Genomic DNA, 57,671 nt, shown 5'->3' on the forward strand with positions numbered 1-57,671 from the left:
ACATCTTGCTTGTTCAGTTTTCAAGGTTCATGTCGTTGTCGGTAAGTTTCCTTAGCGACTTAATTATTCTAACATAACTTAGTTTTCGTTGTCAAGAACTTTTTTCAAATTCTTTTTTTCGAAGTTTTTATCGTTTTGTTAGCGTCACTTGTTAGCGACTTAAATATTATAACAAGCGGTTTATTTAAAGTCAACAACTTTTTTAAAAATATTTAATTGCTTTATTTCAGCAACTTTATTAGTATACAGCTGCTAGTGAAGTTTTTCAAGTATTAATACTTCGTTTGTGACAAATATTATTCTAATGTAGTTTCGTATTAAATACAAGTCTTAAATCGCCTCATTATTACGCTTATATGAATGACTTTCGCTATTTCAAGTTTCCTCTATGCAAAAAGAAAAGGAGCAAGGTATAAACCTAGCTCCTTTTCTACTATATATAGTTTAGCGTTGGCGCATTAATGGGAATAGTAATACGTCACGGATTGATTGAGCGTTTGTTAATAGCATGATCATACGATCGATACCGATACCTAGACCACCTGTTGGCGGCATACCGTATTCTAATGCTTCTAAGAAGTCCTCATCCATATCATGCGCTTCATCATTACCTTGTTCTTTTTCTACCATTTGCGCTTCGAAACGTTCGCGTTGGTCGATTGGATCATTAAGTTCTGTGAAAGCATTGGCGTGTTCACGACGTACGATGAATAATTCGAAACGGTCTGTGAAACGAGGGTCTTCAGGGTTTTTCTTCGCTAATGGAGAGATTTCCACTGGGTGACCATAAACGAATGTAGGTTGTACTAATGTTTCTTCTACTTTTTGTTCGAAGAATTCATTAATAATGTGACCAACTTCCATTGTATCTTTAATGTCGATGTGGTGTTCTTTCGCAAGAGCTTGTGCTTGTTCTTTCGTCATTTCTTCGAAGAAGTCAATACCTGTAGCTTCTTTAACTGCATCTACCATATGTAGACGTTTCCAACCTTTAGATAAATCGATTACATCGTCGCCATATTGTAATTGAGTTGTACCAATTACTTCTTGTGCTACGTGTACGAATAAATCTTCTGTTAAGTCCATGATATCGTTGTAATCTGCATATGCTTCATATAACTCAAGAAGTGTGAACTCTGGGTTGTGACGCGTCGATACACCTTCGTTACGGAATACGCGGCCGATTTCATATACTTTTTCCATACCACCAACGATTAAACGTTTTAAGTATAGTTCGATTGCGATACGCATGTACATTTGAGCATCTAATGCGTTGTGGTGTGTCACGAATGGACGTGCTGCTGCACCACCAGCTACTGCGTTTAGCATTGGTGTTTCTACTTCTAAGAAACCTTTTGTATTTAAGAATGAACGAATAGCGCCAATGATTTGTGTACGAGTCACAAATGTTTTCATGCTATCGTCGCTTGTGATTAAGTCTAGGTAACGTTGACGGTAACGTTGCTCAACATCTTGTAGACCGTGGAATTTTTCTGGTAATGGGCGTAAACCTTTAGAAAGGAACGTAAATTCAGTTACTTTAACTGTTAACTCACCTACGTGCGTTTTGAATAGGTTCCCTTTAACACCGATAATATCGCCAAGGTCGGCTTTTTTCACGATTTCATAAGGTTCTTCACCGATTGCATCTTTACGTACGTAAATTTGAATTTGTCCACCGAAGTCTTTAATGTTTGCGAAAGTAACTTTACCTTTACGACGTTTTGTCATTACGCGACCTGCTAAAACTACTTCTACAGGGTTTTCTTCTAATTCTTCTTGCGTTGTGTCAGCGTATTGTGTGCGTAAATCACTTGTTAAGTGCGTACGTTCAAAACGGTGACCGAAAGGATCGATGCCTTGTGAACGGATTTCGTCCATTTTATCGCGTCGAACCTGTTGTTGGTCATTGATTTCTTCTGCCACGATTATTTCACTCCTTAGTATTGTTCCAAAAACAGTCCATAATGGATTAATTGTACACAAAAATCCGTACCAATTCATTAGTTCTGCTTAAATTATTTAAAAATCTACCTTTCTATAATAGCAGAAATGTACGAAGTCGCCACTATTCTAAGACAGCTTATGTCCGTTCTAGTTACGACTAACGCGCGCTATCACGCAAAAGCTACGACGTCACACTTTATTTTAAAATGGGCGATAAACGCGTACGCCACCGTCGCCAATTTCTCGAAGATGGTCGCGTACCGTACGTTTTGTCGTCGGCAATGTCGCGTCATCTAGCTCGGCTAATGGCACGAGCACAAATGCACGCTCATGCATACGTGGATGCGGTACGATTAATGTTGCCGTATCGATTGTTTCATCATTGAATAATAAAATATCCAAATCAATCGTCCGAGGACCCCAGCGAACGATACGGACACGCTTTAATTGCTGCTCGATTTGCTGGCATACGTCCAATAGCGGCTGCGGCTTTAGCGTCGTCGTAATTTTCACGACGATATTAAAAAACACATCTTGCTCCTCGTAGCCAACCGGGTCTGTATCATATATAGAAGAAACTGCAATGACATTGATTGCTGCGTGGTCGTTTAATAGCTCAACGGCATGGCGTAATGCCTGTTCCTTATCGCCCATATTCGAGCCGAGCGAAATGTATGCCGTATTCATTAAAAGTCACCTCGCGTAATTTCGACTGCGACCTCACGATAATGGCCTTGAATCGGTGGGTCAGGTTTAATGACTTCAACGCGAATACCCTTCACTGCTGTTGGATATGCCTCGCGCACTGCTGTTGCGATACGCTCCGCTACCGCTTCGATTAATTTATATGGCTTCCCTTCGACGATTTTTTGGCAAATGTCAAAAACATCCGCATAGCTCACCGTATCCGTTAAATCATCGGTTTCTCCAGCGTGCTGTAAATCAACAGCAATTGCGAGCGTCACACGGAAACGCTGACCGAGCACCGTCTCCTGCTCTAGTACGCCGTGGTAGCCGTAAAACGCCATATCTTTAATATGAATATAATCCATGTAGTTCCCTCCTTATTTCAATGCATCCATCATTTTCATCATACGTGCAATCGGCTTCACATCATGCACACGCACCATATGACATCCTTTATCTACACCATAGCAACATGTCGCTGCCGTACCTTCCATACGCTCTTCCTTCGGTAAATCAAGCACGTCGCCAATAACACGTTTGCGCGACGTCGCAAGAAGCACTGGATAGCCCATATCGCATAGCTCCGGCAAACAGCGCATAATTTCTAAATCTTGTGCGCGTGATTTCGCAAAACCAACGCCCGGGTCTAGCCAAATATGTGCATCGGGCACGCCGGCATTTTTGGCAATCGCAATGCTGCGCTCGATATCTGCTTTTGCAGCTGCCCAGAAATCATCGCCGTAATCGTCATTTGTGCGATTATGCATTAAAATAATTGGCACATGAAGCTCAGCTGCCACTTCGGCAATTTTCGGGTCATGCTGTGCACCCCAAATATCATTAATAATATGTACGCCCGCTTCTACCGCAGCGCGCGCCACGTCAGATTTGAACGTATCGACAGACAACAACACATCGACTTCGCGACGAATCGCTTTAATGACCGGTAAAATACGTGCCATTTCCTCCTCAGCAGAAATTGGCGTATGCCCAGGTCGCGTCGATTCACCGCCGATATCGATAATTTTTGCACCATCTGCGACCATTTGCTTCGCATGTGCTACTGCTGTTTCGACCGTATTAAATTGACCACCATCTGAAAATGAATCCGGCGTCACATTTAAAATGCCCATGACGAATGTTTCCTTATGAAAATCGAGTGTATGTCCATCAATCGTTAATGGTTTATAATGCTGTAAGTTCAACGTAAAGACTCCTTTATCGTATCAATATAACGTGCGTGTAGTGCCTGATAAACTGCACCATCGTTCCCGGCGAATGTTTTGTCGCCTAGCGTGCGAATCGGAATCAATTCCTGAATCGACGTCGTAATAAAACATTCATCCGCTGCAAGCAATGCCTCTTTTGTAAATTCACCCTCGACAACATCCGCGAGCTTCATCACTTGCGCACGTGTAATCCCCGGCAGCACACCTGTTGATAGCGCCGGTGTATACATCACGCCATCCGTTACCCAAAAAATATTTGACGTAATGCCTTCTGCGACAAAGCCCGCTTCGTTAACGAAAAAGCCTTCAACAGTCGCAAGCGATGGCACTTCAAAACGCGCGACAATATTATTCGCGTAATGATGTGATTTAAAACGCGTTGCCTGTTCTGGTGAATTACGTACTGTCTCAAGCCAGACCGCATTCTTTTCCGTACCACGCGGCGGAAGCTCAAGCGGCTTGCGGAAGACGATGACAGTCGGCTCATCGTAGCTCGTTTTCGCAAGACCAATGCCCGCCTCTCCAGCAGATACATTGATGCGGAAATAACCATCATCGCCACCGCTACGCACATTTAACTCCATTATAACATCACGTAGTTGCTCTTCTGTGTACGGCAGCGCGATATGATAGGCTGCGAGCGCTTGCTCCATACGCGTAAAATGCTCATGCCATAAAAATGGTACGCCGTCATACGTGCGCAGCGTTTCAAATACGCCAAGTCCATATAAATAGCCGTGGTCAAACGGGGAAATGCGCAAGTCCGCGGCCTTTACATAGTCGCCATTATGAAAACACCACATTTAGACCACCTCCACATACATGTCGATAAAGTTTTGCAAAAGCTGCTTACCACTTTCGGTCATAATCGATTCTGGGTGGAATTGCACGCCCTCAACAGCTAGTTCTTTATGACGCAAACCCATAATTTCGCCTTCCGCTGTCCACGCTGTAATTTCAAGGCATTCTGGTAATGTCTCTCGCGCCACAATCAATGAATGATATCGCGTCGCTGTGTACGGATTGGCCAGCCCTTTATGTACCCCTTTATCGGCATGTAAAATCGGGGATGTTTTGCCGTGCATTAAACGCTCCGCACGCACGACATCGCCGCCAAACACTTGCGCGAGCGCCTGATGCCCTAAGCACACGCCAAAAATCGGAATGCGTCCCGCAAAATGCTTGATGACTTCTAAGCTAATGCCCGCTTCATTTGGCGTACATGGTCCCGGTGATACGACAATCATTTGCGGTGCGAGTGCTTCAATGTCTTGCAGTGTTAGCGCATCATTACGCACAACGCGTAACTCCTGTCCAAGCTCGCCAAAATATTGTACTAAGTTGTATGTGAATGAATCATAATTATCTATCATTAAAATCATTGCGCTACGCCTCCGCCATTTGTTTTGCTTGCCACATTGCTTTTGCTTTATTGAGTGACTCAATATATTCGCGCTCCGGTACCGAATCAATAACGATGCCCGCACCCGCTTGAATATACGCCACTTGTTGTTGAATATACGCTGTACGAATGACAATATTCATATCAAAATCACCATTGAAGCCAAGCCAGCCGATTGAGCCCGTATAAAGACCACGGCGCACCGGCTCTAGCTCCTCAATAATTTCCATCGTGCGAATTTTTGGTGCACCCGTAATCGTGCCGCCTGGGAATACCGCGCGAATCATATCCGCATTCGTTTGATCCTTGCGTGCAGTACCGCGCACATTCGACACGATATGCTGTACGTGTGAATATTTTTCAATGACCATAAATTCATCGACATGCACCGAGCCGTATTCAGCAACGCGTCCTAAATCATTGCGCTCTAAATCAACGAGCATGACGTGTTCTGCGCGCTCTTTTTCATTGTCGATTAATTCCTGCGCAAGCGCTAAATCTTCGGCATCATCAACACCGCGCGGACGCGTCCCTGCAATCGGACGCGTCGATAAACCGTCACCTGATTTTTGAATTAATAATTCAGGTGAGCCCGATGCGACCGCAAATGTTGGCGACGCAATGTAGGACATATACGGCGACGGATTAAATGTACGTAGTGCCTCGTAAACATCAATCGGTGGCATCTCAAGCTTTTCCTCTTGGCGCACCGATAAATTGACTTGGAACACATCCCCTGCCGCGATATAGTCCTGAATACGTGATACAGCCGCTTCAAACTGTGTGCCTGACATCGATTTTAGACGACGGTTGTCCATCTCTACAGCTAACGCGTCCGTTTGATTAAATTTTCGCACAGCAAGTCCCGCTGTTGCGGCTTGTTCGTAAGCGCGTGCTGCTTGCTCGACATCAACATCACTTATTTCAAGCTTCATGACGCGCGCCGTATTCGTTTTGACATCAAAAACCGTCCAGTGGTCAACAATATAAAAGAAAATGTCCGGTACGTGTAAATCATCGACTGCGATATCCGGAATCGCTTCGATTTTTCGTACATAATCATACGTAATAAAGCCCACCGCACCTCCATAAAAATAATCATGTGGACAATCTGTGCGATACGTCGCCACAACATCCTCGGCAAGCTGTAACGCTTCACCTTGACGCTGTTCTACGCGCCCATCACGCCACGTAATCTCAATGCCATCTTCGACTGCTTGAACGATGGCTAATGGATTCCATGCTGCGATGGATTGCTTGCCCCCACGTCCACTTTCTAAAAAAATATGATGTGCTAGATGCGCTGTTTGGTTTTTATATCCGTAAAAAAAGGCATCTGGTGTTAATGAAAATGAGTTCGACTGTATAATTTTCAAGTCTAGCTACCTCCAACATGTTCTCTGTCTTTTTTGTTACCTACGAGCATCATATAACATAAGTTGTGCCTATGAACACTCTTTTCCACAAAAAAAGGAATCGCATAAAAACGCGATTCCTTTGCTTCGAACATTCTATTAAACTAGTCGTCGAAGTGATATAGTGGCGTTGATAAGTAACGTTCGCCGTTAGAAGGAAGAACAGCGACAACATTTTTACCTTTACCTAATTGTTTAGCTGTTTCAACAGCAGCCCAAATCGCAGCACCTGAAGAAATACCACCTAAGATGCCTTCTTCTTTTGCGATTTTACGAGATGTTTCAAATGCATCATCATTTTCAACACCGATTACTGAATCGTAAATAGCTGTATCTAAAGTAGCTGGTACGAAACCTGCGCCAATACCTTGGATTTTGTGAGGGCCTGGTTTACCGCCTTCAAGCACTGGCGAATCTTTTGGTTCAACAGCGATGATTTTAACGTCAGCAAAGTTTTCTTTTAACGCTTTACCAACACCTGAAACCGTACCACCTGTACCAACACCTGCGATAAAGGCATCTACTTGAAGTTCTGCTTCTTTAAATGCTTTCACAAGTTCTTGACCCGTTGTTTCGTAATGCATAACAGCGTTCACTGGGTTTTCGAATTGTTGTGGTAAGAACCAACCTTTTTCTTTAGAAAGCTCTTCCGCTTTTGCGATAGCGCCTTTCATACCATCCGCGCCTGGCGTTAAAATTAATTCAGCACCATAAGCGCGTAATAGGTTACGACGTTCTAAAGACATTGTGTCAGGCATAACGATGACTGATTTGTAGCCTTTTGCTGCAGCGATCATCGCAAGACCGATACCAGTGTTACCTGATGTTGGTTCGATTAATGTGCTGCCTTCTTTTAAAATACCGTCTTGTTCTGCTTTTTCAACCATTGCTAATGCTAAACGGTCTTTTACAGAAGAGCCTGGGTTCATGTATTCTAATTTTACATATACGTTTGCGTCGTTAGGGCCTGTAGCGTGATTTAATTTTACTACTGGTGTGTTACCAACTAAGTCGGCAACTGAATTTGCGATTTGGTATGTCATAATATTTTCCTCTCCTAATTCCTAGTAATTTTATATGGTTTAATTCTACTCTCGCCGTTTCAGAAAGTCAACGAAAAAACACACAATACTTTTTAGAATATTGTGTGTTTTTACATAATTCACTTTTCGTGTAAAAGGATGTCATTAGTCAGCTGGGAACCAACCATTCGGCTCTACCGATAGACGGATGTTGATTTGCTTCACTTCTTGGAACTCTTCAAGGCTATATTTACCTAAGCTACGACCGATACCTGACTGCTTGTAACCGCCCCACGGAGCTTCAACATATGTCGGATGGTAGTCGTTCACCCATGTAATCCCTGCGCGTACTTTTTTAATAACACGCAATGCTTTCGCGCCATCTCCAGAGAATACACCCCCTGCAAGGCCATACTCCGTATCATTGGCTAAGCGAATCGCCTCTTGTTCCGTTGAGAATTTTTGAATCGTCACGACCGGACCAAAAATCTCCTCTCGCACAATACGCATATCCGGCGTACAGTCTGCGAACACCGTCGGCTCGATAAAGAATCCTTTATCAAGACCGTTGTCGACTACGCGCTTCCCGCCTGCTACAAGACGCGCGCCTTCCGATTTCCCAATCTCGATATATTCTAAAATACGATGCAGCTGTTTATCGCTAACGATAGCGCCCATATTCGATGCTGGATCTAAACCAGGTCCTACGTTAATTAATTGAGCGCGTTCTGCAAAACGCTCCACATAGCGATCATAAATACTTTCTTCTACTAGAATGCGGCTCCCTGCAGAGCACACTTGGCCTGAGCCAAAGAAGATACCGAATAGACCGTAATCAACCGCTGTTTCTAAATCTGCATCCGCAAAGACGATATTCGGTGACTTACCACCTAATTCAAGTGAAATCTTTTTCAAGTTGCCAGAAGCGGCCTTCATAATTTCGCGACCTACTGCTGTACTGCCCGTAAACGATACCATATCAACATCATGGCTCTCTGAAATTGTCTGTCCGACCGTTGGACCGTCGCCGACAACCATATTTGCCACGCCATGCGGTACGCCCGCTTCCTCGATGATTTCGAATAAACGCTGTGCATTCATCGGCGTCACTTCTGAAGGTTTATAGACGATTGAATTCCCTGCTGCCAGTGCTGGAGCGATTTTCCATACAGACATCAGAATTGGGAAGTTCCACGGTACAATTAATCCCGCAACCCCAACCGGCTCTTTCACGACCATCGCTTGTACATTGTCCGGTACGTGATACGTTTCGCCATCTGGGTGCATAATAATGCCCGCGTAATAACGGAAGCAAGTGGCCGCATCAGCTACATCAAACTCGGCTTCGGCTAAAATTTTACCATTATCGATTGTCTCTGCTTTTGCTAGCTCATCTGCTTCAGCTTCGATTAAATCAGCAATTTTCAACAGGACAGCTGCGCGCTCATGTGTTGTCGCATCAGCCCATACACCGCTATCAAATGCTTTACGTGCGGCATCAATCGCACGCTCCGTATCTTCTTTCGTTGAAAAAGCAATTTTCCCAATCACTTCACCGTTCGCTGGATTTACTACATCTTCCACACGGTCTGATGAAGGCGCCTGCCATTCACCATTAATATAGTTCTTTAATGTTTTCACTGCTTGCGTTGCTTCCATTATTGTCATCCCCTTTTCATATGAGTCGTTATTTTACTAATGCTGTGTCCAACTTTTCTGCTAATACTTTTTTGAATGTCGCGATTACTTGATCCGCTTCTTCATATGAAATTGTTAGTGGTGGCTCGATACGAATTGTTTTCGAGTTGATTAATGTACCTGCTACAAGCACGCCTTCATCAAACATGCCTTTTGATACTTCATAACCGATTTCATCTGAGTGGAATTCGATACCAATCATTAAACCGATACCACGGATTTCTAACACTTTATTGTCATGCTCAACTGCTGCTTCGCGAAGACCTTTTAACATGTATTCGCCCACTTCAGCGGCGCGTGCCGGTAGTTCGTCCTCGATTAAGACGCTAATTGTCGCAAGCGCTGCAGCACAAGCAAGTGGATTTCCACCAAATGTTGTTGTATGCATGAATGGATTGTCGAATAATACAGAGAATACTTTTTCATTGCCGACAACTGCACCTGCTGGCATAATACCGCCACCGAATGCTTTTGCTAAAGCTAAAAGGTCTGGTGTTACGCCGAATAATTCCGATGCGAACATCGCGCCTGTACGCCCCATACCTGTTTGTACTTCATCAAAGATTAATAATGCGCCGAACTCGTCACATAAATCGCGTACACCTTGTAAATATTCGCGCGTTGGGATGATGATACCACCCTCACCTTGGATTGGCTCTAAAATAACTGCCGCTACATCGTCGCCTGTCGCTTGGCACGCTTCAAATGTTTTACGCATATAATCTAAATCACCATATGGCACGTGGCGGAAGCCTGGGATTAACGGTTGGAATGGCTTACGGAATACGCCTTTTGCCGTACTAGATAATGAACCTAAACTTTTACCGTGGAATGCTTTTGTTGCTGCGATAAATGTTGAACGCTCTGTATGATACATTTTCGCAATTTTCAGCGCACATTCTACTGATTCTGTCCCACTGTTTGTGAAAAATGAGTATTTTAAATCACCCGGTGTAATGTCCGCTAACACTTTACCGAGCATACCGCGTAGTGGATCTAGTAAATCTTGTGAATGTAGTGCTTGGTGTTGCAGTTGGTCTGTTACCGCTTTTACGACTTTCGGGTTACGGTGACCGACGTTGTAAATACCGAAGCCGCCTAAGCAGTCGATATATTCTTTGCCGTTGACATCTTTAAAGTGAGAACCTTCATCTGACCACTCAACTGCGGCGAATTGGTTATCAACGGTTACGGTTTTACGGTACTCTAAAAAACCTGGGTTAATGTTTTCGCGGAAGCCATTGACCGTTTCTTCCGTAATCCACTTTGCATCCTCTGGCGTTAATTCTTTCTTTTCTACTAAGCTTAAAACTTCGTTAATATAATTAGCTACTTGTTGGTTTTTTGTCATGATAATTCGTCTCCTTTTTAGTCGAAATCAACTTTATTATTTAAAGCATATGGATTTTGCTGTTTTTCTTCTGGTGGCTCTTCATCGTCATGTGCATGAATTTCGTCGTAATTGTCGAGCTTCGCAATTTTAATATCGAAGAAACCGAAAATAACGGCAATGATTGGGCTAATGATACAAAGGAAAGCGTAAGGTGCATATTGAATTGTTGCAACGCCAAGTGTAGCCGCCATAAACGCTCCGCACGTATTCCACGGTACGAGTGGGGAGGTCATTGTTCCAGCATCCTCGATTGTTCGGGACAATGCCTTTGGATGTAACCCACGTTTCTTATACGCTGAAAGATACATGCGGCCCGGTAATAAGATTGAAAGATATTGGTCGCAGGCAATGACATTTGCTGAAATACACGTCACTACCGTCGTAGCAATCAAACTACCTGTCGACTTTGCGAACTTCAGCAAGCTCGCCACTAGCGTTTCCAAAATGCCTGTGCTTTCTAAAATCCCGCCCAAGCTCATCGCAAGCATGACAAGGCTTACGGTATACATCATCGCTTCAATGCCACCATTGTTTAGTAAGTTGCTAATGATTTCATTGTTTGACTCTTGCGTATAACCCGATACCATCATCGCCAGCACTTCTTTTATAGAAGCTCCTTGTACGGTAACAGCCATTACAAGACCTAAAATCGAACCGATTAACAAGCCAGGAATTGCTGGCATTTTCAACGCAATTAATACGAGGACAACGACTGGCACGAGCAGTAACCACGGTGAAATGGTAAACAAATTATTTAAATCGTGTTGCAATGTTGCAATCGTATCGGCGCTACCACCTTTACTATTTTGCGTCCATCCTAAGAAGAAGAACAACACAATCGAGATGACCCACGCCGGCAATGTCGTAAACATCATGTTGCGAATGTGATCGAACAATTCAACTCCGGTAATACCCGGAGACATATTTGTCGTTTCAGATAGAGGGGACAATTTATCGCCAAAGTAACAGCCCGAGATAACTGCACCAGCAACCATCGCTGGATTGTAGCCAAATACAGTGCCGATACCCATAACCGCAATACCGATTGTACCGGCCGCTGTCCAAGCATTTCCTGAAGCAACGGCGACAACACTACAAATCACAATGGCAAGCGGTAAAAACAGTCCTTGTGATAAAAATTCAACTCCGTAATAAATCATCGTAGGGACAATTCCAGCTGCTAACCATGTTGAGATTAGCGTCCCTAAGATGATTAAAATGAGCAGCGCTTGTAGAGAAAGTGAAATACCTTTGACAATCCCTTGCTCTAATTCTCTCCAAGAAAAACCTAAGTATAATGCGACCAAACTTGCTACGACCGCACTAATCATAATCGGTATATGCGGGTCAGCTCCATAAACGAAGATTCCTACAAATAACACGATAACCATAGTGATAATGGGTATTAGAGCAATACCCACTGTTGGCTCTCTTTTTTCTCGCATTCCCAAGCGAAGTCCCCTCCTTCAATGTCCTCTTTATTTACGATGTGTTTGATATACAACGAACGCTGTGTCTTAAAACCCCCTTTTGGTAAACCCTGTTTATTTTTCAGAAAAGTAAGATTATGGTATAATGACTCCGAGTCATTTTTAGCGCAAAAAAAATTGCATCAACATTGAAATTGTTTTAAATTCTCGTTAACACCTTTTTCCGCTACAAATAATCTTATTTTTCTAACTATACTGAAATTATGCCGATTTATTCCGCAAAAGAAAAGAACCACTTTTTAAAAAAAATAAGAACCAGTTTCTAAAAGGGAGTTGTGTCGCATGATTCTTCAACATAAAAAATATAAATACCAACTTGTATACGACCGCATCAAAGAACAAATCTTATCAGGAAACTATCAGCCTCATGAAAAACTATTATCAAAGCGTAAAATTTCCGAGCAATTTAATGTCAGCATTAATTCTGTCATCGTCGCACTCGATCAATTAATCGTTGAAGGCTATCTTTATAGCTTGGAACGCAAAGGATATTTTGTTGAAGATATTACACGTTATGACAATGACAAGCAGGAATGGAGCGGACTGCCAGAAGAATTAAAAGAGCACCCAGAAAAACGTAGCCACATCACGTCATTTTCACACATGACAACGAATTTAAAACGGTTCCCATACAATGAATGGGCGAAATGTGAGCAAAAAGCCTTTTATGAATTCCGCGATGACTTGGCACATCTGTCGCATCAACAAGGGCCTTATGCGGTGCGCCAAACGCTGGCGAAGCACTTGAATTTCAAGCGTGGTGTCCGCTGCGAGCCTGAGCAAATTATTTTTCATTCATCGAGCCAAGGTTTGATGAGTCAGTTGCTGACACTTTTTGATGCGGCGACTATTGCACTCGAAAACCCCGGTTATGCGCGCTATCAAACATTAATTGAACAACAGCGCTGGCATATGCTACCGGTGCCACTTGATGAGCACGGCCTCGATATTCATAGTGTAACCGACGATGTAAAGTTGCTCTATACAACGCCGGCACATCAGTTTCCAACGGGCGTCATTATGCCGATATCACGCCGCTTCGAACTACTTAATTGGGTCAATGTGCCACAGGAGCGTTACATTATCGAGGATGATTATGATAGTGAATACAAGTATGAAACGGCGCATATCCCGTCGCTCCAAAGCCTCGACCGTAGCCGTCGTACCGTCTACATGGGGACGTTTTCTAAAACGCTGTTCCCAGGCATTCGCATCAGCTATATGGTGTTGCCGCCAGAGCTCTTAAAACGCTATAAAGAACGGTTTTCACATCTGTTATCATCGTGTAATACGCTCAATTTATATACGTTGCACTATTTTATTAAAGACGGTTATTATCAAAAACATGTCACAACGATGGCTGCGCACTTCGATGAAATCCGCCGAAAACTTATCGCTGAACTACAGCGTGTTTTTTCGAAAAAATTAACGCTTGTCGATGTCCCAGCTGGGCTTCATTTTATTATTCGCTATGAGACGACGGCCACCTATGACGCGATTTTGACGCGTGCAGCGCAGGAAAATCTCGAACTCTTTAGCATCAAACGCTTTTATTTAGCGCCACTTGATGACGACCGGTGCCAATTTATTATCGGCTTTGCGAATTTACAATTGGCCGAAATCCCGCGTGCTGTTCAAAAATTAAAAGTCGTTTTAACCATTTAAAAAAGAGGTTAGGACAAAACATGTCATGTTCCTTTTTTAGCGTTCGCAACAAAAAACCGGAACCGCGTCACAGCGCGATTCCGGTTTTTCTTATGCTCATCTGAGATGGTGTTTTTACACATATGTCCCAGACTCTTTACTTTTTCGTTATTTAGATGCTTTTTGAACGCGAATTTCTTCAATCATTCCTGTAAGCTCATCTTCTGAATATTGGTATTTTTCCATACAGAAGTGACATTGTGCTTCAGCGCCATGATCTTCGTCAATCATCGCTTGTAATTCAACTTCACCAACGCCGATTAATGCGTTAGAGAAACGTTCTTTTGAACAGTTACAAGAGAATGATACAGGTTTTGTCCCTAAAAATTCAACGTTGCCTTCACCAAGTACCGCTTCTAAAATTTGTTCTGGCGTGTAGCCTTTTTCAATCATTTTAGAAACCGGTTCGATATTTGATAATGCTTGTTCGATTTGTGTAATCGTGTCATCATCCACACCTGGCATGACTTGTACAATAAAGCCACCTGCCGCAAGAATTGAATCATCTGGGTTTACAAGTACACCTAAACCTACTGCTGATGGTGTTTGTTCTGATTTTGTGAAGTAATAAGCGAAATCTTCACCTAACTCACCTGAAACTAATTCTACTTGTCCTGTGAAGAAGTCACGTAAGCCTGTATCTTTAACAACAGATAATGAACCTTGCGTACCAACCGCACGACGAACATCTAATTTACCTTGTGCATTTAAATCGAAATGTACGTGAGGGTTTACAGCGTAACCACGTACTTCACCTTTTGCATTCGCATCAACGATAATGCCTTTAATATCGCCATCGCCTTGTACTTTAATTGTTAAAAGGTCATCACCTTTTTGCATTGCCCCCATCATCGCAGCGGCCGTCATCGTACGACCTAATGCTGCTGAAGCTGTTGGCCATGTATCATGGCGACGTTGAGCTTCACCTACTGTGTTTGTTGTGCGTACGGCAAATGCACGAACGCTCCCACCAAAGCCTAAAGCTCGAACTAAATAATCTGACATGCTAAAATTCCTCTTTTCTATAAATGACTTGCGTAAGTTCTGCAAGAATCATAACATAATTTGTTTTGGTTACAAAAGAAACTGTTTGAACCAACAAAAAAGCGGCCAAAGTCAATGCTTCAGCCGCTCGTTTGTGTTAATTAATCTCGTTCTTCTTGAATACCATCATTATTTTTTCCAGGAACATTTTCATCAGGTAGATCTTTTTTTGTTGGATCTGTAGTTTTGCCTAAAGATACTTTATCCTCAGATACTACTTCACCTTCACGTACTTCGCCCTCTAAAGCTTCTTTCTTTTCTTTTGCAGAAAGACCTTCAGAGTTTACTGTATGTGTACTACTGTATGTGCGCTCTGGTAATTTACCGTATTTTTCAAGGTGTTCGATTTGTTCTGCGTCTAATGTCTCTTCAACTAATAAAGTTTGAGCGATTAGTTCTAGCAGCTCGCGTCGTTCAGTTAAGATTTCTTTCGTACGTGTATATTGTTCTTTTACTATACGTTGCATCTCTTCATCAATTTCTTTTGAAATCGCATCAGAGAATGATGAACCGCTGTCCCCACCAAGGAACATGTTGCCGCCACCACTTTGCTTGCTCGTATATTGTAATTGACCAATGCGTTCGCTCATACCATACTCTGTCACCATCGAGCGAATAATGCTCGTTACGCGTTCAAAGTCGTTATGGGCACCTGTAGAGACTTCACCAAATGTGATATCCTCTGAGGCACGACCACCTAGTAAACCAGCTACTTTATCAAGTAGCTCCGGTTTTGTCATGAAGTAACGATCTTCTTTTGGAAGCATTACTGCATAACCACCCGCTTGTCCACGAGGAACAATGGTTACTTTATGCACTTTTTCCGCTTCATCTAACGTTAAGCCGACAACTACGTGCCCTGCTTCATGGTACGCTACGATGTTACGTTCTTTTTCTGAAATAACGCGACCTTTTTTCGCAACACCCGCGATTACGCGGTCTGTCGCTTCATCGATATCACCCATGTCGATTTTGTCCTTATCGCTACGTGCGGCTACAAGCGCTGCCTCGTTTAATAAGTTTTCTAAATCGGCACCTGAGAATCCCGGCGTACGTTGAGCGATTGCTTTTAAGTCGACAGTTTCATCTAAAGGTTTTTTGCGAGCATGTACTTTAAGTACCGCTTCACGACCTTTAACGTCTGGACGACCGACAGTAATTTGACGGTCAAAACGTCCCGGACGAAGTAATGCAGGGTCTAGGATATCTGGGCGGTTTGTTGCAGCGATGATAATAATACCTTCGTTTGCGCCGAAACCATCCATTTCAACAAGTAATTGGTTTAACGTTTGTTCACGTTCATCGTGACCGCCACCAACACCTGCGCCACGTTGACGACCAACTGCATCGATTTCATCAATGAAGATGATACATGGTGCGTTCTTTTTCGCATTCTCGAATAAATCACGAACACGGCTCGCACCAACACCGACGAACATCTCTACGAAGTCAGAACCTGAAATCGAGAAGAATGGTACGCCAGCCTCACCCGCAACTGCACGAGCAAGTAATGTTTTACCAGTACCCGGAGGCCCTACTAATAGGATACCTTTCGGGATACGAGCTCCGATTTTTTCGAATTTCGTATGGTCTTTTAAGAAATCAACAACTTCAACAAGCTCTTGTTTTTCTTCATCTGCACCGGCAACATCTGTGAAACGAACTTTTTTCTTTTGGTCGTCATACAGTTTTGCTTTGCTTTTACCAAAGCTCATCATGCGGTTACCACCGCCTTGAGATTGGTTCATTAAGAAGAAGAATAAAATTAAAATAATCACGAATGGGATAATGCCCGTAAAGAATTGAACGAAACCGTTCGTTTCTGGGGCTTGTTTGAAGTCAAACGCGTTATCTTTCGCAGCAGCTCGAATTTCATTCATAAGCTCTTGGTCATCACGAGGGATGTTTGCTACGAAACTTTCACCTTTGTCGTATCCTTCTAACTTACCTTTAACGACATATACTAGATTATCGGGCTGAATGTCCGCTTCGGTAATTTTACCTTCATCTAGCGCTGTCACAAACTCGTGATATGATAATTCTTTCGTTGGTTTGTTTGCACTATTGAATGTGCCAAAAATCCCAACAATCACAAGGAAAATTAATAAATAAAGTATGGTGTATCGAAATATTCGATTCATCCCTAGCCTCCTCACAAGGTAAACAGAAAAACTTTATTGAACCATTTTCCTACGAACAATGTATACGCAATTCTACCTGTATAAATTGCGCGTTCATTTCTATTAGTAGGCGATCCCCGTAGCTCACGCGGTTCTTTTTTATACTCAGCCGCATGTCCAAACGAGTTTATGTTCAATACAGATAATCCCGATTTTCCTATACAACTAAAGTTGGTCATGTTTTCAACTTTACAATAAATCTTATCATATGCAATTTTCGGCGTACAATAAAAAGCACTAAAAATGACGAACTTTCAAATGATTGTTCGCCATAAGTTTCTCACAAACGTCTAAGACTTAAAATGAGTAGACAGATTTCTTTAATACACCGATGTAAGGAAGGTTACGATAACGTTCTGCGTAATCTAAACCATAACCAACTACGAATGCATCTGGAACGTCAAAACCAACGAAATCAGCTTTTAAATCAACTTTACGGCCTGTTGGTTTGTCTAATAATGTAACGATTTTGATTGATTTTGCTTTACGGTGTTTAAATAGTTCTACTAAGTAGCTTAATGTTAAACCGCTATCGATAATATCTTCGATGATGATAATATCGCGACCTTCAACGCTTGTGTTTAAATCTTTTAAGATTTTTACTTCGCCTGAAGATACAGTCGCGTTACCATAACTAGAAACGTCCATGAAGTCGATTTCTACATATGTGTCAATTCGTTTCATTAAGTCGGTCATAAATGGCATTGCACCTTTTAATACACCAATTAATAATGGGAATTTGTCTTGGTACTCTTCTGTTAATTGAGCACCTAGTTCGTTAATTTTCTCTTGAAGCTGTTCCTCTGAAAGTAGTACTTCTTCGATATCTTTTTGAAGCATTGTAAGTTCCTCCTTGATTGTCCTTCTAGACATTCTAAATTGTTGGCGCAATCATAACAGCGACATCATCAGCCGCACGTTGCGTTTTTGAAAAGTGTGCACTCATTCGTAGCCCTAAAACTGCGAGAACATCGCCACGCTCATTGACGAGCAATGGCCACGTTTGCCTTGCCGTATCTGGTATTTTTGCATCAATAAAAATACGCGCTACTTTTTTCGTACCATCCATGCCAAGAGGTCGCATACGATCCCCGTCCTGTTTTGTACGAATTTGTAGTGTGTGGCCTAAATCCGAACGATTTGCATAATACGTTTGTGCCTCTTCAACAGACAAACGAGTTGAAGCAGCGCAAACAAATACGCGCATATTGTTTGGAAGCGTAAGCCATTTATTAAACTGCACCGTTGCGCAAAAGGCTTCAGGTTGCGCTTTATGGTCCATTTCGATAACTAATTTATCGTAGTGGCGGCGCAAAAGATATCCCCCCGGCAACATAAGCACGTCATTCCCTACATGTGACCTAGCAATGTCGAGCACACGATTCAAAAGCGTATAACTTTGTATAATCGTCCTATCTTTGTAAAGATATTTTAATAGTAGTTGAATGATTCTCCTTTGTAAAGCTACTGGCTGTAGTTGGAATCGTTTTACATCAACTTCTATTAAATTATTTCCATGCACAATGACAATATCGTAATAAAGTTTTTGCGCTACTGTTTGTAAATACGCTTCATCTTGCTGGCGCTGCTCTGTAAAAATACGCACCGCTTCAGCAATATTTGGGTTTTCCGCGCGGAGTAGTGGCACGACATGGTGGCGCATACGATTGCGTACATAGTCATCGCTACTATTCGTCGAATCCTCGCGATGCGGTATATGATGCTTCGCCGCATACGCTTCAATTTGTGCGCGTGTTGATGATAAAAATGGGCGCACGATTTCATGATTTCCTAATGCACGGCGCATTGGCATACCAGCAGTACCTTGTTGCAACCCTTTTGTTAATGCCATAATGACATTTTCAATTTGGTCATCGGCGTGATGTGCGAGTGCGAGCGTTGTAAAATTATGCGTCTGCATCACCTCTTCAAAAAAGCGATAGCGTTCGCGCCTTGCAATCGCTTCAACATTGCCTTGCTCCTCATCTACTAATTGTGGAATCGCAATAGCTGTCGCGAAAAGTTTAATCCCTCGCTCGCGACAATACTGCTCCACAAATGCTGCATCTGCATCTGACTCAGCTCCGCGCAACATATGATTAACATGCACAGCTGCAATAGCAGTTAACTGTAACCGTTGTTGTTGTGCTAACAAATAATCAAGCAATACCATAGAATCGATACCACCTGAACAAGCAACGAGGACTTTCGTTTGCGCTTTATATAATTGAAACTGTTTCATAAAGTCATACGCCTGTTTTTCAAGTTCCAAATGATTTCACCTCGCTATTATTTTAGCATCGTTTTAAAATTCATTCGTCGTTGAGCTTTAATGAAACGCTAAAGTCGCTCGCTACTTTCGTAATACCCTAATATTTGTAAGAACAAGCGCATGCTAAAAAAAATTATGATTTCTGCTAAAAAAATATTGACGTCCTAACGGTTGTCTTGTAATATTAATTTTGTTGTTGCAAATGGCGGCCTAGCTCAGCTGGCTAGAGCGTCCGGTTCATACCCGGGAGGTCGGGGGTTCGATCCCCTCGGCCGCCACCAATAACGGCCCCTTGGTCAAGCGGTTAAGACACCGCCCTTTCACGGCGGTAACACGGGTTCGAATCCCGTAGGGGTCATACTAAAGAAGCACTTACTTGATAAGTGCTTCTTTTTTTATGTGTCGGCACGCGCGAACTTCAATTATTCATGACGAGATATTTTCAAATGTCTCGTTTTTTAAATGCTTATGAAAAATGAGCGCTGACGCCAAATAGCGTGTTTTGAATACAACATATTTCTAATTATGCGACAGCGCTATGCATATAAGCTTACAAAAATAGTAAAGATGCGTTCAAAACATCTTTTATCGCAAATGTTTAGTAAATGAATAGCGATAGTTACGAACATTTCATAACAGCATCCGTTAAAAATGGGACAAAAAATGCCCGTTAGAAACGCATTATTGATCGTTTTGACGCTTTGGCGGGGCATTTCCACACATACTTCAAACGAAAAATTTGCAGCGTGTCGCATTTTGTACGTTATTGAATAAATGACACGCGCACCAAAAACTGTGACTTTTTTGTGTTGAAACGACCCGTTAGAGGCGCAAAATGAACCCGTTTTTGCTTATTTCGGTCAAAAATAGGCAATTGCATTCATCAAAAGTTGTAACGATATGCGATTTTTTAGCAAATAAAAATTTTCATTGACAACATTATGCATGATGTTTAATAACTAGCCATTTTTTCACGCGCAAATCGTCGCAGTTTGGCACTTATTTTCAACTATGTTGTATCCAAAACACGCTACTTGAGCTCTCAGCCAAATTGCCACTAACACATAAAAAAAGAGACTAGAAAAATCTAGTCTCTTTCACCAACTCAGTCAATTGCTGAGATGTATTCACATGAATTAGCCTCGACGAGCGCCGCGACCTCCGCGTTTTGATTCAGTCGCGCGTTTTAATGTAGCTAAACGTTCGTCGCTGTCTTTTAAGAAGCGCGCCATTTTTTGTTCAAAGTTCTCTTGTGGTTGACGAGCTTCGTGACGACCACCTCCACGATTGTTGTTGCGTGGGCGGTGTGGACGTTCTGAACGCTCAGGACGTTGTGGACGTTCTGCTTGACGTTCTGCTTCAGGTTTTGCTTTACGAATAGAAAGACCGATTTTGCCGTCAGCTTCCACATTCATCACTTTTACTTCAACTACGTCACCAACTTTTAAGTGATCGTTGATATCTTTAACATAGTTATCAGCAACCTCACTAATATGCACAAGACCTGTTGATTTGTCCGGAAGTTCTACGAACGCTCCGAAATTTGTAATACCTGTTACTTTACCTTGTACTTTGCTGCCTACTTCGATTGACATAAAAAAAATGCTCCTCCTTAAAATTTAAGCGACTCGTAAGTCAGTCAATATAATCGATTGCGCATAATTCTCGCGCTACTACCTACTTATTATAACTAACAAAAGTATAGTGTCAACAACACTAATTTGACGAGTCATCATTTTTTTGTTTCTTTTCATCTTCTTTTGGAAGTGTGAATAGAACTTCACCTTTTTCAGACAAAAATAGTTTCTCCCTTGCTAGCTGGGCTATATAGTCATCATCGTTCAGTTGTTTAATTTCTACTTTAAGATCTTTTTTCAATTCTTGTTGATCGTTTAATTCCTCTGTTAAAGCCGTACTTTGTTTTTGTTTTTCTAAAAGTGCTTGGCGCTGCTCGTGATAAGTAAATGCTAGACCACCAACAAGGATGAAAAAGACACCAAACATAAGCATAAGGCGATTGCGAGCAACTTTACGCTGTCTCTTTTGGTAATTGGTTTTACGCTGTTGCTGCTTGTTGTACTCCGGGTGCAATTGTGTCGTTTTGTTTTGAGGATTGCTTCTCGCCATATGTACTCCCTCTCTTTCGCACTCATTATAGCGGAATTCCCGATGATTTTTAAGTAGCATCCATGAATTTTCGATAGTTTAGGAAATAACGCTTAATGGAGTGGCAAACATTGGACCTGGTTACTTAAAAATCTATAGTAAATTTTTAAGAAAAAAATGTTTTCTGCATCGTTATATTTTTCCCCAATTCACAAAAAATAAACCCGGCACCATCAATGGCAACCGGGTTTATTTTTAATCTTCGTCGTCAATAAATTGTGGTTCAACTTTTTCTAACTTTTCTTCGCTCAGTACAGTGTACATTAAATGTGCTTCGTCTTTACGCACGATATCTTTTAACATTTCAATGCGCGCTGTGACGATTTTCTGACCGAAACGAATGGCTAACACATCGCCCGCTTTCACTTTCGTGCTTGGTTTGGCGATTTTGTCGTTGATTGTAATACGACCTTGTTCTGATACTTCTTTCGCCAACGTGCGGCGCTTGATTAAACGGGATACTTTTAAAAATTTATCTAAACGCATATTCTCTATCCTTTCGCTTCCGCCCATAATTGCAGTAGTTCATCTACTGAAAATTCTTGCCAATCTTTGCCGCTTGCTTTCACGTGCGCTTCCATTTTACCGAAGCGTTTCGCATATTTCGTATTGGCATGAAGCATTGCTTCTTCCGCAGAAATTTTGTAGTGGCGCCCTAAGTTTACAAAGGCAATTAAGGCGTTACTGTATTGATCCATTTTATTGTCGCTATTCTTTAAAGCATCATCTCTAAAGTCTGAAAGCTCTTCTTTAAAGTTCCACCAATATTGGTCATCTTCAGGCCATTCAAAGCCTAATTTTGCGGCGCGGCGTTGATAATTGTACGCGGTTTGTAGCGATGACATCGCGCGGTATTCACCGTCCATCACTGGCGCATCATCTGCACCGGCTGCTTCATGCTCAGCTTTTTTAATTTTTTCCCAGTTGGCATTAATATCTTCGACGTTTTTAACGACAACATCGCCAAATACGTGTGGGTGGCGGCGCATCATTTTTTCAGCGGCGCCGGCTAATAAGTCTTCTAAATTAAAGAAGCCAGCATCTTCACCGATTTGCGCTTGCATAAAGACAAGCATTAATAAATCGCCAAACTCCTCAATCATATGCTCATCATCTTGTTCATCGATTGCTTGAAGAGCTTCGTGCATTTCTTCAAGCATATAGCGCTTCATCGTTTCATGCGTTTGTGCTTTATCCCATTCACAACCATTTGGACCGCGCATCGTTGACATGATGTCGCGGAATGTCGACCATTCGCGCAGCGCATCTTCACGCTTCGTTACTGGTGGCACGTACACGGTCGTTAAGTTACTAATTTCCGCTACATGGTCTAATTCAAATAATGGCACCGTGACAACAGACTCCTGTTTTGAACCAGCCGCTGTCACAATCGTTACGGGATATTCCGCATCGTATTTTTCCATTAATGTCAGCTTCACTTCAGAGGCGCTAAATTGATCGTACACTTGCGCGATGAGTAAATGATTGTACATATTGACGTGATGAATTGAGAATGTCGCACCATCAACAAGTTGGAAACCATCGATTGGGTCGATTTTTAACGTCGCAAAAACAGCGTCTAAAAAGCTTTGTCCGCCTTCAATTTTCAGCGTCACATTGCCATTTTTTTCTTCGTTGATTAATAATTCGACCGTCATTTCAGCTACGAGTGGATGCCCTGGCACCGCATAGATTACATCGTCATGCGCCGCGTAGTCTTTTAATGTAGCAACGATTTCTTCATAAACGGGTAAAAATTCATCGTGTTTTTCATAAATAGAATCAAAACTTTCGAATTCAACGCCCTCTGTTTTTAATTCATCTAATACAGGATGATCTTCCGTACGAACATAAATTTTTCGAGCGTTTTTTAACGTTTTATAAACGCCCATTGGCAGCTGTTCAAAATCCCCTGCGCCAAGCCCAATTACTGTAATTTGATGCATAATAACTTCACCTATTTCTTTATTTTTTAACGCGATTTACATAAAGTTGGAATGCGGCCACTCGTCGTCCAAGCGGAAGCACCGACCAATCTTCAATAGAAAGCACTTCCCTTTTTGCGGAAACCGTCAAAAATGCGAAGGCTCCTACAAAGACGGCAGTAAGCGCCGTAATCGTAGCAGTGATTCTTGGTGGAATAGCATAAGTGGCGCACATGAATGTGATGCCGACAATCCAAATTTCAACGGCAAATGTCATCGCAAGGGTTGCCAATAATGCGCCGCGTGTAAATGTGGGTGACACGAGCGAAATTGGGTACACCTTTTTCAAAAAGCGAATGAGCAGTAGCGCCGTAAAACCGAGACCGACATTACTTGCAAGTGCAGCGCCTGCAATACCAAACCATTGGATAAAGACATCATTACATAAAAGTTTAACGATTAAACCGCCAATGAGCAATAGCGAGGGATGCTTTGTATAGCCTAGCCCTTGTAAAACAGCCATCATTGGCATAATAATCGACAGCCAAACAATTTGCAGGACGAATAAACGAAGAACGCCAGAAAGCGCATCCGTTTTAAACATCATCTCATTCATATACGGCATGACTAATATTAAGCCGACTGCCGCTGCCACACCGACTAATATGGAAATGCTATACGTTAAACGCATATAGTGCGCGGCGTCTTCTTTATCGTGCTGCTTCATCGCTGTCGTAATGAACGGTACAATCGCCATCGTTAACGAAGAGGCAAGTACGAGCCCTACTTGCACAAGCGGTTGACCACGGTCATAAATCCCCTTTTCAATCATCGCTTCACCGACAGACATACCGCTATCAACAAGTGCTCTAAAAATCGTTAATGAATCAACGAGCTGAAATAAAATAAGTAACAAGCTACTCAAACTAATACCGATACTATAAATTGCCAAGCGCTTCATGAGGTGATGCTGTCGCGCGCGCGGTATTGTTGAACGCTTCAATGACATTCGAACGCCTTTTTTGCGCATTAATATATACAGCAATAACACACCTACGACTTCACCGAGCACCGTCCCAATCGTTGCCACTTCACCTGCAACATAAAGCGACGCTCCTAAACGCATGACAAACCACGTACCCATTAAAATAATCGCCACGCGTACTACTTGCTCAGCTACTTGCGACTTTGCAACGATATTTAAATCACCAACCGCCTGCGCATGGCCTTTATACAACGCTAAAAATGGAATTGTCAGCGCAATATAACTGCCCGCTTTAAGTAGTGGGACAAGTCCCATATCGCCCATAATCGATGCAAAAAATGACGATAAGCTATATAAACCGATAAATAACACGAGCGCAAGCATACATAAATAGCGCAAAATGACGCGCATGAGTTCGTCCCACGGCTCATTCGACTCCGTTAGCACACGAGAAATGGCAATCGCGAGTCCACTTGCCGTCCATGTCACAAATACAGCAACGAACGGATATACTTGCTGGTAAATATAAAATCCTTCATCGCCAACTAAGTTTTGGAAAGGGATGCGATACACCATGCTGAGTACTTTGACAAATAGCATCGCGAGCGTCAAAATCATGACGCCTTGCGCATACTCCTTCATGCCACTGCTTTTGGACATTCGGCAACCTCTTTTCATTTAAAATTTCTACGTCAGTATAGCATACAATTAAGCTCTTAACCTTGTGGCCGATAGGTAGAGAAAAGGGGGTGAATACATGCGTTTATCGAAAATCAATTCGTTTCATAATACAGCTTCCTTTAATCAAGCCGCGTCAAACCGTCAATCTACAAATGTTTTTGCGTCGAATTTACAAGCAGCCGCGCAGTCGCGAATTGTGACTGAAAAAAAAGAGGGTTACATTCGTCGCTACCGCGTACATGCGGACGGTTCGCGTGAATTATTGAGTGAAGAGCTTGATACAGCGCCCGCTGAATTATTGCAACAATTAACTTTTAGACGCTAAAAAGAGGTTGGGGCACCCCAACCTCTTTTTGCTATGCTTCTTTCAGCGCATCTGGTAAGCCACGTACTAATTTTTCGAGTACTTCAAATGGCAACATACCGCTCACTTTACGTTCATCTAACGTTAGCGCTAATTTATTTTCTTCAAATGAGAAGCCGACTGCGCGCCCAAACGCCATCGAGTCCGAGACGATTTTTGCGCCGTCAACCATGCCTGAGCCGGCTTCTGAAAATTGAATACGGACGATCTTATTTTTCTCTTTAATCGATTCCACACCAACTTTCATCGCCGCTGCACGAATTAACGCGATATGCAGCAAGCGCTCGGTTTCAGATGGCATATCGCCAAAGCGGTCGGTCATTTCCTCGATTAATTCATCATGCATATCTTGCCCATCAATCGCTTTAATGCGCTTATACATCTGAATTTTTTGGAAGCCATCAGGAATGTAGTCATCTGGAATATACGCATCATACGGCAACATAATTTCTGGGTCTGGCAAGCGCGGTGCTGTTGTATCTTCACCTTTGGCAACGCGGCGTTCATTGACCGCTTCTTCAAGCATTTGTGAGTACAAATCAAAGCCGACCGAATCAATAAAGCCATGTTGTTGTGCACCGAGTAAATTACCGGCACCACGAATCGATAAATCACGCATCGCAATTTTAAAGCCTGAACCAAGCTCTGTAAACTCTTTAATTGCTTGTAGACGCTGTTCAGATACTTCGGTCAATACTTTTTCCCGTTGATACATAAAATACGCATACGCGACGCGATTTGAACGGCCGACACGACCACGCAGTTGATACAGCTGTGACAAGCCCATATGATCGGCATTGTTGACGATTAACGTGTTAGCGTTTGGCATATCGACACCCGTTTCAATAATCGTTGTCGTCACAAGCACATCATATTCACCTTCAAGGAAGCCATAAATCATCGATGCAAGCTCGGATTCCGTCATCTTCCCGTGCGCATGACCAATACGCGCTTCTGGTACAAGCAGTTGAATTTTTTCGACTTCGCGTGCCATATCTTCCACGCGATTGTGTAAATAAAACACTTGCCCACCACGCGACATTTCGCGCTCAATCGCTTCGCGCACAAGTGCCCCGTTATATTCCATGACATACGTTTGGACCGGGAAGCGGTTTGCTGGCGGTGTCTCGATCACCGATAAATCGCGGACGCCAACCATCGACATATGCAGCGTACGCGGAATCGGTGTTGCGGTTAACGTTAAAACATCGACATTCGTACGCAATGTTTTAATTTTTTCTTTATGTGTCACACCAAATCGCTGCTCTTCATCGACAATTAATAACCCTAAATCGTTATAAATCACATCTTTTGATAACAAGCGATGCGTCCCAACGACAATATCAACCGTCCCGTCTTTCAAGCCTTTAAGCGTTTCATTTTGCTGCTTACGCGTACGGAAACGACTTAACATCCCAACGTTAACCGCCTCGTCTTGGAAACGCTCTTGTAATGTTTCAAAATGTTGCTGTGCTAAAATCGTCGTCGGCACAAGGAATGCTACTTGCTTGCCATCTAATATCGCTTTATACGCTGCACGAATGGCGACTTCCGTTTTGCCGTAACCAACGTCCCCACAAACAAGTCGGTCCATCGGGCGCTCACGTTCCATATCCGCCTTCACTTCACGAATCGTCCGTAGCTGGTCATCTGTTTCCTCATATGGGAAGCCCATTTCAAATGAACGCATCTCATCGCCATCTGGAGAAAAACCATACCCGCGCTCGGCTTCACGTTTTGCATACAATTTAATTAAATCATCAGCAATATCTTGGACGGCCGCTGATACTTTACGTTTCGTTTTTTGCCATTCGGCGCCACCTAATTTATGTAGCTTCGGTGATTTATCTTCCGAGGCAACATATTTTTGGATTAAATCAATTTGGTCGACTGGTACGAATAATTTATCGTCACCGCGATAAATAATATTCAAATAATCTTTATGTTTGCCACCTACTTCAAGCGTTTCAATGCCAATATATTTACCGATCCCATGATGCACATGGACGATATAATCACCCGGTTTAATTTCACTATAGCTTTTAATACGCTCGGCATTCGTCATTTTTTGTGGGCGTGTTTTTTTCTTCGGTTTTTGCTTAAATAATTCCTCTTCAGTCACGACTGCAACGCGTTGTAACGGCAGCTCAAAACCAGCCGATAAATTGCCCGCTAACGCATAAACTCCCGGTCCGTTTGGCTCGCCAAGTTGGACATGAATATTATATTCATCAAACATTGTTTGAATGACCGGCAGTCGTTCTGCATCATCGGTCATAAACAAGACCGTAAACGCGCTATTTAGCCAGCGCTCCATTTCATTTTGAAGCATCGCCATTTGACCATGGAAATGTTGCATCGGTTTGCATGAAAAAGCCTCTGTTTTTTCAAAACGTAGCCCCGCAAAGCTCCGCGCAAACAACGCAAAATACAGCGTTTGCTGCGCCAAGTTGCCCATGATTTCCTTTAAATTAAACGATGGCTTCACCGCATGAACCATTTTACCGGCTTCAACCAGTGATAAAAACCACTCTTGTTCTTCATTTTCCCACGCTTCCATCACTTCTTGTACGCGGCCAAGCTCGTCATAAATCACTAAGCCATCATGCGCAAAATAATCACCTAAAAAGGCCGGTTTGTCATACAATAATGAGCCGTAGCGATTTGTATAGTCCGGTAACTCTGCTTGCTGCAACAACTCAATATCCGCTTGAATGTTTTCGTACAGTAATGTTTTAACGTCATCAGACTGCACTCGTTGCAAGCTATCTGCAAGTGCTTTTTCGAGTCGTTCCGCAAGTTTTTGACGCTGCTCTTTCGTTAGCACAAACTCGGTCGCCGGTAGTAATGTAATATGCTCTAGCTTATCAATCGAACGCTGGTCATCGGCTGAAAACGTCCGAATCGAATCGACTTCCGTATCGAAAAATTCCACGCGCACTGGCGTTTCCATATACGGTGGGTAAACGTCCAAAATCCCACCACGAAGCGCAAACTCACCCGGAGATGTCACCATTTCACCGCGACTATAGCCCATCACGACGAGCTGTTCGAGCACGGTATTGATGTCCATATCCTCCCCTACCGCTACCGGCACGCGCAGCTTTTCCCACTCTTCTTTTGGCTGCATCATCTTGCGCATACCAGCAATCGGTATAACGTATACACCGCGCGCATCATGTAGTAAATGGTCGAGCGTTTCAATACGTGCCGCACGCAGCTCCGGACTCGCAACAGCCATATCCGCTGCGATAAATTCGTCGGCAGGGTAGTAATGCACGACGTCATCGCCGAGCAATTTAGCGAGGTCATCATACATTTTTTGTCCTTGTAATAAGTTTGGCGCCATCATATAAATCGGTTTATTTATTGTTTTAAATATCGTTTCGATAAATGCAGGTCGCGCGCTGCCTGATAGCCCTGTCACAAGCACATTGCTTAAACCTTGCTCAAGCTGCTCGATGAAATGGCTAACGTGTTGGTCCTGCATAAGTAGCTTGCGTAAAGCTTCCATTCGTCTTCCTCCTGTTTTGCGATATAGAAAAGGCCTTGACCTCCGTTTCGGCCAAAGCTCAGTCCTTATTCGCTAAAATGATTATTTTTGATTAAATTTATTCATAACTTCCGCAAATGGCTTCTCGTTAAAGAATGCACACGCATCCGCAGCTTTATCGAATGCTTTTTCCATGTCAGGCCACTCTTCTTTTGAAAAACGCGACAACACGTAATCTGGCACTTTCATTCCTTGTGGTGGGCGGCTAATACCGATGCGTACGCGATTAAAGTTTTGTGTACCTAAATGTTGGATCAATGATTTAATGCCATTGTGACCACCAGCGCTACCTTTTTGGCGTAGGCGAAGTGTCCCTTTATCGATATCCATATCATCGTAAATTACGACAATATCATCGATGTCGATGTCATAATAATCCATTAACGGGCGCACCGCTTCACCAGATAAGTTCATATACGTTAAGGGCTTCATTAACACGACTTTTCCTTCTGGGCGATGTGCCATGCCAAAAACAGCATTAAATTTCGTTTGGTTCATGTCGATGCCCCACTTGTCCGCTAAGGCATCGATCGTATCAAACCCTACATTGTGATGTGTATGTTCATATTGCTTCCCTGGATTTCCAAGGCCAATAAATAATTTCATATGTGAAACCTCTTCCTTTTCAGTTGCTAATTCATCATTCATTTTAACATATCTATTATGAAATAGCCGAAGAGACTCATCGCATACATAAACAAAGGCGGGAATCACGCCCTCGCGCAACTCCCGCCTTTTTATGTGGAATACTTATCCTTCTTCATCAACTGAACCGTTGTCTGCAATAGGCTCTGCTGCTTCAAGATCCGCTTCAAGTTCAGCTTCCGATACTGGTGCGGATACCGTTACTAATACAACGTCATCCTCATTCACAATCGTAAAGTCTACTTTGTCGCGAATGTCAGCTACTGCTAACGTATCACCAATGCCTAGCGCTGTAATATCCACTTCGATATGCTCTGGGATATCCGATGGTTTAACCGTTAATTTTAGCTCACGATTTGGCTGCTGTAGTACGCCGCCTTCTTTTACGCCGACTGATGTACCCGTTGTCACAACTGGCACGTCAACTTCAAGTTCTTGACGCATACTAACAGCTAAGAAATCTAAGTGAATCAATTTACCTTTGATTGGCTCTTTTTGTACTTCTTTTAATACGGCGTTGACCTTTTTGCCATCGACATCTAACGATAAGATAGCGTTACGGCCTTCCGTACGAATTGTTTTTTCCAATTCTTTTTCGTTTACTGCGATTGGGGTAGACTCTGTTTTAAAGCCGTACACGATTGCTGGCACGTACCCCGTCTTACGCAATTCTGTTTTTACTGAACGCTTATGCGCTTCTCGAGCTTTTGCTTTGATTGATGTACTCATAAAAAAAATTTCCCCTTTCTCATCTATCGAAAAAATTTATATTTGTTTGTGTCACATATAATCTCTTCCCAACATGAATAGAAATGAAACATTTTTGCTTAAAAATAGCGGGTTTTCGAGCACTAAAAAATTACGTTAACAGGCATCATTATGCGGCTTACACGCGTTTTTCGAACAAAAAAAGAAGCCCAGAAATAATCTGGACTTCCCTTTATAAACACGTTAATTATTAATCAAATAATTTACTTACTGATTTGTTTTCGTAAATGCGTACGATTGCATCAGCTAATAATTTTGCAACAGAAAGTTGGTGAATCTTTGGTGACTTTTTGTCTTCTGATAATTGAATTGAGTCAGTTACGACTAATTCTTTAATTACAGAGTTTTCGATACGTTCGATTGCTGGACCAGAAAGTACTGGGTGTGTACAGCAAGCGTAAACTTCTTTAGCGCCAGACTCTTTAAGAGCTGCAGCACCGATTGTAATTGTACCAGCAGTATCGATGATGTCATCGATTAAGATACAAGTTTTGCCTTCAACATTACCAACGATGTTCATTACTTCAGCAACGTTTGGTTTTGGACGGCGTTTGTCGATGATAGCGATTGGTGCTTTTAAGCGCTCAGCCATTTTACGAGCGCGTGTTACGCCACCGTGGTCAGGTGATACGATTACTAAATCATTGCCTTCAAAACCTTTTGATTTGAAGTGATCAGATAATAATGGCACGCCTACTAAGTGGTCGATTAAAATATCGAAGAAGCCTTGGATTTGTGGAGCATGTAAATCTAGTAATACTACGCGAGTTGCGCCAGCTGTTTCTAGAAGGTTTGCTACAAGTTTTGCCGTAATTGGTTCACGTGAACGTGCTTTACGATCTTGACGAGCATAGCCGTAATAAGGCATTACTACGTTTACTGTGCGTGCTGAAGCACGTTTCACAGCGTCGATCATGATTAATAACTCCATTAAGTTTTCGTTTACTGGAGCTGAAGTTGACTGCACGATAAATACGTCACAACCACGAATACTTTCCTCAATACTGATTTGAATTTCTCCATCACTGAAGTGTTTTACAGAACTTTTACCTAGCTCTACGCCCATTTCTTCTGCGATTGAAGAAGCAAGGGGTTCATTTGAGCTTAGTGAAAAGATTTTTAAATTTGAGTTAGCATATTGATACGGCATGATGGCCTCCTGTTTGATTATAAATTATTTTAAATTTAAATTACTTCACGTAGTTTTCTTTGTTCTCTTGACGAGAACGGCCGATTGCAAGCCCGTTATCCGGTACATCTTTTGTAACCGTTGTACCGGCTGCAATAAGCGATTTTTCACCTAAAGTGACTGGTGCCATTAAGTTTGCATTACAACCAACGAAAGACTTGTCTTTGATAATTGTTTTAAACTTATTGACGCCGTCGTAGTTCACAGTAATTGTACCACAACCAATGTTAACGTCAGCACCTATTTCAGCATCACCTAGGTAAGTTAAGTGAGAAGCTTTACTACCTTCACCTAGCGTTGTTTTCTTCAATTCAACGAAGTTCCCAACTTTTGCGTGGTTGCCCACATTTGATGCTGGACGAAGATGTGCATATGGTCCGACAGCTACGTCTTGTCCAATAACACTTTCTTCTACAACCGAATTTTTCACGTTTGTACGATTACCAATTTGGCTATCGATAACGTGCGTATTCGGTCCGATAACACAATCCTCACCAATAACTACTTTACCTTCAAGCATTGTGCCCGGTTGTAAAATCGTATCGCGACCGATTGTAACGTCAGTACCGATATAGGTGTTATCTGGGTTGATGATTGTGACACCGTTACGCATATGTTTCTCATTGATGCGAGCGCGCATAAGTGTTTCCGCTTGCGATAAAGCGTAGCGGTCGTTGACACCTAGCGTTTCAGAGAAGTCATCGCAAATTGACGCTGCGACGATTTCGCCTTGCTCTTTTAGAATGCTAATAACGTCTGGTAAGTAGTACTCACCTTGCACGTTGTCGTTGTTTACTGATTTCAGCGCAGTAAATAATGCCTTGTTGTCAAAGCAATATGTGCCTGTGTTGATTTCAGTTACTAAACGTTGTTCTTCTGTTGCATCTTTATGTTCGACAATTGCTTCAACTTGACCATCAGTAGCGCGTAGGATACGACCGTAACCAGTTGGATCCTCTGCGACTGCAGTTAAAATTGTTGCTTTTGCGTTTTGAGATTCGTGATGTTCAATAAGCGCTTTCATTGTTTCTGGACGAATCAATGGCGTATCACCACAAATAACGATTGTTGTACCATCAAGGTCACCTAGTAAAGATTCTGCTTGTTGAACAGCGTGGCCTGTACCAAGCTGTTCGGCTTGTAATACATACTCACTCTTATCACCAAGTTGTTCTTTTACTTTTTCTGCACCATGACCAACAATTGATACTGTACGTGCTACATCAAGCGTTTGAATATGGTCTACCACATGTTCTACCATTGGTTTTCCACATACAGAATGAAGAACTTTATATAATTTAGACTTCATACGTGTGCCTTGGCCAGCAGCCAAAATAACGGCATAAATATTTTTCATGTCACTAAGTCCTCCAATTAGCTGATTTTCTCTTATGACTATATAGCAATTTTCGTTACTTTTCAAGGCTTTAAGACTTGACAAAAAGATGTCATACAACTTAAAATTAAAGCCTTTTGTTTTTTTACAATATCAAAATTCTCTCGAAAGTCGTAGAAATCAACCTTTCAATGTATCATTCTAACAACTTGTCTCGACGATTTACGTCTTAAAAATCATTCAAAAGTTCACAAAGAATTTCGATTTCCTTCATTGTTGTTTGAGGTCCAAATGAAATACGGAAAAATTGGCGCGCCTCATCGACCGACGCCCCCATCGCCAGAATTGTTTTTGTCCCTGCCTCATGCGAGCTATCACAAGCGCTCCCTGTTGAGACCATCACCCCTCGTTCGCTTAGTCGTAACATCACATACTGACCTTCATAGCCATGTACGAGTAAGCCACAAATCCCCGGATACTGCACAGCCGCTTCTAGTAATGTGTATTTATTACCCGTTAAACGCTGTTTTAACACGCGACGAAGCGCTGTAAAATGTGCGATGCGATGCTCGCGTGCACACGCTTCCGCTGCAACGGCAAATGCGCCATTTGCAGCCACATCAACCGTTCCGCCACGTAAGCCACGTTCATGCGTCAGCCCCGGAAAAATTCCTGTGACTTTCACACCCGGCTTAATATAAACTGCCCCGCAGCTTTTCGGCCCCGCTACTTTATGTGCAGAACACGCAAACGAATCAATGTCATCGACAAAGTCGAGTGGCACTTTCGCAAATGACTGCACGCAATCCACATGGAACAATACATCATGACGCCGCGCGATTTCCGCCAATTGCGCAATCGGCTGTACGCCACCGATTTCTGGATTAATATGCTGCAATGCTAATAAGCACGTATCGTCATCAATCGTGCGTTCAACTAATGCACAATCAATCAAGCCATTTTGCTGTAGCGGCAAACGCGTCACACGATAGCCCATGCGTTCAAGCGCATTCATCGCCGCATGTACCGACGTATGCTCGGCCATTGACGTAATAATGTGCCGCTTCTTTGATGCGAGTGCGAGCGACATAATGCCAATTAAATTAGCCTCGGTGCCACTGCCGGTAAAATAAATTCCTCGTGCCTCAACACCCGCAATATGTGCAATCATCGCGCGCGCATTGTCGAGTACTTGCTTTGCCATCCAGCCATCCTCATGCAAGCTAGATGCATTACCATAATATTGTCGTGCAATTTTTTCATACGTTTCAAGCGCTGCCTCACTCATCGGTGATGTGGCCGCATAATCTAAATAAACCATCGCAATCCCCTTTTCTAGCTCTTGTCTTATTGAATATTTTATGTAAATATATGTGACAAGACAACTGTAAAAGAAGGTATGTACACATGCATGTAGACATTATCATCCTCGGTAGCGGCATTGCGGCACTTCAAACGGCACGCCTGCTACCAAAACACAAGCACGTCTTAGTTATTACGAAAGGTGATTTGCGCACGAGTAGCTCCTATATTGCGCAAGGTGGCATTGCGTCTGTCACACAGCCAAAGGATTCATTTGCGAGCCATATCGCAGACACACTTGCTGCTGGTGTCGCGCATAATTACGAGCCACATGTTAACAACCTTGTTACGGATGGCAAGACGGCGCTTGATGCGCTCATCACGCAAGGCTTTGCTATCGATGCGCACGTTGGTTTAGAGGGCGCACATAGTCATCACCGCATCGTTCATGCTGGCGGTGATGCGACCGGGCGACATTTAACCGAGCATTTAATCAACCAGCTTCCTAGCAATGTACACATCCATACACATGAACTTGCCTATGCGCTATTGCACAATACAGCAGGTGACATTATCGGTGTTCGGACAACAACGCAATGTTATTTTGCAGCGCAGACGATTATCGCAACGGGCGGGGCTGGCGCGCTCTACACGTACACATCTAATCAACCTAAAAGTTTCGGTGATGGTATCGCAATGGCCGCACTCGCTGGGGCAGCTGTTGCCGATATGGAATTTATGCAATTTCACCCAAGCTTATTGTATAAAGATGAACGTTGCTTTGGACTTGTATCTGAAGCGGTGCGCGGGGCCGGTGCACGTTTTGTAGACGATACCGGCGATTACTTTATGAATGGACAAGACCTTGCACCTCGTCACATCACAGCACGCGCCGTCTATGAGCGTCGTGCAGCCGGTCATGACGTCTATTTAGACATTTCAGCGATTGCAAATTTTGAACAACATTTTCCGACTGTTAGTGCCATTTGTCAGCGCGCAGACGTTCCACTATCCACGCAGCGTATTCCGATTGCACCGGGTAGCCACTTTTTAATGGGCGGCATTTTAACCGATGATGTTGGGCAAACGTCACTGCGAGGCTTATATGCGGTCGGCGAAGCGGCATGTAGTGGCGTCCACGGGGCTAATCGCCTCGCGAGCAATTCATTATTAGAAGGACTGGCGTTTGGTATGCGCCTTGCAGAGCATTTAGCACAAGCGCCAGCACAAACAAATTGGCACTTGCGGCATGCACCTGTCGCACCAAATACGGCGCTATTGCCGCTTGAACAACTTCAACAACTTATGATGCAGCACGCCGGTATTATGCGAAGCGGACTTACGTTACAACAGCTTAAAAATAAGCTCCCGATTATCGACCAGATTGCGCCGGACCAGGCCGAGCTCGCACTTGCACATGTGACTGCACGATTGATTGTCAGCGGAGCACTTGCACGCCAAGAAACACGCGGGGCGCATATACGCGAAGATTACCCTCAACAAAATGACGCGCTATCAAACCGCTTATTGATACAACAACAGCACACCATCGTTAGGAGGACATGGCATGAATTTATTCAAACTACAGCACATGCTGAAAGAATTTTTTATTGAAGATATTGGCGACAATGATTTATCGAGTACGACGATTTTCCCAGCAGATGAAGCCGGACAATTTTCTTTTTATGCAAAAGAAGACGGTATTTTTTGCGGCACGCCTATTATCGAAACGGGCTTTGCGCTATTGCATCCATCTATTCGCGTCACAATGCACGTAGCAGAAGGTGCGCGCATTGCATACGGCGACAAACTTGCAACGATTGCAGGGCCGATTCAACTCTTATTGTCAGGCGAACGTGTCGTACTAAATCTCGTACAGCGCCTTTGTGCAATTGCTACGATGACACACGCTGCCGCTTCGCAAACAGCCGGCACAACGACAAAAATTTGCGATACGCGTAAAACGACACCGGGGCTACGAATGCTCGAAAAGTATGCCATACGTATCGGCGGTGGCTACAATCATCGCAGCGGCTTATATGACTGCATTATGTTAAAGGACAACCATATCGCGTTTTGCGGTTCGATTACTGAAGCAGTGACGCGCGCACGCCAAGCGATTGGGCACACCGTCAAAATCGAGGTCGAAATCGAAACGCGCGCGCAACTTCAAGAAGCGATCGAGGCGCACGCGGACATTATTATGTTTGATAATCAAACACCTGAAACGATTCGTGAGTGGCAACAGCTCGTACCAGAGACGATTGTCACCGAGGCATCAGGCGGTATTACACTCGACACGATTGCTAGCTACGCACAAAGTGGCGTTCACTATATTTCCCTTGGCTTCCTGACACATTCGGTGAAAGCTTTCGATATTTCTGCACTTGTTGAACTGAAAGGAGCGTTAAACGCATGATGAATCCAACATTATTCGATCAATTATCAAAATTACCTGAACGTTATAAAACGATGTCTACAACGGAAATGGAGGCGCGCGTTCGAGCGATTAAACAACAGCTTGGTGACGAGCTTTTCATCCCAGGTCATCACTATCAGCGCGATGAAGTCATCCAATTTGCCGACGCGGCAGGTGATTCTCTGCAGCTCGCACAAATTTGCGCGAGCAACACGCGCGCGAAACATATCGTTTTTTGCGGCGTGCACTTTATGGCCGAGACTGCCGATATGCTGACAACGGATGAACAAACGGTTTATTTACCGGATATGCGCGCAGGTTGTTCGATGGCCGATATGGCAAATATCGAGCAAACAGAAAGCGCTTGGCAACAACTTCAGCAGTTATTCGGCGATACGATTGTGCCGCTGACATACGTCAATTCGACTGCGAGCATCAAAGCTTTTGTCGGTCGTCACGGCGGGGCATGTGTCACGTCATCAAATGCAAAAACGATGGTCGAATGGGCCTTTCAGCAAAAGTCTCGCCTATTATTTTTACCAGACCAGCATCTTGGACGTAATACCGCATTTGCGCTCGGTGTGCCACTTGAACATATGGCTGTCTGGGACCCGATTCGTGAAAAGCTCGAATATGACGGTGAGCTAGAAGACGTACAGGTAATTTTATGGAAGGGGCATTGTTCGGTCCATGAAGGTTTTAATAAATGGCATATTGACGACATTCGTAAAAATGACCCGGACATGCGCGTTATCGTCCATCCTGAATGTAGTCATGACGTCGTACAGGCGGCCGATGATAACGGGTCGACAAAGTATATTATCGACACGATTGAAAGCGCTCCTACAGGCTCTCGCTGGGCGATTGGCACCGAGATGAATCTCGTGAAGCGCCTGATTACGGAGCACCCTGATAAACACATCATTTCACTCAATACGAATATGTGTCCTTGCCTAACGATGAATCGCATCGACTTGCCACATCTATTATGGGCGCTTGAGACGATTGTAGAAGGCGGTCGCGGCAATGTCATCACCGTTGACGCCGACACAACAGCGCAATCAATTCACGCATTAGAGCGCATGTTACAATTTGCGAAATAAAAAAAGAGGCCTCCCGTCAAACGGAGACCTCTTTTTCTTATGACCTTTTATTTTATACTTGTTCAACAACGCTCTCTTCCTCATTCGTTTCTTCCGCATTTTCATATGCGACTAAAACAGCTTGTTGAATTTTTGTACGCATATCGGAGTTAATCGGATGCGCAATATCTCGAAACTCACCATCCGGCGTACGCTTGCTCGGCATAGCGACAAATAGTCCCGTATTCCCGTCAATAACGCGAATATCATGCACAACAAACTCGTTGTCTAGTGTGATGGAAGCGATCGCACGCATGCGACCATCCGTTTGAACACGGCGTAATCGTACATCAGTTACTTCCATTCTTTTCACCACCTCTCATCTTAGATGCAAAAATTAACTCTTTCCTACTGTACTATTCGGCAAATAAACATTTTTTTCCTTCTTTTCATAAAAATATTTTTTTGAACTTTCTAATAATTTTACGTAAAAAGAAAAACACTATGTTTTAATTCCTCATTTCAGTCCTATTCAAACAAAAAAAGAACCTGTTTTCACAGATTCTTTCATGTATTGAAATTATACGAGTGCGATAACTTCGATTTCTACTTTAACGTCTTTAGGTAAACGCGCTACTTCCACACAACTACGTGCTGGTTTGTGGTCGCCGAAATGACGTGCATATTCTTCATTTAACTCACCGAATTCATTCATATCTGAAATGAATACCATCGTTTTTACGACTTTATCGAGTGAAGAACCCGCTTCAGCTAATACCGCTTTTAAATTTTCGAAAACTTGGTTTGTTTGTTCTGTAATTGATCCTTCTACAAGCTCACCCGCAGCCGTTAATGGGATTTGACCTGAGCTATAGAACATGTTGTTCACAATAACACCTTGCACGTACGGACCGATTGCCGCAGGTGCATTATTCGTTGCTACTACTTTCATTACTTAGTTTCCACCCTTCGAAAAATAATTACCCTCCGTTAACTCAATCGTGCGATCCTTCTCATTGACGTCTTTTAATTTTACTAATGAATAATAATCATCGACTAAGCGTTCGTCGGGATGTTCGGCCTCAACTAGCACAGCGATACCTGCTAGTGTACAGTCGAACTCTTCTAATAAATTTTTCATCCCGTTCATCGTGCCGCCAACTTTCATAAAGTCGTCGGTGATGAGCACGCGCTGACCACTCTTCATGCTACGTTTTGATAGCACCATCGTTTGAATACGACGTGAAGAGCCTGATACATAGTTGATACTTACTGTAGAACCTTCTGTCACCTTATTATCGCGACGTACGACCACAACAGGGACATTCAAGTGGCGTGCAATCGCATGCGCAATTGAAATCCCTTTCGTTGCAACGGTCATAATAACATCTATTTCTTGATCACAAAATGCTGAGGCAAATACTTTACCGACTTTATTGATTAACTCTGGGTTACCAAGTAAGTCCGTCATAAATAAATATCCACCAGGCAACAGGCGATCGGAATGACTTAATTCTGTAATTAACTCTGCTACAACTTTTTTAACTGCTGCTTCAGGAACTTTAGGGATGTATTTCACACCACCTGCCGCACCTGGGACTGTAATTAAATGACCAATCCCTCTTTCTTCAAATGTATCTTTCACAATCGATAAGTCTTCGCTAATTGAGGACTTTGCCGACTGATATGATTCAGCGAAAAATGTAAGGGGGATTAATTGTTGTGGATGCTCCAATAAATAATGCGTCATATCAACAAGACGCTCACTACGCTTCCATTTCATGAAATCCTCTCCTAAATACGAATATTTTATACAAAAAATACCATAATTATACGTGTTTATGCAAGTACTATCGGTCGCCTAATAGACGCACTGCATATACTTCATCACAAAAACCTTTGAGACCATTAACAATACGTGTCGTACGCGCTTCTGTCTGCACGAGCGCAAACACAGTAGGGCCGCTACCACTCATGAGTACACCGTCTGCACCAAAGCGCTTCATTTGCTCTTTAATGCTCGAAACTTCCGGATGCATATCAAGCGTGACACTCTCTAATACATTGCCTAGTGTACCACACATTTTAGCGTAATCGTTCGTCTTAATTGCCTCGACCATACCAGCAGTATCCGGGTGCTCTATACCGTCCAACTTCAAGCCACCATAAACAGCCGCTGTTGATACGCCAATTGTCGGTTTCGCTAAAATAACCCAGCTGCTCGGTGGCGCTGAGATATGCTCAATCTTTTCGCCACGTCCACTAGCAATCGCTGTGCCGCCATAGACGCAAAATGACACGTCTGAGCCAATCTCTGCCCCTAACTCTGCTAAGTCGTCTAATGATAAACCTAAGCTCCATAATTCATTTAAACCTTTTAATGTTGCCGCTGCATCGCTACTACCGCCCGCAAGCCCAGCCGCTACTGGAATTTGCTTATCGATTGTAATCGACACACCCGATGTTACATTAAAACGGTCCTTCAATAATTTTGCCGCCTGATACGCTAAATTACGTTGGTCATCCGGAACAAAATTATTGCTTGAATGAACGAAGATTTCACCATCACGGCGAAGCTCCAATCCAACGCGGTCTGCTAAATCAACGGTCGTCATAATCATCTCTACTTCATGGTATCCATCTGGACGTTTATGTAATACATCCAAAGTTAAATTAATTTTCGCAGGTGCTTTCACGTAAAGCATATGCCTACCTCACTTTCCTATCTGGCCATCATCGCCCTTTGTTACTGTGTATTATTCTAACACATCGCGACTTTTCAATGACGGTTTCAGACATGAAAAAAACCACGCCAAAATTCCGCTGCGTGGCTTACAAAATAAAACACTTATAAAACGGCCCTTCAACGAGAAGGATTGTTTTATAAGTGCCCGAAAAAATATAAATGTTTACTATTCGGCGATAGCCAGTTTCGACTCGCCTTCGAATGTAATCTCTACTGCTTCTGTTAAAATATCTGTGTAACTGTAAGAAACGCGTTCAAATGCGTTTTCATCTTGATCAAGATCAACGACGAATACTGCGCGATATGTTTCACGAAGTACGCCTGCTCGTTCAATAGTTTTCTTGCGGCCACCATTTGCTTTTAATTGCATGCGTTGGCCTAAATGACTGTCTAACGACTTTTTAATGTCGGCTAATGTTTTTGGCATTATGCTTACACCTCACTATAACCTAGTATAACGAGATAGTGCTAGAAAGTCAACTGTAAATTTATATTCTATCAATCTATATTTTCTATGTCAATTATTTTATCACGATTTTTCTATGCTTTTTTTGCATAAACGATATTAGTTAAAATATGGGTGTAATGCATCCGCTAATGCACCGAATTCTGCAATCGATAATGTTTCACCGCGACGCGTTGGTTCGACAGCCGCTTGTTCAAGCGCACGTAAAATATCTTCCTTTTTCGCCTTGCCGTTTGGTAGCTGCGATTGTAAGTTGTTTAACAACGTTTTACGGCGTTGTGCAAATGCTGCGCGCGTTACGCTAAAGAAGAAGTCTTCATCGATAACAGACACTGGTGGCTCGTCGTGACGGATTAACTTTAACACAGCCGAATCGACATTTGGTTGTGGCATAAAGACCGTTTTAGGCACAATCATCGCTACCTCAGCCGTGCAGTAGTATTGTACAGCGATTGATAACGAGCCATATGCTTTTGTACCAGGTTTTGCTGAAATACGATCTGCGACTTCTTTTTGCATCATCACGACAAAGCCACGTAGCGGTAAATTTTCCGTTAATAGCTTCATCAAAATTGGCGTTGTCACGTAATACGGTAAGTTAGCGACTACCATGATGTCTTTAAAGCCTGCAAGCTCCGTATCAATCAAACCTTTAACATCTGCCTTTAAAACGTCTGAATGGACGATTTTAACGTTGTCATAAGGGCTTAGCGTATCTTCTAATACCGGTAATAGGCGTTGGTCTATTTCAAATGACATGACCTTGCCTGCTTGGCGCGCTAAATGCTCTGTTAACGCACCAATCCCTGGTCCTACTTCAATCGCAGCACTGTCCTTTGTTAAATCAGCGTGCCCAACGATATTGCGTAAAATATTTGGATCGATTAAAAAGTTTTGTCCTAAGCTCTTTTTGAATGAAAAACCATATTTCTTTAAAATTTCCTGCGTACGAATCGGTGTTGCGATATCTTTATGCATCCTGTTCCTCCTGATTGATTTGCGCAATTGCTGCGCCAAATTGTTGCTCGGTAATTTGGAACATTTCCAAACGTTTTACGAGCTGCTTGCCGTTTGTAGAACCAATATTTAAAATTTCCCCTAGACGATCACGACGTTTTTTTGCAGACGGGTGACCAAGCAGGTGAGCCATTAGTAAATCATCGCGCGTAATCGTACACGCTGGCGCACCTTCATGTACCGTATAGACATTTTCAAGAGCATAGCGAATATCTTCAGACTTCGCATGTTCGATGCCTAAGCTCTTGCCATTTTTAGCGATTGTTTTCTTCTTCGGTAAAAATGCATGCTTAATACCTTTCACATGCTCCTCAATGATTGCACGAATGCGACGCCCAGGATAATCTGGGTCCGTAAAAACGATAACCCCCCTTACATCTTGTGCGTGTTGAATGCGCTGTAAGCACTCCGCTGAAATCGCTGAGCCGTTCGTTTCAATCGTATCGGCATTTACCGAACGCCTAATCGCTGTCGTATCATCTTTCCCCTCAACAACAATAATCTCTTTTATGTCCACTTGTGTGAATCCTCTTTTCGTTAATTACTACGTTCTAAAAATAAACAATATGCTTATTATAATATGTTCAGCGCAAAATAAAAAGCATCGCGTTTTTACCATAAAAAAAGCAACCTCGCAATAGCGAAGCTGCTAATTTATAATTAATAAACCGTTACCTTTACTGAACGACGGCCCCAGTTTAAAGCTTTTGAATGTGATGACATGAATACATCAATTTTATTGCCTTTAATCGCGCCACCTGTATCGCCTGCTACAGCTAAGCCGTAACCTTCAACGTATACTTTAGAACCTAATGGAATGACGCGTGGATCAACTGCGATAACTTTTTTGTTTGGATTCGCCCGTAGGTTGATACCTGTTGCTGTGCGACCTGAGCAGCCTGAGCAGTAAGCTGTATATGCTGTTGATGACACTGTAAATGTACGAGCGCCAGCACCTGTTTTTGTAATGCCTGATAAGTATTTAGAGTTTACATAACCTTTTGTACCTTTGTATGAAACTTTAACCCAGTCTCCCTTACGGCCACCAACGTATGTAACTTTCTTACCTTTTGGAATTTTGTATTTCACGCGATATTTTACACCAGCGCCAGCACGAGCGTTTAAGTGTGCTGTTGTTTTCACTGTTTTACTTGAAACAGTTGAAATTTCTTCACCAGCGAAGCGGTTCGCATAATCTTGTGATGTTTTATCTTGTTGTTCTGTTTTTTTAACTTCTTTTGTTGCCTGTTCATTAGTTGCAGTACTAAATACTGTAGCTACTACAAACGCAATCATAAGTGTAAGTGCTGTTAACAGCATTACCATTTTTGTATTTTTTAATGATTCCGGGAACAGTTTTTTCATGGAATTGTTTGACATGAAAAATACCTCCTTATTCACTCGTTGGATTATATAGAGTGTCTTTTGTCCCTGTCAACAGCGGACGAATTTTACATAAAACGGTAAACCCTATTGTATCAACGGTTTCGTGAGTTCGGAGGAATTAGTTCCAAAGTCTTATTTTATGTTATAGAAACGATGTGCGTTTTCCGTCGTCACACGCTCGACCTCTTCGACCGCTATACCGCGTAGTTGCGCGATTTCTGCGGCGATTAGAGGGATGTATGACGGCTCGTTCCTTTTACCCCGATTTGGATGCGGTGCAAGGAACGGTGCGTCCGTTTCTAAAATAATTCGTTCAAGCGGGATTTCTGCGGCGACTTGTTTCGGTGTTTTCGCATTTTTAAATGTTACGGGACCACCTAATCCGACGTAGAAATTTAATTTATCGATAATCACTTCTGCGATTTCGACGCTCGCGCTGAAGGAGTGCATGACACCCCCCACTTCTTCTGCATGTTCTTCGATTAACATGCGGACACAATCACCAGTTGCCTCGCGATTATGAATAATAATTGGGAGTTTTACACGCTTCGCAAGCTGAATTTGCTTGCGGAAGATTGTTTCCTGCACATCCTTTGGGGATTTATCCCAATGATAATCCAATCCTGTTTCTCCAATGGCTACGACTTTGCTATGTTCTGTTGCTAATTTTTCAATCCATGCTAGATCTTCGTCTGTACAATCGATTGCATCAACTGGATGCCAGCCAATCGCTGCGTAAATAAAATCGTATTGCTCAGCAAGTTCAAGCGCTCGTACAATTGTTGGTCGGTCAAAACCGATAACAACCATTTCTTTGACGTTGTTTTCAAAGGCGCGCTCAATCACCTGATCTAAATCTTCGTTGTATTGCTCGTTGTTTAAATGGACATGTGTGTCGATAAACATAAACATGCTCCTTTTCTGAGATTTATTGTACTCACTAAAACCATTTCATAAATAACTTCCATATTACATTTATATTACAAATATTATAATTGGTTGTTAAATAACAATCTGTTCACATAAAAAGAAAGTGTAATTTGTCATATAAAGGGATAATAATAAACTATTTTATTACTATTTCCGAGTACTTTTTTGTTAATTTTTAAACTTTGTAATAGAAAAGGACCGCGCTAAAAGCACGATCCTTCACTTCAAAATTCACAGCAATTAACGTACGCGTGCGCCATTTTCTAATGCTGAATCTACTTGTGCAAGTTTTAATGTATCGCCAACACTACCTGCTAAAATCATCCCTTGAGACAATTCGCCACGAAGTTTTACTGGTTTTAAGTTTGCTACAACGATTACTTTTTGTCCCACTAATTCTTCTGGTGTGTAATAAGAAGCGATACCTGACACAACTTGACGTTGTTCATAACCAAGGTCTACTTGGATTTTTAACAACTTGTCAGCTTTTTTCATTTTTTCAGCAGCTACTACTGTACCGACACGAAGCTCTACGTTCATGAAATCATCAATTGTAATTTCTTGTTCGTGTTCGATTTCTTCAGCAACTACTTCAGGTTTTTCTTCTTGAACTGTTTTTACAGAACCACGCATTTGCTCGCGAATATATTCTACTTCTACTTCGTTATCTAAACGAGGGAAAATCGGTTCACCTTTTGTGATAACCGTTGTACCAGCTGGAATAACGTTCGTAGCAGTTAATGTATCCCATGCTAATAATTGTTCTGATAAGCCAAGTTGACGTAAAATCTCTGTTGGTGATTTTGTCATAAATGGTTGAATCATTACCGCAACGCGGCGAAGGTTTTCAGCAAGGTTGTACATAACCGTACCTAGCTTCGGTTTTAATGCTTCATCTTTCGCCAGCACCCAAGGCTCTGTTTCGTCGATATATTTATTTGTGCGAGATACTAACGTCCAAATATCAGCTAGCGCTACGCTAAACTGCATTTTTTCCATATTCGCTTCAAATTTCGTTAATGATTCTTTTGCTGTTGCTTCAAGAGCTGCATCAAAGTCCGTACCTACTAAATCTTCTGTTGGAATCACGCCATCGAAGTATTTGTTCATCATTGACACAGTACGATTTAATAAGTTACCAAGGTCATTGGCAAGGTCAAAGTTTGTACGTTCTACAAATGATTCTGGAGAGAATACACCATCTGAACCAAATGGTAGCTCACGTAATAGGAAGTAACGCGTTGCATCAAGACCGTAGCGTTCGATTAACATTTCAGGATAAACAACATTGCCTTTTGATTTCGACATTTTGCCGTCTTTCATCATAATGAAGCCGTGTGCGAAAACTTTTTTTGGTAATGGTAAATCTAATGCCATTAAGAAAATTGGCCAGTAGATTGTATGGAAACGCACGATATCTTTCCCAACAACATGTACGTTTGCAGGCCAGTATTTTTTAAAGTCTGCATCATTGTCAGTATCATAGCCTAATGTTGTTAAATAGTTTGTTAACGCATCTACCCATACATAAATAACATGCTTTTCATCGCCAGGGACGCGAATACCCCAATCAAATGATGTACGAGATACCGATAAGTCTTCAAGACCCGGTTTAATGAAGTTATTAACCATTTCATTTTTACGAGATTCTGGCTCGATGAAACCTGGGTTTTCTTCATAATATTGTAGTAAGCGATCGGCATACTTCTTCATATTAAAGAAATAAGACTCTTCTTTTACTGTGTGAACAGGACGACCACAGTCTGGGCAGTTCCCATCTACTAATTGTGTTTCTGTAAAGAATGATTCACATGGCGTACAGTACCAGCCTTCATATTCGCCTTTATAAATGTCGCCATTGTCTAAAAAGCGTTTGAAGATTTTTTGTACGGCTGTTGTGTGACGTTGTTCAGTTGTTTGAATAAAATCATCATATGAAATATCCATTTGAGCCCATAATTTTTTCGCCGCGTCTGCAATTTCATCTACATAAACTTTAGGTTCCTTGCCCGCTTCTTCTGATTTTTCTTGAATCTTTTGGCCATGTTCATCCATACCTGTTTGGAATCGTACGTCAAATCCACGTAAGCGTTTGTAGCGTGCCATCGTATCAGCAGCTACAGTTGTGTAGGCCGTGCCGATATGGAATTTACCGCTTGGATAATAGATCGGTGTTGTGATATAAAATGTTTCTTTTTCTTTGTTCACGAAAGCTTCCTCCAGTGTTATACAGTATAGTTACTATTCTATCTAAGTAGACAAATTGAAGCAACGATAGTTTATTTTGTCGATTTTTTGTAGATATTTGTCGAATAATTATCTCGAATTAAAAACACTATTATAAGCGTGAAAATCATCGAAAAACGCATTTTTTGGCTAATTAAATCATTTTTTTACGCAATCCGACCTCTTTATAAACCATATATTTGAAAAAAAGTTTTGAAACTAGGAGAAAAAATAATTGACGATTATGGTATTAGTTGGTATGATTAATTCCAGACAAAGAAATTATGTCGAATTTTGACGAACTAACACATAAATCAACCAATTAATTAGGAGGAGATTCATCATGAAATCTACAGGTATTGTACGTAAAGTTGACGAATTAGGCCGCGTAGTTATTCCAATCGAATTACGTCGCACATTAGGTATTGCAGAGAAAGACGCTTTAGAAATTTACGTGGATGACGACAAAATCATCTTAAAAAAATATATGCCTAACATGACTTGTGCTGTAACAGGTGAAGTATCAGACGATAACTTCCGTCTTGCTGGTGGTAACTTAATCTTAAGCCCAGAAGGCGCACAAATTTTAGTTAAAGAAATCCAATCTAAACTAAACAAATAATTCATTCCCTTCCATCCCTTAAAATAGTTACAAGATATACATTATAACCATTTAACAACCCTTGTTTTTGTATGTGAAATTATATAAATAGAGGCCCCGATGAATTTTCGCCGATTCATCGGGGCTACGTTTTTACTTAAAGTTTTTTCATAACAAAAAAGAGCAGTAGACCTTTGCCGGTCTACTGCTCTTTTTCTTATTCTACATGATACGCTTGATAAACATCGCGTTTTGGTAATTTGCGCTCTTTAGACACTTCTTTGATAGCATCTTTAGAACTTTGACCCTTTTCGATAAGTTGCTCGATATGTTCGACAACCGTAAGTGTCGACCACCATTCAACTGCCTCTTCAACAACGCTGTCATCAGCACCTTCAACGATGACAACGAACTCACCGCGAATCTCACTTGAATTTGCCCATTCTAAAGCTTCATCAATCGTGCCGCGTAAAAACTCTTCAAATTTCTTCGTCAATTCGCGCGCTAATACAATTTTACGCTCACCTAAAATGGCGTTCATATCTTTTAGCGTATCTTTCATGCGATGTGGCGCTTCATAAAAGATAATCGTTTCATGACGTTTCGCTAATCCTTCAAGCGCTTCTTTACGCTCTTTTTTTTGGCGGCTCAAAAAACCATAAAATAAAAATGGCTGTGCTGGTAACCCAGAGCCGACTAATGCCGTTAATGCCGCATTAGCTCCTGGTAATGGCACGACCGCAAAACCTTCCGCCATCGCCTTCATCGCAATATCTTTCCCAGGGTCTGAAATGCATGGCATCCCTGCATCACTCACAAGTGCGACCGTTTTCCCATCGCGCAGCATATGCAGTAATTTTTCGCCGCCCTGCTCCTGATTAAAATCATGATAGCTTGTTAGTGGCGTTTCAATGTCGAAGTAATTGCATAAGCGTTTCGTATTACGCGTATCTTCGGCCGCAATCATATCCGCTTCTTTTAAAATGCGCAATGCACGCATTGTCATATCTTCTAAGTTGCCAATCGGCGTCGGGACTAAATACAAAGCGCCGCGTTCGTGCTCAGCGCTCATTTGTGATTGAATCATCCGTACGACCTCTTTCTTCTATATAATTTAACTTTTGCTGGCGCGTCAAACGCTTGAAATAATATTCTGCGCTCATCGCCTCATGCTTCGTTTCAAATTGTTCATAATAAATGCACGTTACCGGCAAGCGCGCGCGTGTATATTTTGCACCCTTACCGGCATTGTGCGTCGCAATGCGCTTATCGAGATTATTTGTATACCCCGTATAAAGCGTGCCATCACTACATGTCACGACATACATCACGTCTTTATTCGGCGTCGCCATAAAGCATCACGCGCACTTCATCTGTATATTCATTGTCATCACCATATACATAAAGCGGCGGTAAAATTTTCAAACCCGGCTTGCCATCTTTAATCCCTTCAATCAACAACGTATTTGCTTCTTTCCCCATTTTTGGATACACAAGCTGAATACGCTTTGGCTCAATGCGATTTGCGCGCATCGCCATGACAATATCAAGTAGGCGCTCTGGGCGGTGGACAAATGCTGCCTTGCCGCCTTGCTTCAACAGACGCCCCGACGTATAAATCATTTCATCGAGTTTCAAATAAATTTCATGACGTGCAATTTTCACATGCTCTTTCAAATTTTTATCGCTCGCCTCATGTGCCAAAAAATACGGTGGATTGCACGTCACAGCATCGTATTTTTCGACGCCAAGCTCCGCTGAAATCGTGCGCACATCTCCTTGCATAATCGTAATTTGCTGCTCAAGCTCGTTGTACTGTACACTACGCGTTGCCATATCTACTAGACGGTCTTGAAGCTCTACCGCCGTAATATGTGCTTTCGTGCGTGCGCTTAAAAATAATGGAATCGCTCCATTCCCAGCACATAAGTCGACAATCTGCCCCTTATGATGTGGGATATTGACAAAGCGAGACAATAATACGGCATCAAGAGAAAATGAAAATACCGACGGACTTTGTATAATGCGCAACTCCTCCGCTAACAAATAATCCAGCCGTTCATCATCCTTTAACCATTGTTCCATGAATTACCCTCCAACAAACTAAAAGAGGCTTATAGTAGAAGCCCCTTTTTAGTCATTTTGTTTATTTAAAAATGAAAGACAGAATAAGCAATCTTCACCTTTACGCGACGACCCAAAATGTACATTACATACATGATAGCCTTCATGATAAAGACGTGCTAAGTTATCATATCCTTCGCCAACATCGAGTACATCGCGTTTTTCTACTTCAATTTCCGGTAACTGCTCTGGTTGTTGAGACAGTACCTCTTCTAAACGCGTACGCAAATGATGATTTTCCATTTGTAGCGTTTGATGTTCCTCCATCATTAATGCTACAAACTTTTTTAATGCCTCAAACTGAGTTTGCATCGACTCAAGCTGTTGTTCGAACTCCATAACAGTGTCTAAGAAATTATGGTCCTTCACGCAAGCCACCTCATATTCCCCTATTGGACTGAACTTTTTTCAAATTCTACAATTTCATCTAATGTATATTCTAACACACGATTCTCTTCAAATAGTTCTACTTGCAGTAAACGTTCTAAAATGTTCAAACCAACTACCTTCCCTTTACCGTCAGGCGTCGAAATCGTATGACCGATATCTGGCATTTTCGAACGAGCTTCCTCATATTCATCATTTTCATATTTTAAGCAGCACATTAAACGACCGCATAAACCTGAAATTTTTGATGGATTTAATGAAAGGTTTTGATCCTTCGCCATCTTAATCGACACAGGCTCAAAATCACCTAAAAATGTTGAACAACATAGCATACGACCACATGGGCCAATACCACCTAGCATCTTCGCTTCATCGCGCACGCCAATTTGACGTAGTTCAATACGCGTACGGAATACCGAAGCTAAATCTTTTACAAGTTCACGGAAGTCAACACGACCTTCTGCAGTGAAATAAAAGATAATTTTATTACGATCAAATGTATATTCGACATCTACTAATTTCATCTCTAATTTATGCAGAGCAATCTTTTCTGTAGCAAGCTCAAAAGCACGTTTTGAATCGCCAAGATTTTCCGTTACTTGGATACTATCGCGTTCATTCGCTTGGCGAACAACTTGTTTAAGCGGCAAAATAACATCTTCTTCATCCACTTCTTTCGGCGGAACAACAACTTTACCATATTCAATCCCACGAGCTGTCTCAACGATGACATATTCGCCATTTTCGAGTGCAAGTTCACCAGGATCAAAATAATATATTTTACCCGCTTTTTTAAAACGGATTCCTACTACTTTATACAAAGGACTTTCCCTCCTGCAGATTCAGCATTAGCTGTTCCATCAGCAACGTACGATTCATATTACTATGCAGTGTCTTACGCGCATGCAAGACTGCTTGCAACATAGCTGAAAGTTGTTCGTACGTCAGACGCAAGCCAGTCGTCACGAAAAATTCTTTCATGTCCGGGTACGTTAATGTCGCTTCTGGGTTTGCCTTCACTGCTACAATATCTCGATACGCATATAGCAGTAAATCCAATGCTAACTCCATTTGGTTTCTTTCTTTAAAAGTTGGCAACCAATCCTCGTGCACAATCAATAGAGCCTCATGCACATTTTTCGATAGCGTCGCTTCTATTAATTTTAACACTGTTTTTCTCGCCTGTGCAAACTCGTCATCTTCGGTTAATGCAATTGCCTCACTTACGTCGCTAGTTACCATGCTAACCGTTGCCGCAATTGATGTACCAACGCCTTGTTTGCGTAGTTCTTCTAATAATAAATGCTTTGGAATTGGCTGAAATGCGATATGCTGACAACGCGAACAAATCGTCGGCAACATCGCATTAATATTTTGCGTCGTAAAAATCGCAGTCACTTCACCAATTGGTTCTTCTAAAAACTTCAATAATTTATTCGCAGATTGTGCATTCAAACGCTCTGCCTCATGAACAATATACACTTTACGCCCGGCTTCCATACCACGCTTACTCATTTCATCAAGAAGCTGTGATACTGCTGCCACTTTAATAAATTGCCCATCTGGATATACTTGATGAAAGTTAATGTGATTGCCATTTTCAATCCGTTGGCAGCTTCGACAGACGTCACATGGCTCGCCGTCACTTGGTTGTTCACATAATAATAATTTCACGAAAAAATGAGCGACCTCTTCTGTTGCCGTCCCTTTTCTTCCTTCAAATATGTAGGCTTGTCCAATACGATTTTTACGCTCAATTATTTGCAGTTGCTGCATGACAACTGGCTGCAATTGCTTAAGCTGTGCTGTTGTTTTTTCCATTTCCATCACCTTTAAAAAATGAAGCTGTGACAAAAGTACAGCCGATGTGCCGCGCCTAAGCACGCTACCATCACCAGATGTTTTCCCTAATGCCACAGCTCCGTTATGTGTACAGATTAATAAGTAACCCTTTAATCTCTCCGATTTTTGCTAAAATATCGACAGAGTCTTTTTCTTCGTTTAAAATATCTTCCGTTAATTCAATTAGCTTCTCGTCAATTGTATCGACAATCTTTAAACGGCGGCCTTCACCAAAGCGATTCCACGTATGGGATTGTTTCAGCTCCATACCAAACGATACGGATTCTTTCAAAAAGCGTTTGATCAACATTTTAAATTTTGCAAGATCACGCAAATTTCGCGATTTGGTAATACGTTCACCAGCAGTCGAAATATCACCTAGCAAACGCGTTAATTGCTCGGTCTGCATTTTTTGACCTTGCTTTACTACAAGACTACCAAAGTTGTTCGTCGCTTGCTGCTGCACTTGTCGCGTCTGTGCCTGACTTCTCCCTATGTGTATGTCTTGGTTAATTTTCATTATATACGGTCGCCTCCACTCTAGAAATGATGGAATTGTTCAATCGGCAATACAAATACCGTAGCACCGCCAACTTCTACCTCTACAGGATACGGAATATAAGAATCCGCATTGCCTCCCATTGGAGAAATTGGCGCTACCATTTGCTCACGTGAGCGGCAGTTATCACGAATAACGTCAAGCGCTTTCGGAACGAGTGAATCCTCCGTACCAATTAGGAAAGTTGTATTTCCTGATTTCAAGAAACCTCCCGTACTGGCTAATTTCGTTGCTCGAAAATTATTTTTCGTTAAAGCATTTGAAAGACGGTTACTATCCTGATCTTGTACTACTGCAACTACTAATTTCATCGGCATTCACTCCTGATTCTTTTCAACTATTATATCATAAAGTCAAATTTTTCATCATGGCTAAACAAGCGGTGCAATACATTGCCATGCTGATTCTACGACTTCTTCTAGCGACTTGCTCGCATCAATCACTTGAATGCGTTCTGGGAAACGCTCAGCTAAATGTAAATACGCTTCGTGTACGGATTGATGAAATGCTAAGTCTTCTTTATCTAAACGATTCACTTCACGTCCTTCATTTGCATTAATACGTGCTAATCCTACCTCAGGCTCTAAATCAAATAAAATCGTCACATCTGGCATACGATCTCCAATCGCAAATTCGTTGATTGCCTTCACTGCATCAATCCCTAATTTACGTCCAACCCCTTGATAAGTTAATGAAGAATCGATAAAGCGGTCGCATAATACTACTTTACCCTCTTTTAGCGCTGGTTCTACCGTTTCTGCAAAATGTTGACTACGTGCAGCTGCATATAATAATGCCTCTGTACGCGCATCCATTTCTGTATGATTTTTATCTAAAATAATATGACGGATTTTTTCTGCAATTACACTACCACCTGGTTCACGCGTGGCGATAACATCGACACCTTTTTCACGTAAACGTTCAGCAATTTTTTTAAGCACTGTTGTTTTACCGGCGCCTTCTGGACCTTCAAATGTAATAAATGATGTTTTTTTCATTAACTCTTACCTCTTCTATTTCACTTTTTTTGGTTTTGCTACTAAAGTTATTGCAGCTGCAGTCGTTGCAGCAATTAATTTTATCACTGTTAATTTTTTCATAGTTCTGCACCTACCCTCGTATCTCTATTGTAAGTAAGTTGCGCAGAAAATTCACTTCATATGTTGTATGAAAACACAAAAAAAGCACCGATAAAAATCGGTACTTCGTGTGCCTAGCAACGTCCTACTCTCGCAGGGGGAAACCCCCAACTACCATCGGCGCTAAAGAGCTTAACTACTGTGTTCGGCATGGGAACAGGTGTGACCTCTTTGCCATCATCACTAGACTCTTAGTTACGGCTTCTGCTCTGCTTCGTACTACATTGTCAGCTGTTTCATTCACATCCTCACATACTGAAGTATGCTCCGGTGTTCATTCATTGCTTCCTCGTATTACTAGCCTATCAGAACCCTTACGTACAAGGATGTACTGACTTACGTGTTACAACATGGACGTTGTGAACTTAGCGTAAGTTCCTTGAAAGAATTGTTCTTTCAAAACTGGATAAAATGTGACATGAAAGTATATTTGGTTAAGTCCTCGACCTATTAGTATTCGTCAACTCCGTATGTCGCCATACTTCCATCTCGAACCTATCTACCTGATCGTCTTTCAGGGGTCTTACTTACTTGCGTAATGGGAAATCTCATCTTGAGGGGGGCTTCATGCTTAGATGCTTTCAGCACTTATCCCGTCCACACATAGCTACCCAGCGATGCCTTTGGCAAGACAACTGGTACACCAGCGGTGTGTCCATCCCGGTCCTCTCGTACTAAGGACAGCTCCTCTCAAATTTCCTACGCCCACGACGGATAGGGACCGAACTGTCTCACGACGTTCTGAACCCAGCTCGCGTACCGCTTTAATGGGCGAACAGCCCAACCCTTGGGACCGACTACAGCCCCAGGATGCGATGAGCCGACATCGAGGTGCCAAACCTCCCCGTCGATGTGGACTCTTGGGGGAGATAAGCCTGTTATCCCCAGGGTAGCTTTTATCCGTTGAGCGATGGCCCTTCCATGCGGAACCACCGGATCACTAAGCCCGTCTTTCGACCCTGCTCGACTTGTAGGTCTCGCAGTCAAGCTCCCTTGTGCCTTTACACTCTGCGAATGATTTCCAACCATTCTGAGGGAACCTTTGGGCGCCTCCGTTACCTTTTAGGAGGCGACCGCCCCAGTCAAACTGTCTGCCTGACACTGTCTCCCACCCCGATAAGGGGTGCGGGTTAGAAGTTCAATACATTTAGGGTAGTATCCCAACAACGCCTCCACCGAAACTGGCGTTCCGGTCTCTCAGGCTCCTACCTATCCTGTACAAAATGTATCAAAATTCAATATCAAGCTACAGTAAAGCTCCATGGGGTCTTTCCGTCCTGTCGCGGGTAACCTGCATCTTCACAGGTACTATAATTTCACCGAGTCTCTCGTTGAGACAGTGCCCAAATCGTTACGCCTTTCGTGCGGGTCGGAACTTACCCGACAAGGAATTTCGCTACCTTAGGACCGTTATAGTTACGGCCGCCGTTTACTGGGGCTTCAATTCTCAGCTTCGCTTGCGCTAACCAATCCTCTTAACCTTCCAGCACCGGGCAGGCGTCAGCCCCTATACATCACCTTACGGTTTAGCAGAGACCTGTGTTTTTGATAAACAGTCGCTTGGGCCTATTCACTGCGGCTCTCTCGGGCTTGCACCCTACCAGAGCACCCCTTATCCCTAAGTTACGGGGTCATTTTGCCGAGTTCCTTAACGAGAGTTCTCTCGCTCACCTTAGGATTCTCTCCTCGACTACCTGTGTCGGTTTGCGGTACGGGCACCTCTCACCTCGCTAGAGGCTTTTCTTGGCAGTGTGAAATCAGGAACTTCGCTCTAAGAGCTTCGCTATCACAGCTCAATGTTAAAGAGTGCGGATTTGCCTACACTCACACCTCACTGCTTAGACGCGCATAACCAACAGCGCGCTTACCCTATCCTACTGCGTCCCCCCATTACTCAAATGGTGAGGAGGTGGTACAGGAATATCAACCTGTTATCCATCGCCTACGCCTATCGGCCTCGGCTTAGGTCCCGACTAACCCTGAGCGGACGAGCCTTCCTCAGGAAACCTTAGTCATTCGGTGGATGGGATTCTCACCCATCTTTCGCTACTCATACCGGCATTCTCACTTCTAAGCGCTCCACCAGTCCTTACGATCTGACTTCACAGCGATTAGAACGCTCTCCTACCACGGACATCTGAGATGTCCATCCACAGCTTCGGTGAATCGTTTAGCCCCGATACATTTTCGGCGCAGCGTCACTCGACCAGTGAGCTATTACGCACTCTTTAAATGATGGCTGCTTCTGAGCCAACATCCTGGTTGTCTAAGCAACGTCACATCCTTTTCCACTTAACGATTACTTGGGGACCTTAGCTGGTGGTCTGGGCTGTTTCCCTTTTGACTACGGATCTTATCACTCGCAGTCTGACTCCCGCGTATAAATCATTGGCATTCGGAGTTTGTCTGAATTCGGTAATCCGGGATGGACCCCTAGTCCAAACAGTGCTCTACCTCCAAGATTCTTAGCCGCGAGGCTAGCCCTAAAGCTATTTCGGAGAGAACCAGCTATTTCCAGGTTCGATTGGAATTTCTCCGCTACCCACACCTCATCCCCGCACTTTTCAACGTACGTGGGTTCGGGCCTCCAGTAAGTGTTACCTTACCTTCACCCTGGACATGGGTAGATCACCTGGTTTCGGGTCTACAACCACATACTCATTCGCCCTATTCAGACTCGCTTTCGCTACGGCTCCGCCTTATCAGCTTAACCTTGCATGGGATCGTAACTCGCCGGTTCATTCTACAAAAGGCACGCTATCACCCATTAACGGGCTCTAACTACTTGTAGGCACATGGTTTCAGGATCTCTTTCACTCCCCTTCCGGGGTGCTTTTCACCTTTCCCTCACGGTACTGGTTCACTATCGGTCACTAGAGAGTATTTAGCCTTGGGAGATGGTCCTCCCAGATTCCGACGGAATTTCACGTGTTCCGCCGTACTCAGGATCCACTCTGGAGGGAATGAACTTTCAACTACAGGACTGTTACCTTCTTTGGTGGGCCTTTCCATGCCGCTTCGCTTAACTCATTCCTTTGTAACTCCGTATAGAGTGTCCTACAACCCCAAGGAGCAAGCTCCTTGGTTTGGGCTCTTCCCGTTTCGCTCGCCGCTACTAAGGGAATCGAATTTTCTTTCTCTTCCTTCAGGTACTTAGATGTTTCAGTTCCCTGAGTCTGCCATCATCACGCTATGAATTCACGTGTAGATACTGTCCTATTAAAAACAGTGGGTTCCCCCATTCGGAAATCTCCGGATCAAAGCTCACTTACAGCTCCCCGAAGCATATCGGTGTTAGTGCCGTCCTTCATCGGCTTCTAGTGCCAAGGCATCCGCCATGCGCCCTTAATAACTTAACCTATATAAGTTATTAAGCCTAAAAATTAAAACTTAATAATAAAAAATCTATAATAGAAATTTGTTTGTTACTTTCAATGTCGTTTTATCCAGTTTTCAAAGAACAAGTTTTAGAAGATTCATAAACCTTCAAAACTGAACAGCAAGTGTAATCGTAGATGACCGAGTCATCTATTCCGTAATAATCCTTAGAAAGGAGGTGATCCAGCCGCACCTTCCGATACGGCTACCTTGTTACGACTTCACCCCAATCATCTATCCCACCTTAGACGGCTGGCTCCATAAATGGTTACCCCACCGGCTTCGGGTGTTACAAACTCTCGTGGTGTGACGGGCGGTGTGTACAAGGCCCGGGAACGTATTCACCGCGGCATGCTGATCCGCGATTACTAGCGATTCCGGCTTCATGTAGTCGAGTTGCAGACTACAATCCGAACTGAGAACGGTTTTATGAGATTGGCTAACCCTCGCGGGCTTGCAGCTCTCTGTACCGTCCATTGTAGCACGTGTGTAGCCCAGGTCATAAGGGGCATGATGATTTGACGTCATCCCCACCTTCCTCCGGTTTGTCACCGGCAGTCTCCTTAGAGTGCCCAACTAAATGATGGCAACTAAGAATAAGGGTTGCGCTCGTTGCGGGACTTAACCCAACATCTCACGACACGAGCTGACGACAACCATGCACCACCTGTCACCAATGTCCCCGAAGGGAAAGTCTTATCTCTAAGACGGTCATTGGGATGTCAAGACCTGGTAAGGTTCTTCGCGTTGCTTCGAATTAAACCACATGCTCCACCGCTTGTGCGGGCCCCCGTCAATTCCTTTGAGTTTCAACCTTGCGGTCGTACTCCCCAGGCGGAGTGCTTAATGCGTTAGCTGCAGCACTAAGGGGCGGAAACCCCCTAACACTTAGCACTCATCGTTTACGGCGTGGACTACCAGGGTATCTAATCCTGTTTGCTCCCCACGCTTTCGCGCCTCAGTGTCAGTTAC

Annotated in this window: 51 protein-coding genes, 2 tRNA genes and 3 rRNA genes (1 of these 56 running past the window's edge); 8 read left to right on the forward strand and 48 right to left on the reverse strand. The window is 42.8% G+C overall.

Features of this window, described 5'->3' with window-relative positions:
- Nucleotides 1-444: 444 nt before the first annotated feature.
- From lysS to nhaC, 11 genes are all read right to left on the reverse strand, one after another.
- Entirely contained in the window at nt 445-1,926 is a 1,482-nt protein-coding gene (lysS, locus tag V514_RS0117085) for a lysine--tRNA ligase (protein ID WP_029501051.1), read from the reverse strand.
- A 222-nt stretch (nt 1,927-2,148) separates the two neighbouring features.
- Nucleotides 2,149-2,634, reverse strand: coding sequence for a 2-amino-4-hydroxy-6-hydroxymethyldihydropteridine diphosphokinase (gene folK, locus V514_RS0117090; RefSeq protein WP_029501052.1), 486 nt, complete (start codon nt 2,632-2,634; stop codon nt 2,149-2,151).
- Nucleotides 2,634-2,999 carry a dihydroneopterin aldolase gene (gene folB / locus V514_RS0117095; protein ID WP_029501053.1) on the reverse strand — a complete coding sequence of 122 codons (366 nt, stop codon included), beginning with the start codon at nt 2,997-2,999 and terminating at the stop codon, nt 2,634-2,636. The genes folK and folB overlap by 1 nt, the downstream gene beginning before the upstream one ends.
- A 12-nt stretch (nt 3,000-3,011) precedes the next feature.
- A complete protein-coding gene (gene folP / locus V514_RS0117100) occupies nt 3,012-3,839 on the reverse strand; it encodes a dihydropteroate synthase (protein WP_029501054.1) in 828 nt (275 codons plus the stop codon).
- Nucleotides 3,836-4,666 (reverse strand): aminodeoxychorismate lyase, encoded by an 831-nt coding sequence (pabC, locus tag V514_RS0117105; RefSeq protein ID WP_029501055.1) that lies wholly within the window; start codon nt 4,664-4,666, stop codon nt 3,836-3,838. Before pabC ends, folP begins: the two co-directional genes overlap by 4 nt.
- The gene (gene pabA, locus V514_RS0117110) at nt 4,667-5,245 is read right to left on the reverse strand and encodes an aminodeoxychorismate/anthranilate synthase component II (RefSeq protein ID WP_029501056.1); all 579 of its coding nucleotides are present in this window, start codon (nt 5,243-5,245) and stop codon (nt 4,667-4,669) included. It lies immediately after the preceding gene.
- A gap of 4 nt (nt 5,246-5,249) precedes the next feature.
- A complete protein-coding gene (locus V514_RS19415; protein ID WP_035945083.1) occupies nt 5,250-6,641 on the reverse strand; it encodes an anthranilate synthase component I family protein in 1,392 nt (463 codons plus the stop codon).
- A 143-nt stretch (nt 6,642-6,784) separates the two neighbouring features.
- Nucleotides 6,785-7,723, reverse strand: coding sequence for a cysteine synthase A (cysK, locus tag V514_RS0117120; RefSeq protein WP_029501057.1), 939 nt, complete (start codon nt 7,721-7,723; stop codon nt 6,785-6,787).
- A 144-nt stretch (nt 7,724-7,867) separates the two neighbouring features.
- On the reverse strand, nt 7,868-9,343 hold the full coding sequence (locus tag V514_RS0117125; RefSeq protein ID WP_152529005.1) for an aldehyde dehydrogenase family protein: 1,476 nt from the start codon (nt 9,341-9,343) through the stop codon (nt 7,868-7,870).
- A gap of 46 nt (nt 9,344-9,389) precedes the next feature.
- Complete coding sequence (locus V514_RS0117130; protein WP_029501059.1) at nt 9,390-10,751, reverse strand: putrescine aminotransferase; 1,362 nt, start codon at nt 10,749-10,751, stop codon at nt 9,390-9,392.
- A 17-nt stretch (nt 10,752-10,768) separates the two neighbouring features.
- On the reverse strand, nt 10,769-12,238 hold the full coding sequence (gene nhaC / locus V514_RS0117135) for a Na+/H+ antiporter NhaC (protein ID WP_029501060.1): 1,470 nt from the start codon (nt 12,236-12,238) through the stop codon (nt 10,769-10,771).
- A gap of 327 nt (nt 12,239-12,565) precedes the next feature.
- On the opposite strand from nhaC, the gene pdxR reads away from it, so the two are divergent.
- Nucleotides 12,566-13,948: a MocR-like pyridoxine biosynthesis transcription factor PdxR gene (gene pdxR, locus V514_RS0117140; RefSeq protein WP_029501061.1), complete on the forward strand. Its 1,383-nt coding sequence runs from the start codon at nt 12,566-12,568 to the stop codon at nt 13,946-13,948.
- A 147-nt stretch (nt 13,949-14,095) separates the two neighbouring features.
- On the opposite strand, the gene hslO is transcribed toward pdxR, so the two are convergent.
- The 4 genes from hslO to tilS all read right to left on the reverse strand — a co-directional run bounded on the left by hslO (nt 14,096) and on the right by tilS (nt 19,453).
- Nucleotides 14,096-14,992 carry an Hsp33 family molecular chaperone HslO gene (hslO, locus tag V514_RS0117145; RefSeq protein WP_029501062.1) on the reverse strand — a complete coding sequence of 299 codons (897 nt, stop codon included), beginning with the start codon at nt 14,990-14,992 and terminating at the stop codon, nt 14,096-14,098.
- A gap of 140 nt (nt 14,993-15,132) precedes the next feature.
- Nucleotides 15,133-17,172: an ATP-dependent zinc metalloprotease FtsH gene (gene ftsH / locus V514_RS0117150; RefSeq protein WP_029501063.1), complete on the reverse strand. Its 2,040-nt coding sequence runs from the start codon at nt 17,170-17,172 to the stop codon at nt 15,133-15,135.
- Between the two features lie 336 nt (nt 17,173-17,508).
- Nucleotides 17,509-18,051 carry a hypoxanthine phosphoribosyltransferase gene (gene hpt, locus V514_RS0117155; RefSeq protein WP_029501064.1) on the reverse strand — a complete coding sequence of 181 codons (543 nt, stop codon included), beginning with the start codon at nt 18,049-18,051 and terminating at the stop codon, nt 17,509-17,511.
- A 34-nt stretch (nt 18,052-18,085) separates the two neighbouring features.
- The gene (gene tilS / locus V514_RS0117160; protein ID WP_035945084.1) at nt 18,086-19,453 is read right to left on the reverse strand and encodes a tRNA lysidine(34) synthetase TilS; all 1,368 of its coding nucleotides are present in this window, start codon (nt 19,451-19,453) and stop codon (nt 18,086-18,088) included.
- Between the two features lie 234 nt (nt 19,454-19,687).
- On the opposite strand from tilS, the gene V514_RS0117165 reads away from it, so the two are divergent.
- Both V514_RS0117165 and V514_RS0117170 read left to right on the forward strand, forming a co-directional pair.
- Nucleotides 19,688-19,764: transfer RNA gene (locus V514_RS0117165), tRNA-Met, on the forward strand.
- A gap of 5 nt (nt 19,765-19,769) precedes the next feature.
- A tRNA-Glu gene (locus V514_RS0117170) sits at nt 19,770-19,841 on the forward strand.
- A gap of 778 nt (nt 19,842-20,619) precedes the next feature.
- Here V514_RS0117170 and V514_RS0117175 read toward each other — a convergent pair.
- The 5 genes from V514_RS0117175 to V514_RS0117195 all read right to left on the reverse strand — a co-directional run bounded on the left by V514_RS0117175 (nt 20,620) and on the right by V514_RS0117195 (nt 25,219).
- Nucleotides 20,620-21,078 carry a S1 domain-containing RNA-binding protein gene (locus V514_RS0117175; protein WP_029501066.1) on the reverse strand — a complete coding sequence of 153 codons (459 nt, stop codon included), beginning with the start codon at nt 21,076-21,078 and terminating at the stop codon, nt 20,620-20,622.
- A 121-nt stretch (nt 21,079-21,199) separates the two neighbouring features.
- Nucleotides 21,200-21,670, reverse strand: coding sequence for an FtsB family cell division protein (locus V514_RS0117180; protein WP_235073539.1), 471 nt, complete (start codon nt 21,668-21,670; stop codon nt 21,200-21,202).
- A gap of 174 nt (nt 21,671-21,844) precedes the next feature.
- Nucleotides 21,845-22,135: an RNA-binding S4 domain-containing protein gene (locus tag V514_RS0117185; protein ID WP_029501068.1), complete on the reverse strand. Its 291-nt coding sequence runs from the start codon at nt 22,133-22,135 to the stop codon at nt 21,845-21,847.
- 5 nt (nt 22,136-22,140) lie between these two features.
- On the reverse strand, nt 22,141-23,595 hold the full coding sequence (yabN, locus tag V514_RS0117190) for a bifunctional methyltransferase/pyrophosphohydrolase YabN (protein WP_029501069.1): 1,455 nt from the start codon (nt 23,593-23,595) through the stop codon (nt 22,141-22,143).
- Nucleotides 23,596-23,614: 19 nt separating this feature from the next.
- Nucleotides 23,615-25,219: a putative polysaccharide biosynthesis protein gene (locus tag V514_RS0117195; RefSeq protein WP_029501070.1), complete on the reverse strand. Its 1,605-nt coding sequence runs from the start codon at nt 25,217-25,219 to the stop codon at nt 23,615-23,617.
- A gap of 97 nt (nt 25,220-25,316) precedes the next feature.
- Between V514_RS0117195 and V514_RS0117200 the strand changes: the two genes are divergently transcribed.
- The gene (locus V514_RS0117200) at nt 25,317-25,565 is read left to right on the forward strand and encodes a hypothetical protein (RefSeq protein ID WP_029501071.1); all 249 of its coding nucleotides are present in this window, start codon (nt 25,317-25,319) and stop codon (nt 25,563-25,565) included.
- Between the two features lie 31 nt (nt 25,566-25,596).
- On the opposite strand, the gene mfd is transcribed toward V514_RS0117200, so the two are convergent.
- The 6 genes from mfd to V514_RS0117230 form a co-directional block, all read right to left on the reverse strand.
- Nucleotides 25,597-29,118 carry a transcription-repair coupling factor gene (gene mfd / locus V514_RS0117205; protein WP_029501072.1) on the reverse strand — a complete coding sequence of 1,174 codons (3,522 nt, stop codon included), beginning with the start codon at nt 29,116-29,118 and terminating at the stop codon, nt 25,597-25,599.
- An 81-nt stretch (nt 29,119-29,199) separates the two neighbouring features.
- A complete protein-coding gene (gene pth, locus V514_RS0117210) occupies nt 29,200-29,763 on the reverse strand; it encodes an aminoacyl-tRNA hydrolase (protein WP_029501073.1) in 564 nt (187 codons plus the stop codon).
- A 144-nt stretch (nt 29,764-29,907) separates the two neighbouring features.
- Nucleotides 29,908-30,531, reverse strand: coding sequence for a 50S ribosomal protein L25/general stress protein Ctc (locus V514_RS0117215; RefSeq protein ID WP_029501074.1), 624 nt, complete (start codon nt 30,529-30,531; stop codon nt 29,908-29,910).
- Between the two features lie 229 nt (nt 30,532-30,760).
- Nucleotides 30,761-31,720, reverse strand: coding sequence for a ribose-phosphate diphosphokinase (locus V514_RS0117220; protein ID WP_029501075.1), 960 nt, complete (start codon nt 31,718-31,720; stop codon nt 30,761-30,763).
- A gap of 40 nt (nt 31,721-31,760) precedes the next feature.
- Nucleotides 31,761-33,116, reverse strand: coding sequence for a bifunctional UDP-N-acetylglucosamine diphosphorylase/glucosamine-1-phosphate N-acetyltransferase GlmU (glmU, locus tag V514_RS0117225; RefSeq protein ID WP_029501076.1), 1,356 nt, complete (start codon nt 33,114-33,116; stop codon nt 31,761-31,763).
- 208 nt (nt 33,117-33,324) lie between these two features.
- Nucleotides 33,325-34,416, reverse strand: coding sequence for an IscS subfamily cysteine desulfurase (locus tag V514_RS0117230; RefSeq protein WP_029501077.1), 1,092 nt, complete (start codon nt 34,414-34,416; stop codon nt 33,325-33,327).
- Between the two features lie 86 nt (nt 34,417-34,502).
- Here V514_RS0117230 and nadB point away from each other — a divergent pair, with 86 nt between their 5' ends.
- The 3 genes from nadB to nadA are packed head-to-tail and all read left to right on the forward strand — an operon-like array spanning nt 34,503 to nt 37,919.
- Nucleotides 34,503-36,011, forward strand: coding sequence for an L-aspartate oxidase (gene nadB / locus V514_RS0117235; protein WP_029501078.1), 1,509 nt, complete (start codon nt 34,503-34,505; stop codon nt 36,009-36,011).
- Complete coding sequence (nadC, locus tag V514_RS0117240; protein ID WP_029501079.1) at nt 35,965-36,816, forward strand: carboxylating nicotinate-nucleotide diphosphorylase; 852 nt, start codon at nt 35,965-35,967, stop codon at nt 36,814-36,816. The genes nadB and nadC overlap by 47 nt, the downstream gene beginning before the upstream one ends.
- On the forward strand, nt 36,813-37,919 hold the full coding sequence (nadA, locus tag V514_RS0117245; RefSeq protein ID WP_029501080.1) for a quinolinate synthase NadA: 1,107 nt from the start codon (nt 36,813-36,815) through the stop codon (nt 37,917-37,919). The genes nadC and nadA overlap by 4 nt, the downstream gene beginning before the upstream one ends.
- 52 nt (nt 37,920-37,971) lie before the next feature.
- Here nadA and spoVG read toward each other — a convergent pair whose 3' ends face one another.
- From spoVG to metG, 10 genes are all read right to left on the reverse strand, one after another.
- The gene (gene spoVG, locus V514_RS0117250) at nt 37,972-38,262 is read right to left on the reverse strand and encodes a septation regulator SpoVG (RefSeq protein WP_029501081.1); all 291 of its coding nucleotides are present in this window, start codon (nt 38,260-38,262) and stop codon (nt 37,972-37,974) included.
- Nucleotides 38,263-38,478: 216 nt separating this feature from the next.
- Nucleotides 38,479-38,850 (reverse strand): RidA family protein, encoded by a 372-nt coding sequence (locus V514_RS0117255; protein WP_029501082.1) that lies wholly within the window; start codon nt 38,848-38,850, stop codon nt 38,479-38,481.
- 3 nt (nt 38,851-38,853) lie between these two features.
- Complete coding sequence (gene purR / locus V514_RS0117260) at nt 38,854-39,681, reverse strand: pur operon repressor (RefSeq protein ID WP_029501083.1); 828 nt, start codon at nt 39,679-39,681, stop codon at nt 38,854-38,856.
- A 67-nt stretch (nt 39,682-39,748) separates the two neighbouring features.
- The gene (gene ispE / locus V514_RS0117265; RefSeq protein ID WP_029501084.1) at nt 39,749-40,603 is read right to left on the reverse strand and encodes a 4-(cytidine 5'-diphospho)-2-C-methyl-D-erythritol kinase; all 855 of its coding nucleotides are present in this window, start codon (nt 40,601-40,603) and stop codon (nt 39,749-39,751) included.
- 207 nt (nt 40,604-40,810) lie between these two features.
- Nucleotides 40,811-41,071, reverse strand: coding sequence for a biofilm formation stimulator Veg (gene veg / locus V514_RS0117270; RefSeq protein WP_029501085.1), 261 nt, complete (start codon nt 41,069-41,071; stop codon nt 40,811-40,813).
- A gap of 138 nt (nt 41,072-41,209) precedes the next feature.
- Nucleotides 41,210-42,088, reverse strand: coding sequence for a 16S rRNA (adenine(1518)-N(6)/adenine(1519)-N(6))-dimethyltransferase RsmA (gene rsmA / locus V514_RS0117275; protein ID WP_029501086.1), 879 nt, complete (start codon nt 42,086-42,088; stop codon nt 41,210-41,212).
- A complete protein-coding gene (gene rnmV, locus V514_RS0117280) occupies nt 42,081-42,644 on the reverse strand; it encodes a ribonuclease M5 (protein WP_029501087.1) in 564 nt (187 codons plus the stop codon). The genes rsmA and rnmV overlap by 8 nt, the downstream gene beginning before the upstream one ends.
- A gap of 143 nt (nt 42,645-42,787) precedes the next feature.
- Nucleotides 42,788-43,507 carry a 3D domain-containing protein gene (locus tag V514_RS0117285; RefSeq protein WP_029501088.1) on the reverse strand — a complete coding sequence of 240 codons (720 nt, stop codon included), beginning with the start codon at nt 43,505-43,507 and terminating at the stop codon, nt 42,788-42,790.
- A gap of 138 nt (nt 43,508-43,645) precedes the next feature.
- Nucleotides 43,646-44,419 carry a TatD family hydrolase gene (locus tag V514_RS0117290; RefSeq protein ID WP_029501089.1) on the reverse strand — a complete coding sequence of 258 codons (774 nt, stop codon included), beginning with the start codon at nt 44,417-44,419 and terminating at the stop codon, nt 43,646-43,648.
- 264 nt (nt 44,420-44,683) lie between these two features.
- Complete coding sequence (gene metG, locus V514_RS0117295; protein ID WP_029501090.1) at nt 44,684-46,651, reverse strand: methionine--tRNA ligase; 1,968 nt, start codon at nt 46,649-46,651, stop codon at nt 44,684-44,686.
- Between the two features lie 361 nt (nt 46,652-47,012).
- Between metG and V514_RS0117300 the strand changes: the two genes are divergently transcribed.
- Nucleotides 47,013-47,291 (forward strand): AbrB/MazE/SpoVT family DNA-binding domain-containing protein, encoded by a 279-nt coding sequence (locus tag V514_RS0117300; RefSeq protein ID WP_029501091.1) that lies wholly within the window; start codon nt 47,013-47,015, stop codon nt 47,289-47,291.
- 196 nt (nt 47,292-47,487) lie between these two features.
- Here V514_RS0117300 and rsmI read toward each other — a convergent pair whose 3' ends face one another.
- The 12 genes from rsmI to V514_RS0117365 form a co-directional block, all read right to left on the reverse strand.
- Nucleotides 47,488-48,354, reverse strand: coding sequence for a 16S rRNA (cytidine(1402)-2'-O)-methyltransferase (rsmI, locus tag V514_RS0117305; protein WP_029501092.1), 867 nt, complete (start codon nt 48,352-48,354; stop codon nt 47,488-47,490).
- On the reverse strand, nt 48,332-48,622 hold the full coding sequence (locus tag V514_RS0117310) for a GIY-YIG nuclease family protein (protein WP_029501093.1): 291 nt from the start codon (nt 48,620-48,622) through the stop codon (nt 48,332-48,334). Before V514_RS0117310 ends, rsmI begins: the two co-directional genes overlap by 23 nt.
- Entirely contained in the window at nt 48,606-49,355 is a 750-nt protein-coding gene (locus V514_RS0117315; protein ID WP_029501094.1) for a tRNA1(Val) (adenine(37)-N6)-methyltransferase, read from the reverse strand. The genes V514_RS0117310 and V514_RS0117315 overlap by 17 nt, the downstream gene beginning before the upstream one ends.
- Before the next feature lie 48 nt (nt 49,356-49,403).
- A complete protein-coding gene (yabA, locus tag V514_RS0117320; protein ID WP_029501095.1) occupies nt 49,404-49,763 on the reverse strand; it encodes a DNA replication initiation control protein YabA in 360 nt (119 codons plus the stop codon).
- A 20-nt stretch (nt 49,764-49,783) separates the two neighbouring features.
- Complete coding sequence (locus V514_RS0117325) at nt 49,784-50,602, reverse strand: PSP1 domain-containing protein (RefSeq protein WP_029501096.1); 819 nt, start codon at nt 50,600-50,602, stop codon at nt 49,784-49,786.
- On the reverse strand, nt 50,595-51,602 hold the full coding sequence (gene holB / locus V514_RS0117330; protein WP_029501097.1) for a DNA polymerase III subunit delta': 1,008 nt from the start codon (nt 51,600-51,602) through the stop codon (nt 50,595-50,597). The genes V514_RS0117325 and holB overlap by 8 nt, the downstream gene beginning before the upstream one ends.
- Nucleotides 51,603-51,705: 103 nt before the next feature.
- Complete coding sequence (locus V514_RS0117335) at nt 51,706-52,143, reverse strand: YaaR family protein (RefSeq protein ID WP_029501098.1); 438 nt, start codon at nt 52,141-52,143, stop codon at nt 51,706-51,708.
- Nucleotides 52,144-52,163: 20 nt separating this feature from the next.
- Entirely contained in the window at nt 52,164-52,493 is a 330-nt protein-coding gene (locus V514_RS0117340; RefSeq protein ID WP_029501099.1) for a cyclic-di-AMP receptor, read from the reverse strand.
- Nucleotides 52,494-52,553: 60 nt separating this feature from the next.
- On the reverse strand, nt 52,554-53,180 hold the full coding sequence (gene tmk, locus V514_RS0117345; RefSeq protein WP_029501100.1) for a dTMP kinase: 627 nt from the start codon (nt 53,178-53,180) through the stop codon (nt 52,554-52,556).
- A 213-nt stretch (nt 53,181-53,393) separates the two neighbouring features.
- Nucleotides 53,394-53,509: ribosomal RNA gene (gene rrf, locus V514_RS0117355) — 5S ribosomal RNA — on the reverse strand.
- Nucleotides 53,510-53,751: 242 nt separating this feature from the next.
- A 23S ribosomal RNA gene (locus tag V514_RS0117360) occupies nt 53,752-56,680 on the reverse strand.
- 190 nt (nt 56,681-56,870) lie between these two features.
- A 16S ribosomal RNA gene (locus V514_RS0117365) occupies nt 56,871-57,671 on the reverse strand (it continues 755 nt past the right edge of the window).
- The 16S, 23S and 5S rRNA genes sit together here, the layout of an rRNA operon.

The sequence above is a fragment of the Kurthia huakuii LAM0618 genome (assembly GCF_000505545.1).
In the GTDB taxonomy this organism is placed as follows: Bacteria; Bacillota; Bacilli; order Bacillales_A; family Planococcaceae; genus Kurthia; species Kurthia huakuii.

Coding starts and splice junctions, on each gene's coding strand:
- folK (WP_029501052.1), bottom strand. CDS start 2,634: ATGAATACGGCATACATTTCGCTCGGCTCGAATATGGGCGATAAGGAA.
- folB (WP_029501053.1), bottom strand. CDS start 2,999: ATGGATTATATTCATATTAAAGATATGGCGTTTTACGGCTACCACGGC.
- pabC (WP_029501055.1), bottom strand. CDS start 4,666: ATGTGGTGTTTTCATAATGGCGACTATGTAAAGGCCGCGGACTTGCGC.
- pabA (WP_029501056.1), bottom strand. CDS start 5,245: ATGATTTTAATGATAGATAATTATGATTCATTCACATACAACTTAGTA.
- cysK (WP_029501057.1), bottom strand. CDS start 7,723: ATGACATACCAAATCGCAAATTCAGTTGCCGACTTAGTTGGTAACACA.
- V514_RS0117130 (WP_029501059.1), bottom strand. CDS start 10,751: ATGACAAAAAACCAACAAGTAGCTAATTATATTAACGAAGTTTTAAGC.
- nhaC (WP_029501060.1), bottom strand. CDS start 12,238: ATGCGAGAAAAAAGAGAGCCAACAGTGGGTATTGCTCTAATACCCATT.
- pdxR (WP_029501061.1), top strand. CDS start 12,566: ATGATTCTTCAACATAAAAAATATAAATACCAACTTGTATACGACCGC.
- hslO (WP_029501062.1), bottom strand. CDS start 14,992: ATGTCAGATTATTTAGTTCGAGCTTTAGGCTTTGGTGGGAGCGTTCGT.
- ftsH (WP_029501063.1), bottom strand. CDS start 17,172: ATGAATCGAATATTTCGATACACCATACTTTATTTATTAATTTTCCTT.
- hpt (WP_029501064.1), bottom strand. CDS start 18,051: ATGCTTCAAAAAGATATCGAAGAAGTACTACTTTCAGAGGAACAGCTT.
- tilS (WP_035945084.1), bottom strand. CDS start 19,453: ATGAAACAGTTTCAATTATATAAAGCGCAAACGAAAGTCCTCGTTGCT.
- V514_RS0117175 (WP_029501066.1), bottom strand. CDS start 21,078: ATGTCAATCGAAGTAGGCAGCAAAGTACAAGGTAAAGTAACAGGTATT.
- V514_RS0117180 (WP_235073539.1), bottom strand. CDS start 21,670: ATGCTACTTAAAAATCATCGGGAATTCCGCTATAATGAGTGCGAAAGA.
- V514_RS0117185 (WP_029501068.1), bottom strand. CDS start 22,135: ATGCGTTTAGATAAATTTTTAAAAGTATCCCGTTTAATCAAGCGCCGC.
- yabN (WP_029501069.1), bottom strand. CDS start 23,595: ATGCATCAAATTACAGTAATTGGGCTTGGCGCAGGGGATTTTGAACAG.
- V514_RS0117195 (WP_029501070.1), bottom strand. CDS start 25,219: ATGTCCAAAAGCAGTGGCATGAAGGAGTATGCGCAAGGCGTCATGATT.
- V514_RS0117200 (WP_029501071.1), top strand. CDS start 25,317: ATGCGTTTATCGAAAATCAATTCGTTTCATAATACAGCTTCCTTTAAT.
- mfd (WP_029501072.1), bottom strand. CDS start 29,118: ATGGAAGCTTTACGCAAGCTACTTATGCAGGACCAACACGTTAGCCAT.
- pth (WP_029501073.1), bottom strand. CDS start 29,763: ATGAAATTATTTATTGGCCTTGGAAATCCAGGGAAGCAATATGAACAT.
- V514_RS0117215 (WP_029501074.1), bottom strand. CDS start 30,531: ATGAGTACATCAATCAAAGCAAAAGCTCGAGAAGCGCATAAGCGTTCA.
- V514_RS0117220 (WP_029501075.1), bottom strand. CDS start 31,720: ATGCCGTATCAATATGCTAACTCAAATTTAAAAATCTTTTCACTAAGC.
- glmU (WP_029501076.1), bottom strand. CDS start 33,116: ATGAAAAATATTTATGCCGTTATTTTGGCTGCTGGCCAAGGCACACGT.
- V514_RS0117230 (WP_029501077.1), bottom strand. CDS start 34,416: ATGGTTTATTTAGATTATGCGGCCACATCACCGATGAGTGAGGCAGCG.
- nadB (WP_029501078.1), top strand. CDS start 34,503: ATGCATGTAGACATTATCATCCTCGGTAGCGGCATTGCGGCACTTCAA.
- nadC (WP_029501079.1), top strand. CDS start 35,965: ATGAATTTATTCAAACTACAGCACATGCTGAAAGAATTTTTTATTGAA.
- nadA (WP_029501080.1), top strand. CDS start 36,813: ATGATGAATCCAACATTATTCGATCAATTATCAAAATTACCTGAACGT.
- spoVG (WP_029501081.1), bottom strand. CDS start 38,262: ATGGAAGTAACTGATGTACGATTACGCCGTGTTCAAACGGATGGTCGC.
- V514_RS0117255 (WP_029501082.1), bottom strand. CDS start 38,850: ATGAAAGTAGTAGCAACGAATAATGCACCTGCGGCAATCGGTCCGTAC.
- purR (WP_029501083.1), bottom strand. CDS start 39,681: ATGAAATGGAAGCGTAGTGAGCGTCTTGTTGATATGACGCATTATTTA.
- ispE (WP_029501084.1), bottom strand. CDS start 40,603: ATGCTTTACGTGAAAGCACCTGCGAAAATTAATTTAACTTTGGATGTA.
- veg (WP_029501085.1), bottom strand. CDS start 41,071: ATGCCAAAAACATTAGCCGACATTAAAAAGTCGTTAGACAGTCATTTA.
- rsmA (WP_029501086.1), bottom strand. CDS start 42,088: ATGCATAAAGATATCGCAACACCGATTCGTACGCAGGAAATTTTAAAG.
- V514_RS0117285 (WP_029501088.1), bottom strand. CDS start 43,507: ATGTCAAACAATTCCATGAAAAAACTGTTCCCGGAATCATTAAAAAAT.
- V514_RS0117290 (WP_029501089.1), bottom strand. CDS start 44,419: ATGTTTATCGACACACATGTCCATTTAAACAACGAGCAATACAACGAA.
- V514_RS0117300 (WP_029501091.1), top strand. CDS start 47,013: ATGAAATCTACAGGTATTGTACGTAAAGTTGACGAATTAGGCCGCGTA.
- V514_RS0117310 (WP_029501093.1), bottom strand. CDS start 48,622: ATGGCGACGCCGAATAAAGACGTGATGTATGTCGTGACATGTAGTGAT.
- V514_RS0117315 (WP_029501094.1), bottom strand. CDS start 49,355: ATGGAACAATGGTTAAAGGATGATGAACGGCTGGATTATTTGTTAGCG.
- holB (WP_029501097.1), bottom strand. CDS start 51,602: ATGGAAAAAACAACAGCACAGCTTAAGCAATTGCAGCCAGTTGTCATG.
- V514_RS0117335 (WP_029501098.1), bottom strand. CDS start 52,143: ATGAAAATTAACCAAGACATACACATAGGGAGAAGTCAGGCACAGACG.
- V514_RS0117340 (WP_029501099.1), bottom strand. CDS start 52,493: ATGAAATTAGTAGTTGCAGTAGTACAAGATCAGGATAGTAACCGTCTT.
- tmk (WP_029501100.1), bottom strand. CDS start 53,180: ATGAAAAAAACATCATTTATTACATTTGAAGGTCCAGAAGGCGCCGGT.